This is a genomic window from Streptomyces sp. NPDC015144 (assembly GCF_043079735.1).
Classification (GTDB): Bacteria; Actinomycetota; Actinomycetes; order Streptomycetales; family Streptomycetaceae; genus Streptomyces.
The window spans coordinates 1-56,978 of sequence record NZ_JBIBUU010000023.1 but is presented as its reverse complement, the minus strand read 5'-3'; the positions used below and the strand labels follow the sequence as shown (position 1 = coordinate 56,978).

At 72.7% G+C, this 56,978-nt stretch carries 52 protein-coding genes and 1 pseudogene; 34 read left to right on the top strand and 19 right to left on the bottom strand.

The features are described from left to right. Positions 1 to 6 precede the first annotated feature (6 nt). From ACF08W_RS30095 to ACF08W_RS30065, 7 genes are all read right to left on the bottom strand, one after another. Positions 7 to 2,085 (bottom strand): iron ABC transporter permease, encoded by a 2,079-nt coding sequence (locus tag ACF08W_RS30095; protein WP_392281195.1) that lies wholly within the window; start codon positions 2,083 to 2,085, stop codon positions 7 to 9. Further along, positions 2,082 to 3,191, bottom strand: a complete 1,110-nt coding sequence (locus tag ACF08W_RS30090) for an iron-siderophore ABC transporter substrate-binding protein (RefSeq protein ID WP_392281194.1) — start codon at positions 3,189 to 3,191, stop codon at positions 2,082 to 2,084. Before ACF08W_RS30090 ends, ACF08W_RS30095 begins: the two co-directional genes overlap by 4 nt. A gap of 73 nt (positions 3,192 to 3,264) precedes the next feature. Beyond that, positions 3,265 to 4,173: an ABC transporter ATP-binding protein gene (locus ACF08W_RS30085; protein WP_392281193.1), complete on the bottom strand. Its 909-nt coding sequence runs from the start codon at positions 4,171 to 4,173 to the stop codon at positions 3,265 to 3,267. 87 nt (positions 4,174 to 4,260) lie between these two features. Then, entirely contained in the window at positions 4,261 to 5,142 is an 882-nt protein-coding gene (locus tag ACF08W_RS30080) for a helix-turn-helix domain-containing protein (protein WP_392281220.1), read from the bottom strand. Between the two features lie 165 nt (positions 5,143 to 5,307). Beyond that, entirely contained in the window at positions 5,308 to 6,048 is a 741-nt protein-coding gene (locus ACF08W_RS30075; protein ID WP_392281192.1) for a hypothetical protein, read from the bottom strand. Positions 6,049 to 6,219: 171 nt separating this feature from the next. Next, complete coding sequence (locus tag ACF08W_RS30070) at positions 6,220 to 7,527, bottom strand: VanZ family protein (RefSeq protein WP_385205639.1); 1,308 nt, start codon at positions 7,525 to 7,527, stop codon at positions 6,220 to 6,222. 183 nt (positions 7,528 to 7,710) lie between these two features. After that, complete coding sequence (locus ACF08W_RS30065) at positions 7,711 to 8,538, bottom strand: alpha/beta fold hydrolase (protein ID WP_392281191.1); 828 nt, start codon at positions 8,536 to 8,538, stop codon at positions 7,711 to 7,713. 173 nt (positions 8,539 to 8,711) lie between these two features. On the opposite strand from ACF08W_RS30065, the gene ACF08W_RS30060 reads away from it, so the two are divergent. Then, positions 8,712 to 9,578: a phosphotransferase gene (locus ACF08W_RS30060; RefSeq protein ID WP_392281190.1), complete on the top strand. Its 867-nt coding sequence runs from the start codon at positions 8,712 to 8,714 to the stop codon at positions 9,576 to 9,578. A gap of 79 nt (positions 9,579 to 9,657) precedes the next feature. Here ACF08W_RS30060 and ACF08W_RS30055 read toward each other — a convergent pair whose 3' ends face one another. Beyond that, positions 9,658 to 11,253: an AMP-binding protein gene (locus ACF08W_RS30055; RefSeq protein ID WP_392281189.1), complete on the bottom strand. Its 1,596-nt coding sequence runs from the start codon at positions 11,251 to 11,253 to the stop codon at positions 9,658 to 9,660. A gap of 253 nt (positions 11,254 to 11,506) precedes the next feature. Between ACF08W_RS30055 and ACF08W_RS30050 the strand changes: the two genes are divergently transcribed. Together ACF08W_RS30050 and ACF08W_RS30045 are read left to right on the top strand one after the other, a co-directional pair. Then, positions 11,507 to 12,346: a hypothetical protein gene (locus tag ACF08W_RS30050; protein ID WP_392281188.1), complete on the top strand. Its 840-nt coding sequence runs from the start codon at positions 11,507 to 11,509 to the stop codon at positions 12,344 to 12,346. Between the two features lie 74 nt (positions 12,347 to 12,420). Beyond that, positions 12,421 to 12,975, top strand: coding sequence for a hypothetical protein (locus ACF08W_RS30045; protein ID WP_392281187.1), 555 nt, complete (start codon positions 12,421 to 12,423; stop codon positions 12,973 to 12,975). Between the two features lie 105 nt (positions 12,976 to 13,080). On the opposite strand, the gene ACF08W_RS30040 is transcribed toward ACF08W_RS30045, so the two are convergent. From ACF08W_RS30040 to ACF08W_RS30020, 5 genes and pseudogenes are all read right to left on the bottom strand, one after another. Further along, positions 13,081 to 13,446 (bottom strand): hypothetical protein, encoded by a 366-nt coding sequence (locus ACF08W_RS30040; RefSeq protein WP_385205659.1) that lies wholly within the window; start codon positions 13,444 to 13,446, stop codon positions 13,081 to 13,083. Between the two features lie 286 nt (positions 13,447 to 13,732). Beyond that, positions 13,733 to 14,329: a hypothetical protein gene (locus ACF08W_RS30035; protein ID WP_392281186.1), complete on the bottom strand. Its 597-nt coding sequence runs from the start codon at positions 14,327 to 14,329 to the stop codon at positions 13,733 to 13,735. A gap of 86 nt (positions 14,330 to 14,415) precedes the next feature. Next, positions 14,416 to 14,535: pseudogene (locus ACF08W_RS30030) on the bottom strand (IS5/IS1182 family transposase); the annotation flags it as partial. Between the two features lie 127 nt (positions 14,536 to 14,662). Further along, on the bottom strand, positions 14,663 to 14,866 hold the full coding sequence (locus ACF08W_RS30025) for a DUF397 domain-containing protein (protein ID WP_392281185.1): 204 nt from the start codon (positions 14,864 to 14,866) through the stop codon (positions 14,663 to 14,665). After that, a complete protein-coding gene (locus ACF08W_RS30020; protein WP_352273268.1) occupies positions 14,866 to 15,690 on the bottom strand; it encodes a helix-turn-helix transcriptional regulator in 825 nt (274 codons plus the stop codon). The genes ACF08W_RS30025 and ACF08W_RS30020 overlap by 1 nt, the downstream gene beginning before the upstream one ends. A 200-nt stretch (positions 15,691 to 15,890) precedes the next feature. On the opposite strand from ACF08W_RS30020, the gene ACF08W_RS30015 reads away from it, so the two are divergent. Both ACF08W_RS30015 and glyS read left to right on the top strand, forming a co-directional pair. Then, positions 15,891 to 16,370: an ATP-binding protein gene (locus tag ACF08W_RS30015; protein WP_392281184.1), complete on the top strand. Its 480-nt coding sequence runs from the start codon at positions 15,891 to 15,893 to the stop codon at positions 16,368 to 16,370. A gap of 115 nt (positions 16,371 to 16,485) precedes the next feature. Then, the gene (gene glyS / locus ACF08W_RS30010; RefSeq protein ID WP_385479987.1) at positions 16,486 to 19,671 is read left to right on the top strand and encodes a glycine--tRNA ligase subunit beta; all 3,186 of its coding nucleotides are present in this window, start codon (positions 16,486 to 16,488) and stop codon (positions 19,669 to 19,671) included. Positions 19,672 to 19,777: 106 nt separating this feature from the next. On the opposite strand, the gene ACF08W_RS30005 is transcribed toward glyS, so the two are convergent. Then, positions 19,778 to 20,956, bottom strand: coding sequence for a GDSL-type esterase/lipase family protein (locus tag ACF08W_RS30005; protein ID WP_392281183.1), 1,179 nt, complete (start codon positions 20,954 to 20,956; stop codon positions 19,778 to 19,780). Between the two features lie 101 nt (positions 20,957 to 21,057). Then, entirely contained in the window at positions 21,058 to 21,627 is a 570-nt protein-coding gene (locus tag ACF08W_RS30000; protein WP_392281182.1) for a TetR/AcrR family transcriptional regulator, read from the bottom strand. Between the two features lie 156 nt (positions 21,628 to 21,783). Between ACF08W_RS30000 and ACF08W_RS29995 the strand changes: the two genes are divergently transcribed. From ACF08W_RS29995 to ACF08W_RS29955, 9 genes are all read left to right on the top strand, one after another. After that, positions 21,784 to 22,659, top strand: a complete 876-nt coding sequence (locus ACF08W_RS29995) for a Gfo/Idh/MocA family protein (protein ID WP_392281181.1) — start codon at positions 21,784 to 21,786, stop codon at positions 22,657 to 22,659. A gap of 430 nt (positions 22,660 to 23,089) precedes the next feature. Further along, entirely contained in the window at positions 23,090 to 24,022 is a 933-nt protein-coding gene (locus ACF08W_RS29990; protein WP_385205682.1) for an ArsR/SmtB family transcription factor, read from the top strand. A gap of 329 nt (positions 24,023 to 24,351) precedes the next feature. Continuing rightward, a complete protein-coding gene (locus ACF08W_RS29985; RefSeq protein WP_392281180.1) occupies positions 24,352 to 25,416 on the top strand; it encodes a phytanoyl-CoA dioxygenase family protein in 1,065 nt (354 codons plus the stop codon). Then, complete coding sequence (locus ACF08W_RS29980) at positions 25,398 to 26,726, top strand: DUF6271 family protein (RefSeq protein WP_352273157.1); 1,329 nt, start codon at positions 25,398 to 25,400, stop codon at positions 26,724 to 26,726. Before ACF08W_RS29985 ends, ACF08W_RS29980 begins: the two co-directional genes overlap by 19 nt. 5 nt (positions 26,727 to 26,731) lie before the next feature. Beyond that, positions 26,732 to 27,940, top strand: a complete 1,209-nt coding sequence (locus tag ACF08W_RS29975; RefSeq protein ID WP_392281179.1) for a type III PLP-dependent enzyme — start codon at positions 26,732 to 26,734, stop codon at positions 27,938 to 27,940. 1 nt (position 27,941) lies between these two features. Further along, positions 27,942 to 28,505, top strand: a complete 564-nt coding sequence (locus ACF08W_RS29970; RefSeq protein WP_392281178.1) for a GNAT family N-acetyltransferase — start codon at positions 27,942 to 27,944, stop codon at positions 28,503 to 28,505. Positions 28,506 to 28,511: 6 nt separating this feature from the next. Then, positions 28,512 to 29,732, top strand: coding sequence for an MFS transporter (locus tag ACF08W_RS29965; RefSeq protein WP_392281177.1), 1,221 nt, complete (start codon positions 28,512 to 28,514; stop codon positions 29,730 to 29,732). A 110-nt stretch (positions 29,733 to 29,842) separates the two neighbouring features. Then, positions 29,843 to 30,547 (top strand): 4'-phosphopantetheinyl transferase superfamily protein, encoded by a 705-nt coding sequence (locus tag ACF08W_RS29960; protein ID WP_352273154.1) that lies wholly within the window; start codon positions 29,843 to 29,845, stop codon positions 30,545 to 30,547. A 4-nt stretch (positions 30,548 to 30,551) separates the two neighbouring features. Further along, positions 30,552 to 31,685, top strand: a complete 1,134-nt coding sequence (locus ACF08W_RS29955) for a P1 family peptidase (protein ID WP_392281176.1) — start codon at positions 30,552 to 30,554, stop codon at positions 31,683 to 31,685. 40 nt (positions 31,686 to 31,725) lie between these two features. On the opposite strand, the gene dmpG is transcribed toward ACF08W_RS29955, so the two are convergent. Genes dmpG through mhpD form a run of 3 tightly spaced genes read right to left on the bottom strand, consistent with a single transcriptional unit; the run spans position 31,726 to position 34,489 of the window. Next, positions 31,726 to 32,748: a 4-hydroxy-2-oxovalerate aldolase gene (gene dmpG, locus ACF08W_RS29950; protein WP_385205703.1), complete on the bottom strand. Its 1,023-nt coding sequence runs from the start codon at positions 32,746 to 32,748 to the stop codon at positions 31,726 to 31,728. Beyond that, positions 32,745 to 33,692, bottom strand: coding sequence for an acetaldehyde dehydrogenase (acetylating) (locus tag ACF08W_RS29945; RefSeq protein ID WP_385205706.1), 948 nt, complete (start codon positions 33,690 to 33,692; stop codon positions 32,745 to 32,747). Before ACF08W_RS29945 ends, dmpG begins: the two co-directional genes overlap by 4 nt. Beyond that, positions 33,689 to 34,489, bottom strand: a complete 801-nt coding sequence (gene mhpD / locus ACF08W_RS29940) for a 2-keto-4-pentenoate hydratase (protein ID WP_392281175.1) — start codon at positions 34,487 to 34,489, stop codon at positions 33,689 to 33,691. The genes ACF08W_RS29945 and mhpD overlap by 4 nt, the downstream gene beginning before the upstream one ends. Before the next feature lie 183 nt (positions 34,490 to 34,672). Here mhpD and ACF08W_RS29935 point away from each other — a divergent pair, with 183 nt between their 5' ends. Next, positions 34,673 to 35,389 (top strand): IclR family transcriptional regulator, encoded by a 717-nt coding sequence (locus ACF08W_RS29935; RefSeq protein WP_352273266.1) that lies wholly within the window; start codon positions 34,673 to 34,675, stop codon positions 35,387 to 35,389. A 98-nt stretch (positions 35,390 to 35,487) separates the two neighbouring features. Beyond that, positions 35,488 to 36,012, top strand: a complete 525-nt coding sequence (locus tag ACF08W_RS29930) for a hypothetical protein (protein ID WP_385205712.1) — start codon at positions 35,488 to 35,490, stop codon at positions 36,010 to 36,012. Between the two features lie 82 nt (positions 36,013 to 36,094). On the opposite strand, the gene ACF08W_RS29925 is transcribed toward ACF08W_RS29930, so the two are convergent. Next, a complete protein-coding gene (locus ACF08W_RS29925) occupies positions 36,095 to 36,979 on the bottom strand; it encodes an SIS domain-containing protein (protein ID WP_392281174.1) in 885 nt (294 codons plus the stop codon). Between the two features lie 238 nt (positions 36,980 to 37,217). On the opposite strand from ACF08W_RS29925, the gene ACF08W_RS29920 reads away from it, so the two are divergent. From ACF08W_RS29920 to ACF08W_RS29835, 18 genes are all read left to right on the top strand, one after another. Continuing rightward, positions 37,218 to 38,018 (top strand): DeoR/GlpR family DNA-binding transcription regulator, encoded by an 801-nt coding sequence (locus ACF08W_RS29920; protein WP_385205717.1) that lies wholly within the window; start codon positions 37,218 to 37,220, stop codon positions 38,016 to 38,018. Between the two features lie 292 nt (positions 38,019 to 38,310). Further along, complete coding sequence (locus ACF08W_RS29915; protein WP_385205720.1) at positions 38,311 to 39,312, top strand: MBL fold metallo-hydrolase; 1,002 nt, start codon at positions 38,311 to 38,313, stop codon at positions 39,310 to 39,312. A gap of 66 nt (positions 39,313 to 39,378) precedes the next feature. Next, positions 39,379 to 40,752 (top strand): ATP-binding protein, encoded by a 1,374-nt coding sequence (locus tag ACF08W_RS29910; protein ID WP_385205723.1) that lies wholly within the window; start codon positions 39,379 to 39,381, stop codon positions 40,750 to 40,752. Then, positions 40,749 to 41,174, top strand: a complete 426-nt coding sequence (locus ACF08W_RS29905; protein WP_352273144.1) for a roadblock/LC7 domain-containing protein — start codon at positions 40,749 to 40,751, stop codon at positions 41,172 to 41,174. Before ACF08W_RS29910 ends, ACF08W_RS29905 begins: the two co-directional genes overlap by 4 nt. Further along, positions 41,171 to 41,524, top strand: a complete 354-nt coding sequence (locus ACF08W_RS29900) for a DUF742 domain-containing protein (protein ID WP_352273143.1) — start codon at positions 41,171 to 41,173, stop codon at positions 41,522 to 41,524. Before ACF08W_RS29905 ends, ACF08W_RS29900 begins: the two co-directional genes overlap by 4 nt. Then, positions 41,502 to 42,116 (top strand): ATP/GTP-binding protein, encoded by a 615-nt coding sequence (locus ACF08W_RS29895; protein WP_352273142.1) that lies wholly within the window; start codon positions 41,502 to 41,504, stop codon positions 42,114 to 42,116. Before ACF08W_RS29900 ends, ACF08W_RS29895 begins: the two co-directional genes overlap by 23 nt. After that, complete coding sequence (locus ACF08W_RS29890) at positions 42,113 to 43,420, top strand: cytochrome P450 (protein WP_385205728.1); 1,308 nt, start codon at positions 42,113 to 42,115, stop codon at positions 43,418 to 43,420. Before ACF08W_RS29895 ends, ACF08W_RS29890 begins: the two co-directional genes overlap by 4 nt. 104 nt (positions 43,421 to 43,524) lie before the next feature. Next, positions 43,525 to 43,923 (top strand): cell division protein SepF, encoded by a 399-nt coding sequence (locus ACF08W_RS29885; protein ID WP_385205731.1) that lies wholly within the window; start codon positions 43,525 to 43,527, stop codon positions 43,921 to 43,923. Between the two features lie 227 nt (positions 43,924 to 44,150). After that, positions 44,151 to 45,377, top strand: a complete 1,227-nt coding sequence (locus tag ACF08W_RS29880; protein WP_352273139.1) for an ATP-binding protein — start codon at positions 44,151 to 44,153, stop codon at positions 45,375 to 45,377. Next, positions 45,374 to 45,742 (top strand): nucleotide pyrophosphohydrolase, encoded by a 369-nt coding sequence (locus ACF08W_RS29875; protein WP_392281173.1) that lies wholly within the window; start codon positions 45,374 to 45,376, stop codon positions 45,740 to 45,742. Before ACF08W_RS29880 ends, ACF08W_RS29875 begins: the two co-directional genes overlap by 4 nt. Positions 45,743 to 45,865: 123 nt before the next feature. Continuing rightward, positions 45,866 to 46,432 (top strand): DUF6099 family protein, encoded by a 567-nt coding sequence (locus tag ACF08W_RS29870; RefSeq protein ID WP_352273137.1) that lies wholly within the window; start codon positions 45,866 to 45,868, stop codon positions 46,430 to 46,432. 158 nt (positions 46,433 to 46,590) lie between these two features. After that, positions 46,591 to 47,514, top strand: coding sequence for an LLM class F420-dependent oxidoreductase (locus ACF08W_RS29865; RefSeq protein WP_352273136.1), 924 nt, complete (start codon positions 46,591 to 46,593; stop codon positions 47,512 to 47,514). A gap of 19 nt (positions 47,515 to 47,533) precedes the next feature. Then, entirely contained in the window at positions 47,534 to 48,544 is a 1,011-nt protein-coding gene (gene mmuM / locus ACF08W_RS29860) for a homocysteine S-methyltransferase (RefSeq protein WP_392281172.1), read from the top strand. A 105-nt stretch (positions 48,545 to 48,649) separates the two neighbouring features. After that, the gene (locus ACF08W_RS29855) at positions 48,650 to 50,203 is read left to right on the top strand and encodes a 3' terminal RNA ribose 2'-O-methyltransferase Hen1 (RefSeq protein ID WP_392281171.1); all 1,554 of its coding nucleotides are present in this window, start codon (positions 48,650 to 48,652) and stop codon (positions 50,201 to 50,203) included. Next, entirely contained in the window at positions 50,200 to 52,773 is a 2,574-nt protein-coding gene (locus tag ACF08W_RS29850; RefSeq protein WP_392281170.1) for a polynucleotide kinase-phosphatase, read from the top strand. Before ACF08W_RS29855 ends, ACF08W_RS29850 begins: the two co-directional genes overlap by 4 nt. 136 nt (positions 52,774 to 52,909) lie before the next feature. Further along, positions 52,910 to 54,142: an arginine deiminase gene (locus ACF08W_RS29845; protein WP_352273132.1), complete on the top strand. Its 1,233-nt coding sequence runs from the start codon at positions 52,910 to 52,912 to the stop codon at positions 54,140 to 54,142. Positions 54,143 to 54,298: 156 nt separating this feature from the next. Further along, positions 54,299 to 55,312, top strand: coding sequence for an ornithine carbamoyltransferase (argF, locus tag ACF08W_RS29840; protein WP_392281169.1), 1,014 nt, complete (start codon positions 54,299 to 54,301; stop codon positions 55,310 to 55,312). 147 nt (positions 55,313 to 55,459) lie between these two features. Then, complete coding sequence (locus tag ACF08W_RS29835) at positions 55,460 to 56,878, top strand: amino acid permease (RefSeq protein WP_392281168.1); 1,419 nt, start codon at positions 55,460 to 55,462, stop codon at positions 56,876 to 56,878. The last annotated feature ends 100 nt before the right edge of the window (positions 56,879 to 56,978 follow it).

The window sequence follows — 56,978 nt, the reverse complement described above, 5'->3', positions numbered from 1 at the left end:
GGAACGTCATGCGCGGGACCTCCTGAGCATCCAGATGAAGTAGGGGGCTCCGACCAGCGAGATCATCAGCCCCGCGGGCAGCTGGGCCGGGGCGACGAGCGTGCGGCCCAGCGCGTCGGCCACGCAGACCAGCAGCGCGCCGAGCAGCATCGCCACCGGGATCACCCGGCCGTGCCGGGCGCCCACCAACGACCGGGCGAGGTGCGGGGCGACGAGCCCCACGAACCCGACGACACCGACGGCGAGCACGCTCAGTGCCGCGAGCACCGCGGCGATCGTCAGCGCGGCGAACCGGGTGCGTTCCGGCCGGACGCCGACCACCCGGGGCGTGTCCTCGTCGACGGCGAGCAGATCGAGCCGGTGCCGCATGGCGAGCAGCACGGGCAACGCCACGGCCACCGCGACCGCGACCGGTACGACGTCGGGCAGGGTGCGCCCGTAGGTCGTCCCGGAGAGCCAGGTGAAGATCCGGGGCGTGTTCCACGGGTCCGCGCGCAGCAGCAGGAAGGTGGTGACGGAGCTGAGGCCGTACCCGCAGCCGATGCCGATCAGGACGAACCGGTCGGGCAGGAAGCCGCCGCGCCGGGCGAGCGCGGCGATCAGCGCGAACGTGGCGAGCCCGGTCGCCACCGCCGCCACGACGAGCAGTGGGCGCCCGCCGGACAGCCCCGAGGTCGCGACGGCCGCCGCGCCCAGCCCGGCGCCCGCCGTGATGCCGAGCACCCCCGGCTCGGCCAGCGGATTGCGGACGGAGCTCTGCACCACGCATCCGGCCAGCCCCAGCGCCGCCCCCGCGAGCACCGCGGCGACCACCCTCGGTACCCGGTCGTCGAGCGCTTGGCCGATCAGGTCCGGGGCGGCTCCCCGGGCCCAGAGCGCGAGGTCGCCCGTACGCAGCCAGAGGCTGCCCGCGAGGACCGCGACGAGCACCGCCGCCGCCAGCAGCGCCACCGCCCCGGCCACGACGAGGAGGTACGAGCGGCGCGACCGCGCGGCGACCCGGCCGCCGCCCGCCCGTCCGGCCCCGCCGGTGTCCCGCAGCCGGAGCGCGAGGACCACGATCACGACGGCGCCGAGCAGCGCGGTCGGCACCCCGGTCGGGATCGCGGCGGCCTCCCCGGCCCCCTGCACCGCGCGCAGTCCCGCGTCCGCGAGGAGGATCAGCAGGGCGCCGAGCAGCCCGGCGGCGGGCACCAGAAGGAGGTGCCGGCGCAGTGCCCGGACCCGCCCCGCCAGCAGCCGGGCCAGGACGGGGGCGCCGAGCCCGACGAAGGCGATCGGGCCCGCGAGCGTCACCGCCGTACTGGTCAGCAGCACCGCGCAGAGCACGGCGGCCACCCGGGTGGCACGGACCGGCACCCCGAGGGAGGCGGCGGTGTCGTCGCCGAGCCCCAGCACGTCCAGCTTCCGGGAGAGGACCAGGGCGACGCACGCCACCACCGCCAGGAGCGGAAGGGCGCGCACCGACGCGTCGATGTTCAGCTGGGCCAGCGAACCGCTGCCCCAGGCGTAGAGGCCGGTCGTGTTCTTCTGGAACAGGACGAGCAGCATCCCGGTCGCCGAGTCCAGGGCCATCGCCGTCGCCGACCCGGCGAGGACGAGACGGGTGCCCGAGGTGCCCGCGGCCCGGCCGGTGAGCGCCAGCACCAGCGCCGCCGCGAGCAGCCCCCCGGTGAAGGCGACCGCGCCCGACGCCCACAGCGGGACGGCGATACCGAAGGCGGCGACGGCCGAGAGCGTGAAGTAGGCCCCGGCGGTGACCGCGAGGGTGTCCGGGGAGGCGAGGGCGTTGCGCGTGACGGACTGGAGGAGCGCACCGGCGCAGCCGAGCGCGAACCCCACCGCCACCCCCGCGAGCAGCCGGGGCAGCCGCGAGCCGGTGAAGATCTCCCCGACCCGCGCGCCGTCCGGGCCCCCGCGCTCCCCGGCGAGGTGGCGCAGCAGATCCCGGGCGCCCACCCCGGACGTTCCCTGCGTCAGATGCCACAGGCCCACCGCGACGACCGCGACGAGCAGGGCCGCCAGGACGGCCGCCCCGGACCGGAGTCCGCCCCGGCCGGGGGCCGTCGTATCCGGTGCGCTCACTTCTCGCCGGTGTTCTCGTCGTTGTCCGCGGCGGTGTTCCCGTCGAGCACGTCGACGTACGCGTCGATCGCCTGCGCGCAGGAGCGCGGGCCGCCCGCACCCCAGACCCGGGCCGGGAAGGCGTGCGCGCGGCCCTCCTTCACGGCCGGGATCGACTTCCAGATCGGGTTCTTCGCCAGAGCCGCGACGTAGCCGCCCGCGCCCTCGTCGTTGGCGTAGAAGAGGTTGGCCTTCCCGACCGCGGTCAGCCCCTCGACATCGGTCTGCGCCAGCCCGTACGAGGGGTCGACGCCGCCGTTCCCGTGGGCCTTGTCGACCGCGTCGGTCCACGCGGGGGTCATGCCGAGTTCCTCGCCTATCGCGGTGAACAGGGCGCCCTTGCCGTAGGGGCGGACGGTGAGGTTGCCGCCCTGGAGCCAGCCGTCGAAGAAGAGGAAGTCCTTCGTCGGCAGGTCGGCGTCGGCCACCTTCTGCTTCGCCGTGGCAAGGTGCTCGTCGAACTCCTTCAGCACCTGGTCGGAGCGTTCGGTGCGCCCGGTCGCCTTGCCGATCATGCCGAACACGTTCCGCATGTTGCCGATCGGGTCGGCCGGGTCCGCGCCCTTCGTGACCATGACCGGCACGCCGCGCTTCTCCAGCTTCTTGACGATCTCGTCGTCGGCCTTGAACGCCTCGACGACGACGAGGTCGGGCTTGGCCGCGGCGAGGGTGTCCAGGTCGGGTTCCTCGCGGGTGCCGATGTCGGTCACCTTGCCGGGCAGCTTCTCCGCGCTGACCCAGGTGCGGTAGCCCTTGGCGTCGGAGACCGCGACCGGGGTGACGCACAGGGTGAGCGCGTCCTCGATCTGCTGCCACTCCAGGACCGCGATCCGCTCGGCGGGCTTGTCGAGCGTCACCTGACGGCCGACGCCGTCCTTGAACGACACCGGTCCGGTCGACGTGGCCGTCCTGTCGTCGGCGCAGCTCTTCGACCCGGGCGACCCGGGCGGCGTGGCACCGGCGGCCTTGTCCGCCGTGTCGACGCTGGTCGTGCCGCAGGCCGTCGCGGAGAGTACGACGGCGAGGCCGGTGGCGGCCGATGCCGCCAGGCGACGGGCACGGTTCATGGCAGTTCCTCTTTCGGATGGTTCAGAAGGGCGAGCACGCGAGGTGCTCAAGGTGCTGGGGATGAGGGGTGGTTCAGGTGGTGGCGGCGGTGCGGGCGGAGTGCCGCCCGAGCGGGTCGATACGGAGCCGGCCGGTACGCGGTTCCACCGCGACCTCGACGCGGATGTCGTAGACCGCGCCGATGTTCCGCGCGGTGAGGACGTCGACGGGGGCGCCCACCGCGTGCACCCGGCCGGCGCCCATCAGGACGACGGTGTCCGCGACGCGGGAGGCGTGGTCGAGGTCGTGCAGCACGATCCCCACCGCGACGCCGTGCTCCTCGACCAGATCGCGCACCAGGTCGAGCGTCTCGATCTGGTAGCGCAGATCCAGGTGGTTCGTCGGCTCGTCCAGCAGGACGACCCCGGTGTCCTGGGCCAGGCAGGCCGCGAGCCAGACGCGCTGCATCTCCCCGCCGGAGAGCTCCCCGACCGGCCGCCCGGCCATGTCCCGGACCCCGGTGACGCCCATGGCGCGCCGGACGGCGTCGCGGTCGTCGCCGGTCGGCCCGCCGAAGCCGCGCCGGTAGGGATGGCGCCCGAAGGCCACGACCTCCGCGACCGTCAGCCCCTGCGGCGCGGGCCTCGACTGGGAGAACAGCGTGACCTCCCGCGCGAACCGGCGCGCGCTCAGCAGCGCCGCCGCGCGCTCGGGGGCTCCGTCGCGGCCGCCGAGCGTCACCCGGCCGCCGTCGACCGGGTGGAGCCGGGCGAGCGCCCGCAGCAGCGTCGACTTCCCACTGCCGTTCGGCCCCACCAGCGCGGTGGCGCGCCCCGGTTCCAGGGTCAGTGAGACGCCGTGGACGACCGGCGCCCTGCCGTAACGCAGGACCAGGTCGTGGCCGCCGAGGGGGACCGGCGCCGAACGGGCGGGGGCGTCGGCGGGGTCGGAGGCGGGGGTGGCGGCGCGCGCGACGGTGCGCCGGGAGGAGTGAGTGAGCATCGAGGGATCCGGGTGACTGGAGCGGACAGTGGCAACTAAGGGTTACCTAACTAAGGGAACCCTATCTTCCGCTTGTCGTGGCGGCAATCAGGAGTTCTGGACACCCGATGCGGGATTCCGGACACCGTCCGGGGTGCCACCGGCCCGGCTGGCTCCGACCGCTCCGACCGTTCCGACCGCTTCGCCCGTTTCGTCGAAGAAGGCGCCCGGGGTCGTGCCCATGACGCGCCGGAAGGCGGCGATGAACGTGCTGGGCTGCGCGTACCCCAGGGAATCGGAGACGTCCCGCACGTCGAGACCCTCGGAGAGCAGGGTCAGTGCGTGATGGGCGCGCAGCATCTGCCGCCACTGCGCGAAGGAGAGCCCGGTCGTCCGGCGGAAGGCGCGGGCGATCGTACGGTCGCTGATCCCCAGCGTCCGCGCCCACCCGTCCAGCGAGCGGGGGTCGGCGGGGTCGTCCAGCAAAGTCTCGGCGATGGGGTCGATCCGGGGATCGCCGGGCAGCCGCAGGGCGAACTGCCGTTCCGAGGGCCGCAGTACGTCGAAGACGACCGCCTCCGCCCGCGCCCTGGCCCCGGCGTCGAGGTCCGTGTGGGCCAGATGGGTCAGCAGGGACTCCAGGACCGGCGTCATCGTGATCGCGGTCGGTGAGCCGAACGCGACCGGGGTGCGGTCGGGTGCGAAGAAGGCGCTGTGGAACTCGACCCCCGCCGTGGTCCGCCCACCGTGCACCACCCCGGCCGGCATCCACAGCCCGTGCCCCTCGGACACGGTGAGGACGCGGTCCTCCACCCGGGACGTCAGCGTTCCCCCGCGCACCCAGACCAGTTCGTGCAGGTCGTGCGCGTGCGGCACCCACTCCGTGGGTACGGACGGGACCTGCGACCCGGCGAGAATCGCGAAGGGGCTCCCCGTGTGCCCGGTTGCCACCGCCCGGCGCACCACGGTGCCCGACTCGCGCCGCCACATCCCCGCACTCGTGCCATTACGGGATGATCGGGTCATACGGGCGAGTCTATCCAGGCTGCCGCCCCCACGGCCGGGGCGGGGGCGGCCCCGGACGGATCCGCCCGAGGGCCGCCGGGGAGACGCGGCCGTACGGGACACCCCCGGCCACCCGCTGAGCCGGGCGGCCTACTTCACCCGGGGTGTGAGGGCCTTCGCCAACTTCATGACGTCGGCGAACTTCCCGCCGTCGTTGTCGGAGGACACGGACAACAGCCGGTCACCGACCCGTGTGACGACGGTCTCCCGGCCGACGTACGCCTTCCGGTCGATCGTGATGCGCACGCCCTCGTCCCCGACGCCGTCGACGGCGCTGACGGTGATGGTGACCGGGTTGTTCAACAGTCCCGCCGAGTTCGGCTCGTAGGTTGTTCCGCAGAGCCCCTCCAGCGACCTCAGGTTCCCGAACGCCTCCGACGCCTGACCGGCGGAGTAGGCGCGCACCATGACCCCGACCTCATGGGCGTGCGGGTCGGTGACCCCCAGGTTGGCGTACGCGCCCCAGCCGCCGAGAGCCCCCTCCGTGCCGTGCTCGGACAGTTGGTCGCAGCCGAAGTTCGCCGCCGCGCCGGGGTCGGCGGACGGCGCCACCGGCTTCGGCCCGCTGTCGTGCTCGGTGAACGCGGTGGAGACCTTCCACCCCTTGGGCAGGGTGCGGTTGGTCGGCAGATAGGTCTTCAGGACCGACCCCGGCACCACGTCCGGGTCCGCGGTCGGCGCCGCGGGTGCCGACGGCGACGGGCTGTCGACGGCGGCCGTCGCGGCCGGGCCGTCGGCCTGCGGCTCCTCCGACGCCGACGAGCCGCAGCCGATGCAGAGGACGGCCGCGCAGACGACCCCGGCCAGCGCGGGGAACCGAGTGGTGTTCATCGATGCCTCGTTTTCATGCCGCACATGAAAACACACTGAGTGACGTGTCCCCTGCGTGGGGGCATGTGGGAGTCGGTCCGGTTTTATCGAGCAAGTCGCGGGACTACAGGGCGATTTGGCGTTTCGGCGTCGGAACGGTCGGTCGCAGGCCCGGCCCCGGCGGAACAATGCTCAGGGGCCAACCTCGCCGGTCTCGGCGTCCACGTACATCTCGGAAACGTCCGATGCGTCGAAGGCCACGGATACGGTCCACCGGGCGCGCCACTCGCCCTTCTCCATGACCGAGATGAGTCTGCCTGCCTCGACTTCCGCCTTGGACTCCTTCGGGAACGTGTCGGTGACGATGGATTCCGCCTGGGCACGGTCCACCCGGCGAGGAGGGAGCGCCACGGACAGCGGACCGCGCTGAACGTTCAGCCGCGAGACCCGGCCGGTGCGATCGATCTGGACGTCGAGCCGCCGAGGCATGACCACACCGTCCTCGATGTTCCGCCAACTGATGAGCCAGCCGGACTCCGCCCCGTCCCCGAGAGGGGTCGACTCGTGATCGGTTCCCTTGAGGATCCATCCGTAGTGTGCGATCGCGTAGCGACGCGCGATCGCGTACGCGGCATCGGCTTTCTCCGGATTGCCGGATGTGCCGTCCACCGGGTAACTGCCCGGATTCGGTGCGCGGAAGTCTTCCAATTCGACGCTGAATTTCGCCCTGTCGGGCCAGCTCAGTGTCGCCGAGCCGTGGGGCAGAGCAATGAGCAGCGTTTCGGGTCCGCCGTCGTAGCCGGGCTGGACTTGCACATTCACCGGAGAATACCGATCGCCGAACGCCTCCTTGAGTGCCGCTCGCGCAGCGTCCTTCTCCCGGGCGTTCGCGAACCGAAGGCTGGTGGCATCCACGGCGATGGGCGTGATGGCGAGATTCCAGATACACGCGCAGACGGTCAGTGTGCCGATACCGACGACGGCTGTCCGCCTCGCACCCTGGCGCCACGGTTCGATGCTCGAACCCCGAAGTTTCAACAGTGCGCAACCCAGGCCCGCGCCCAGAAGCGCTCCGATGACGTTCATTTCCGCGTCGCTGCTGTCGCAGGTCCGGCCGATCCAGGGAAGGGTCGCCTGCGCCAACTCCACGATGACCGGGGTCAGAACCCCGTACACGACGACGGGAAGAAGGCGCCGGAAAGCCAGGATCGAGGACAACCCAAGAGGCATGCACATGGCGGCATTGAGTAGGCCCTGTTCCGTCTTGAACGGCTCGGTGAAGTCCCTGTTGACGGTGCAGGTCCCGCTTGCCGTGCCCCCGCCCGGCAGAAAGACGGTTACCCCCAGGGCCATGGCCAGAAAGAAGACGAAGGCAGCGACCGCCCAGGAACGTGAATCACGACTACGGGTGAGCCGGTGGGCCGAAAACCCGCTGATGAGTGAGATGGCTATGAGGAAGGCGAGGAAAAATTCCTGATCGTGAAAAACCGCTTTCAGCATGGAGTCTGGTCGTCTCTCTGGAATTGGCGAGGAGCGGCCAAAGTATCGGGCGGTACGCCAACTCCTGCGTGTGGAGGGCGAGATCGCGGAACTCGGGTATGTCCTCCCGCCGGACCAGCCCGGGCCGCGTGCGCGAGCCGGGTCCGGTGGGAAGAACCGGTGCACAGTGTTGTGGAACCGGGGTCAGCCCCAGAACTCCCGCAGGGCGGCGTTGACGGCGGTGGCTTCCTGGGTGTGCGGGTAGTACCCGGGCACCCGCAGGAGGCGGCCTCCGAGGGAGTCCGTGAGGGACTCGGCCACGGCCATGAGGGGGAGCCCCACGTGCTCGCGGTACGCGTCCGGCGCGTCCTCCCAGGTGCCGCAGATCACCAGGACCGGCGGGGCGGCGGCCCGGATCGGCTCCAGCGGGATCTCCGCCTCCCAGATCGGCCGTTCACGCATGGAGGTGGCGACGGCGCGGAGCCGACGCGGGGTGGGAGCGGGCATGGCCATCCCCAACCCCTCGGTGGACGCGCGCAGATACTGCTCCGGTGTGACGCTGTCCGGGATGCCGGGGGCGCCGTCGCGCACCCGGCCGAGGAGTGCGGCGACGACCGGATGGTGCGCGGCCGCGGTGAAGGCGGACGGCTGGACGAGGGCGAGGGAGCGGACGAGGTCGGGCCGGCGCGCGGCGGCGATGAGCGCGGCGACGGCGCCGTTCCCATGCCCCACGAGGTGGGCGCCGCCGGGCCCTGCGGCGGTGACGGCCTCGCCTTCGAGGATCTCCAGGACGTCCTCGGCGTCGATGTCGAAGTCGCTGCGCGCGGTGTCCGGGCTGTCGCCGTATCCCCGACGGTCCATCAGGAGGAGCCGCCGACCGTCCGCGAGGGGCCGTTGTCCGGCGAATCCGTACGCGGGGTCGCTGCCCCAGCTGAAGATGTTGTGAACGAAGAGGGCGGGGGCGGCGTCCGCCGGGGCGGGGCCACCTCCGGCCGGGTCGCGGTCGTCCCACACGGTCACGTGCACGGTCACGGGCCATCCTCCCGGAGCTGGAGAACATCGACTTCGTCGAGCCTACGGGACAGCCCTGGCGTCCCGGTGCGGGGCCGACGCCGGAGGGCGGGCCGGGGCCCGGCACCCGGGCGTGTCCGCCGCGTCGGCCGACACCGCCCCCACCGCCCGCGCGTCCATGGCAGGCTTCGGGGATGGACAAGCCCGACGTGACGCGTGCCATCGCTGCCGCGACCTCGGTCGCCGCATCGCTCGGCCTGCCGGTCGACGACGCGACCGTCCTCCACAACTCGAACAAGCTGGCGCTGCGGCTGACGCCGTGCGACGTCTTCGCCCGGGTCGCCCCGGTGGGGCAGGAGGTCGCACGGTTCGAAGTCGATCTCGCCCAGCGGCTCACCGGGGCCGGGTGCCCGGTGTGTCCCCTGGAGCCCCGGGTGGAGCCGCGCGTGTACGGATGCGACGGCTTCGCCGTGACGTTGTGGACCTACTACGAGCCCGTGACGCCGCACCTCCCACCGGCCGACTACGCCGGGGCGCTGGAGCGGCTGCATGCCGGAATGCGCGGCATCGGTGTGGAGAGCCCGAGGTTCACGGACCGGATCACGGAGGCGGAGGACGTGGTCGCCGACCCGGACCGCTCACCGGAACTCGCCGACGCGGACCGCCTGTTCCTCGGTGACAGGCTGGCGGGCCTGCGACGGGCGATCGACGACCGGGGCGCCGTGGAGCAGTTGCTCCACGGCGAGCCGCATCCGGGCAATGTGCTCAGCACGGGGGACGGCCCGCTCTTCATCGACCTGGAGACGTGCTGCCGCGGCCCCGTCGAGTTCGATCTCGCCCATGCTCCCGAGGCGGTCTGCGCGCACTACCCGGGTGTGGACCGGGCGCTGCTGGACGAGTGCCGGCAGCTCGTCATCGCGATGGTCGTCGCGTGGCGTTGGGAACGTGGCGACCAGTTCCCCAACGGGAGGCGATTCGGGGAGGAGATGCTGCGGTCCCTGCGCGCGGGGCCGCCCTGGCCGACGCTCGACACCTTGACCGGGCGACTGGACGGTCGGTGAGAACGCCGGAGACCGGGCGGACGGGCAAGGTCGGACGCCGGCCCCTTCGAACGGAAGCGGCCGGCGCACCCACGCCGCGTCAGTCGGCCGACGGGGCGGGGCTGCCCGTGCTGCGGGACCGCAGGAGCTTCTTGTCGGGCTTGCCCGCGTCGGTCAGCGGCAGGGCGTCGGCGAGATCGATGCGGTCGGGCTCGTACATTGCTCCCCGCCCCTCCCGCACCCAGGCGCGGAGTTCCGCCACGGATACGGGAACGCCGGGGGCGGTGACGACGGTGGCGTGGATGCGCTCATAGCCGCCCTCGCCCTTCACGCCGTAGACGGCGCTCTGCCGAACGGCGGGGTGGGTGTGGAGGAAGTCCTCCAGTTCGGTGGTGTACACGTGGCCACCGACCACCGCGATCATGTCCTTGATCCGGTCGACCACGGTCAGGTAGCCCTGGCTGTCCAACAAGCCGAGGTTGCCGGTGTGCACCCAATCGTCCCGCAGGACCTGCGCGGTGAGTTCGGGGTTCTTCCAGTACCCCTCCATCATCCCGTCCGCGCTGCGTACACAGATTTCCCCGACCTCGCCGACGGGCAGCGGTGTGCCGTGGTCCGGGTCGCGGATCTCGACCTCGACGCCGGGGACCGGACGTCCCGCGGTGCGCAGGATGTCGAGGCGGTCGGGATCGTGCTCGGCGGCGGGCAGTACGCTCACCGCTCCCGCCTCGAACTGCCCGTACCCCTGCTGCAGCACCCGCCCCAGACGTTGTACCGCCTGGGCGATGCGGGTCGGGGAGGACGGTGTGCCGCCGTAGGTGATCTGCTGGAGGCTGGAGGTGTCGGTGCGCCCGGCGTCGGGGTGGTCGAGGACCTGGTAGAGCAGCGGAGGCAGCAGCATCATGTTCGTGATCCGCTCACGGGCGATCGTGGCCAGTACCTCTCCCGGGTCGAAGGCGTAGTGCAGGAAGACGGTGCCGCCCGAGGAGAGCGTGCCGTCCGCGATGAACCCGGCGGCATGCGACAGCGGAGTGCACACCAGGTCACGCCGCCCCGTCCCGCTGAACAGTTCCCTGGTCCGCGCGATCCCTTCGTGCATCCTGGCGAACGTGCTGCGTACCCCCTTGGGATGACCGGTGGTCCCTCCCGAGTGCCGGATGAAGCACAGATCCTCGGGCCGGGCGGCACTGGTGACCGGAGTGTCCGGCTGCTCGGCGGCGAGAGCGAGAAGGTCCTCACCCAGGCCCTCCGCACGGTCGGTCCCCTGCGGTCCGGGGCCGGGGTCCCCACCGAGCACCAGGACGTGCCGCATGGGTGGAACGGCCCGGACGAGTTCGGCGCCCCGGGCGGCCAGGCGAGGATCGACGATGAACGCGTAGGTGTCGACATCGGCCATCATCAGCGCCTGCACCTCGACGGAGAGCCGGTTGTAGAGGTGATTGAAGTGCGCGCCCAGCAGGTTGACCGCGTACCGCACGGCGATCGTCTCCGGGAGATTCCCGCACAGCAGCGTGACCGTCCTGCCCGGACCGACCCCGCGCTCCCGCAGGGCGCGCGCCAGGCGGTGGACCAAGGAGCGGAACTCGACCGCGGTGAAGGCACGCTCCTCACCCACGACGATCCGCTGTCCCGGGGTGCTGTCGAGTCCGTCGAGGATGATCTCGACGTAGTTGCGGAATTCAGGCGTTGGAGGCACGGAAGGGTCCCTTCTGAAGTACCGACGTGTCCCTGCGCGGGGACACGAACGACCTGTCGCCGCCATGATCCGTCAGCGTGCCGCCCGCCGGTCTCCGATCGGCCACTGCGATCTCGACGTCCCGGGCCGCCGTCGCTCCACCGCGCTTGACCTTGACGCGACGGCACGGTTTCTACTGGCGGCATGCGCATCGGAGGGATCGCCGCGCTCGTGGGGTTCGCCGCCCGGGCGCTTTCATGGAAAGGGGACGGGGATGAGCGACCGGTCAAGGGGTGTACGGGTGGCCCGGGTCGCGGTGGCCACCGTGCTGCCGGGCGAACTGGCCCTGGTCGCCTGCCTGGTGGCCGGGGTCCGGCCGCCCGGGTGGGCACTGACGGGCGCCGAGGCGCTGGTGCTCGCCGTGCTGCTGCTGGAGACCTGGGTGCTGCGCTCGCTGTACGCAGCCGCGCGCGCCCGTGGCGCGGACCGCGGGGCGGCGCGGCGGGCCGCCGTAGAGGAGGCGGTGCCGGTGAAGGTCCGCCGCCTGGTCCTCCACGAGCTGCGCGCCCTCGCCTCCCTGGGGCGGTGGGTCCGGCGCCGTCCGCACGGGGCTCGCCCCGGGGACCTCGCCGCCGCGTACACCGGACCTCAGACCGCGACGATGTACGGCCTGCTCTTCGTCATGGTGATCGAGACGGTGGGCCTGGCCCTGCTCATCCCGTGGCCGGTGGTCCACCGGGTGATCCTGGTGCTCGACCTGTACGGCGTCGTCCTCGTGCTGGCCCTGCACGCCTCCTGCGTCACCCGGCCGCACGTCGTGCGCCCCGACGGCTCGCTGCGGATCCGCTACGGAGCCCTCTTCGACCTGGCCGTACCACCGGACGCGGTCGCCTCGGTCCGGGTGGACCGGCGCTATCCCGAGGGCCGCCTGATCACCCTCTCCGAGGACGGGGTTCTCGACCTGATCGTGGGCAGCCAGACCACGGTGACCCTGGAGCTGAACCGGTCCCTCCCTTTCACCCGCCCGCTCGGCGCGACGGGAGAGGCCCGGACCATCCGCTTCCACGCCGACGACCCACGCGCGCTGGTCGGCGCACTCCGCCAGCCCGCCTGAGCGCACCGGTCGGTCCTCCCCGCGGGGGTGCGGTCTATGGTTCATCGACCGGGGGTTCGACGTACGGGGGCGGTGTGGGGGAGCTGCGAGGCAGCCACAAGGCGCACTTCTGGTTGGCGTTGGCCTTCGCCGGGGTCGGGGCGTTGTGTGTGGGTTCGACCTGGCTGCCCGGTGGGCAGGCGCCGCCGAAGTGGCTCGAAGTGGTGTGGTGCCTCGCGGTCTTCCCGGTCTTCGCCGTCGCGCTCATCCGTAGCCTCATCACCGGAGTCGCGGCGGAACTGAAGGACCTCCGGGAGTTCGGCGCGTATGTTCTGCTGCTGCCGCGCCTCCTCAAGCTCACCTATGTCCTCTTCGGCCTGCTGGCCGTCCTCGGCCTCGTCACCGGATTCGGAGCGGCCGAGGACCCACAGGCGGATGCCTCGGGTTATTACTCCACGTACTGGGACACGTCCGTGGATCCGCAGCGCAGCGTCAGGGTGGAGCTCACCGAGTCCGAGTACCGCGATGCGGTGACGAGCCAATTCCGGATCTTCGTTTCCGGTTCGGTGCTCCTCTACGCGTACAGCAGCTTTCTCGTCCTCGTCTCCGCATGGTCGGCGGCCGACCATGCCCGGGGCGGCGCGACGTGACCGGGGAGCCCGACCGGGCCGGGAGCGCCGGTCCGCTGACCGCGATCGCCGCGGAGGGGTTCGGGCCGCTGCACTGCGGCGGGCGGGCCGCTTCGGCGGGCGTGGTCATTCGTCGAGGTACCGGTACCTGTCTTCACCGGGCAGAACGAGGACGCGACCGTCACGGACCTGCAACTCGGTCGCACCGTCGATCTCGTGGCTCGCGAGGAACATGCCCCGGACGAGGTCCCCGTCGTCGTCGGAGGCCGGAATCCGGGCGATCTCCCTGAGCTGGTCCATGAACCAGCTCAGGGCCGATGCGCGGATGTCGGCGCCGTAGAAGACGTAGTGGGTCCAGTTGACCTGCTGCCGGGGCGTGCTCCACCCGTGGGAGTAGTGACCGTCCGCGTGGGACGAGATGACCCCTTCGACGGCCGCGAGTTGTGTCCCGTCGCACTCCAGCCACCCCCTGATCGAGATGTAGACGCCCACAGCACGCCCTTTCCTTCCGTTCCGGCCCGACCGGTCCACCCCTCCGTGCGGGGGGTACGGGGATTGGGCGCGTCGCCACTCCTCGGACGCGCAGCCGACCTCGTAGTGCCACCTACGGCTGGTTGCCCGCACCTGTGTGTTCCGCTCGGATCTTGGCCCTCTGTCGTCGTCACCGGCCTCAGACACCACAACAATGACCAGCAACCTCTACGGTTCAGGTAAGTCGACCACGCAGAACACAACCAAACACCCCCGCCAGGATAAAAGGTCTTTAAGGCGTCGTTTCTTATAGCTGCGGTGAGGACTGGGCGGTCTCAGGGAAGCCCAGTTCATCCAGCAGCGCGTCGAACAATTCCTCCACGAAGGTCTCCCGTGCGCGGAGCAGTTTCTCGATCCGGGACTGCTGCGCCGCGGTCTGGACACCAGCTGCTGAAGCCCACACGAGAGCGCCTTCGGCGTCGGCCTGCACCTCCGCATCGAGTTCTGCGCGTTTATGCCTGATGGCCTCTTCGAACTCCGGGGTGGTCACCCACAGGCTCACGTCGTCCACGTCCTCGGGTTCCTCGACGAGGAGAGCCGCAGCATGGTCCAGATTGAGCCACGCCTGCCAGCGGTGCCCGTCGGTGTTCAGGCCGGTCACGAGAGCGATGCTGCTGTCGGAGACATCAGCTACGCAGGCCGGTGCACCGGTCCATTCGACCAAGGCGGACAGGTCCTCGTCCTGCCAGACGCCTTGCTCCAATTGCAGGGTCTGCCAGCCCCCCGGTCGCGGCTGCCACTCATGCACGTCGTCCTCCAGCCCTGGACCGCTGCCGCCGAACAGGGGTGCTTCCAGTAGCGGGCGCTCGCTGCACGCAAAGACCAGATGACCGGAAAAGCCCATGGAGCCTCCTCGTGGATACCAGCGCACCCTACGAGCAGTCACTGACACCACCGGCGCCGGCCAGCTGTTGCTCCCGACCGACTGGCTCACCGGATCAGTCGGCGGTACCCGATGAGGGTCGCGGCTATGCCGACAAAGGCAAGGAATTGCTCGGCCTTGCGTTCGTGGCGACGGTGCAGACGTCGGCAGCCGGCCAGCCAGGACACGGCGGGTGGCCTCCAGGCTGATGACTCGCGATCCCGCCCGCGACGATGGCCACAGCGCTACGACGGCGCCCCGCACCCGGCGGAAGGCCGGATACGGGGCGGGGGGTGCGTCCGTCGTGCGCGTACGTCAGTGGTCGGTGGCGTAGGAGACGAAGGCGGTCCACTGCTCGGGCCCGAAGGCGAGCCGGGGGCCGTGGGTCTGCTTGGAGTCGCGTACGTGGACGGTCTCGGGGACGACGGCTACCTCCACGCAGTCCGGGCCCTCATTCGTGCTGTAGCTGCTCTTGAACCACTTCAGCACGGGACTGTTCGCTGTCGAGGGGTTGGTCATTACGTCTCTCCCAGCACTTTCTCGATGAAGGCCAGCGACTCACGCGGGGTGAGGGCCTGCGCCCGGATGATGCCACAGTGGATGTCGAAGAGCTGGACCTCCTTGGGATGCGAGAACAGCCGACTGACGAAGTGGGCCTCGCTGTGCCCCACGGTCTCCCCCTTCTCAAGCCGCAGCAGTTTGAACGATCCCGCGAGCCCCGCGTGTTCCTCGCGGTTCGTGGGCATCACCTGGATCTCCACGCCCCGCCGTCGGCCGATTTCCAGCAGGTGTTCGAGCTGCTTCCGCATCACCATTCTGCCCCCGAGCGGGCGTCGGAGCGTCACCTCTTCCATGACGAAAGTGAAGACCCGGGCGGGCTGTTGGTCGAAGATCTCCTGGCGCGCCATACGCGCCGCGACGAGCCGCTCGATCTCCTCCTCACTGAAGGCCGGGCGCCGCATCCCGTACAGCGCCCTGGCGTACTCCTGGGTCTGGAGCAACCCGTTGACGACGGAGTTGTCATAGGCGCAGATCTCGATCGCCTGGTCCTCCAGCTTCGCCAGGTCCCGCACCTTCTTCGGGAACCGGGCCTCCTCGGCCTCCTTACGCAGGGCGGCGATCATGCCGTCCGCCCCGAGCACCTCGTCCGCCCGCTCCAGGAACGCCGCGCTCGGAGCGCGCCGTCCCCGTTCCACCGAGGAGACCTGCTCCTCGCTGTAGCCGATGGCCGCCCCCAGTTCGGCCTGGGTCATGTTCAGCCGGTCGCGCCAGCGCTTGATGGTTCGGCCGATCATCCGCAGGACGAGGGTCGACTCCTCGTCAACGGCGTCGTGCGGTTCCATCCCGTCACCGACCTGTACCGAATGCCCCGTCAGGCTCACGTGCGCACACCTCCACATCCGATCCGTGCATGCTCAACTCCTCGGTGGACAAACCGGTAACGCCACACAGCCCGGACAGACCCGGACAAGACCCGGACAGTCACGCCCTGTACGGGTGTCGCTACTGGTCACCGTAGATCCGGGTGGACACGCTGAGTGACATGAATCGCGAAACCTTCCCCACTCCGGAGTCCCGCCCCGGCGCCGGACAACTCCCCGCCCCCGCGCGCCACTTCGGCATCCAGCTCTCGGCCACCCCGCGGGGTGCCCGGCTTGCCCGCCGTCTCGCGGCCGAGGAGATCCACCGCTGGGGCTGGCCGCACGGGAGCGAGGCGAACCGGACGGCGTCACTGCTGGTGGCCGAGCTGGCCTCCAACGCCGTACGGCACGGCCGGGTGCCCGGCCGGGACTTCCGGCTGCGGCTCACCCTCCAGGGCGGGGACCCGGAACTGCTCGTCGAGGTGACGGACGCGAGCCCCGACCGGACCCCGCCCGCCCCCGGCGCGGTCCGGGCGCCCTCCGGCGACCTCGACACGAGCGGCCGGGGCCTGCTCCTGGTCGAGGCCCTGTCGCGGCGGTGGGGGACCACCGGTGGTGATCCGCACACCAAGACCGTGTGGTGCGAGGTCGCGCTGGCCTGACCCCGCATTCGGCGACCAGGGGGCTCCTTCCCGCTCGATAGACTCGCCGGACTCAGGGTCTCCTGTGCTCCGGCCGGGAAGTGCTCCGAAGTCCGCGCGCCGCGTCCGTGAAGGAATGATCTCAGTGTTGACGATGCAAGAAGCTCTCCAGGTGCTGAACACCTACTGGGCCGAACAAGGCTGTCTGAACGTTCAGCCCATGAACACTGAGGTCGGCGCGGGCACGCTCAACCCCTCCACGTTCCTGCGCGTCCAGGGCCCGGAGCCCTGGCGGGTGGCGTACGTGGAGCCGAGCGTCCGCCCCGACGACTCCCGGTACGGGGAGAACCCCAACCGCCTCCAGACCCACACCCAGTACCAGGTCATCCTGAAGCCGGAGCCGGGCAACGCCCAGGAACTCTTCCTCGGCAGCCTCCGCGCCCTGGGCATCGACACCGACGCCCACGACATCCGCTTCGTCGAGGACAACTGGGCCTCCCCGGCGCTCGGCGCCTGGGGCCTGGGCTGGGAAGTGTGGCTGGACGGGCTGGAGATCACCCAGTTCACCTACTTCCAGCAGGCGGGCGGCATCACGCTGGACCCGGTGTCCGTGGAGATCACCTACGGCATCGAGCGCATCCTGATGGCGCTCCAGGGGGTCAACCACTTCAAGGACCTCCAGTACGCGCCCGGCGTCACCTACGGCGAGGCCTTCGGTCAGGCCGAGTACGAGATGAGCCGCTACTACCTCGACGAGGCTGACCTCGACACCCAGCGGACCCTCTTCGAGGCGTACGCGGGCGAGGCGCGCCGCCTGCTCGACGCACGGCTGCCGGTGCCCGCGTACTCGTACGTGCTCAAGTGCTCGCACACCTTCAACGTGCTCGACGCGCGCGGTGCCATCTCCACCACCGAGCGGGCGCGGTCCTTCGCCCGGATGCGCGGACTGGCCCACGAGGTCGCCGCGCTGTGGGTCGCCCGCCGCGAGGAGCTGGGCTTCCCGCTGGGCACCGTCCCGGGGACCGCCGCCGCGCTGAAGGCCCAGGCCGCCGCCGAGCGCGGCACCGACTCGGAGGCCGCCGCCCCGGCGGAGCAGCGGCAGGAGCCGGAGCAGGCCCCCGCGGAGGCGGAACCAGCCGCCCCCGCGGCCCCCGCGGTCGCTGAGCCCGTCGCCGCCGCTCCTGCCGAGCCGGTAGTCCCCGGGCCCGTCGCTCCTGCCGAGCCGGTGGCCGTCGCCGAGCCCGTGGCCGCTCCCGTCGAGGCCGGTCCGGCCACGCTGGTGCTGGAGATCGGCGTCGAGGAGATGCCCCCGGCCGAGGTCACCCGGACCACGCGGGCGGTGCGCGAGGCGCTGACCGAGAAGCTGGCCGCCACCCGGCTCGGCCACGGCGCGATCAGCGTCGTCGCCGGCCCGCGCCGCGTCGTCGCCGTCGTCGACGGGGTGCAGCCCCGCGAGACGGACTACGAGCAGACCGTGCGCGGCCCGAAGGTCTCCGCCGCCTTCGACGCCGAGGGCAACCCCACCAAGGCCGTCCTGGGCTTCGCCCGGAGCAACGGCGCCGACCCCGCCGAGCTGGGCCGGGTCGTCTTCGGCAACAACGAGCACGTGGCGCTCACCCGCCAGGTCGCCGGACGCCCGGCGCAGGAGGTGCTGTCCGCTCTCCTCCCGGAGATCGTTACCGGGCTGCGCGCCGAGAAGAACATGCGGTGGAACGTGCCGAAGCTCGCGTTCACCCGCCCGATCCGCTGGATCCTCGCGCTCCTCGGCGACGAGGTCGTCCCCTTCACCGTCTCCACGCTGGAGTCGGGGCGCACCACGCAGGTGCACCGCGACGCGGCCCGGCCGACCGTGGAGGTGCCGACCGCCGACGGATACCTCTCCTTCCTGGAGCACCACGGCATCCTCGCCGACGCCGAGGAGCGGCGGCGGCTCGTCGTGGACGGGGCGGTCCGGCTCGCCGCCGAGGTCGGCGGATACATCGACACGGAGCGGCACACCGGCCTCATCGACGAGATCACCAACCTCGTCGAGGCGCCGACCCCGATCCTCGGCGGCTTCGAGGCCAAGTACCTCTCGCTGCCCTCCGACATCCTCGTCACGGTCATGCGCAAGCACCAGCGCTACCTGCCGGTGGTGGGCGAGCGCGGCGAGATGCTGCCGTACTTCGTCGCCGTCGCCAACGGGTCCTGCGACCACGACGTGGTCCGGCGCGGCAACGAGGCCGTGCTCCGCGCCCGGTACGAGGACGCCTCCTTCTTCTGGAAGGCGGACCTGGAGACCCCGCTGGCCGACATGAAGGAGAAGACCCGCCTCCTCACCTTCGAGGAGCGGCTCGGCTCCATGGCGGACCGCGCCGACCGCATCTCGGCCGTGGCCCTCCGGCTGGGCGAGAGCGTCGGGATCTCCGGCGCCGACCGCGAGACCCTGGAGCGCGCCGCGTCGCTCACCAAGTTCGACCTCGGCTCGCAGATGGTCACCGAACTCTCCAGCCTCGCGGGCGTCATGGCCCGCGAGTACGCCTACCGGGCCGGGGAGAGCGAGGCGGTGGCCCAGGCGCTCTTCGAGAACGAGCTGCCCCGCTCCGCCGGTGACCTGCTGCCCGGCACCCTGCCCGGCGCCCTGCTGGCGTTGGCGGACCGCTTCGACCTGCTGGCCGGGCTCTTCGCGATCGGCGCGGAGCCCTCGGGTAGCTCCGACCCGTTCGGGCTGCGGCGCTCCGCGCTCGGCGTGGTCAACATCCTGCTCAGCCGGGGCGACCTGGCCGGGCTCACCGTCCACCAGGGCCTGGCCATCGCGGCCGGGCACCAGGCCGTCCCGGTGGCCCCCGAAACGGTCGACGCCGCCCAGCAGTTCGTGGTGCGCCGCTTCGAGCAGCAGCTCATCGAGACGGGCCACGCCACCGTGGACGTCCGGGCGGTGCTGGTCCGGGCCGACGCGCCGCTGCTGGCCGCGCGGGTCCTGGAGGAGTTGGAGAGCCTGCGCGGCGACGAGCGGTTCGCCACCGTCGTGGCCGCCTTCCAGCGGATCCGGCGCATCGTCCCGGCCGACGTGACGGCGGGCTACGACCGGACGCTGTTCTGGGAGCCCGCGGAGCAGGGCCTGCACGACGCGCTGAGCAAGAGCCGGGCCGTTCTCGCCGGGGAGGGCTCGCTGGTGCGCTTCAGTGCGGAGACCGGTGAACTGGTCGCCGCGGTCAACACCTTCTTCGACGACGTCCTGGTGATGGCCGACGACCCGCGGGTGCGGGCCAACCGGCTGGGCCTGCTCGCCGCCGTGCGCGACCTCGCGGAGGGGCTCATCGACTGGGAGGCGCTGGTCTGACGCGGCGCCGCCGCCGATCGACTGTTCGCCCGACCGCCGTCCGTCGTCCGCCATTCCTGGCGCGGCGGGCGGCGGTCCGGCGTTCACGGTGCCGTGGCCCCGGGGTTCAGCGCGGTTCCGCGGCGAACGGGCCGCCCTCGCCGAACACGAGCCGCCCGAAGCTCTCGCCGATCCGGCGGTGGGCGGCGGCGTCGGGGTGGATGCCGTCGGGCAGCGGGAGTTCGGCGTACTCCCGCTCGCCGTACAGTTCCCGGCCGTCCAGGTAGTACAGGGCCGGGTCGTCGGCCGCGCGCTGCTCGACGATCCGGGCCAGCTCCTCCCGGACGACGGTGAGTGTCAGGCGCCCGGCGGCGCGTTCGGCCGGATCGCCCGTCGCCCGGAATCGCAGCGTCCCGTCGGAGAAGTCGGGCATGAGCGGACCCGGGGTGTCCTCCTGGACCGGGCAGAGCAGCGGCGACACGACCAGCAGCGGCGTGGCCGGATGGCCCTCGCGGAGGGTGTCGAGGAAGCCGTGCACCGCCGGGCCGAAGGCCCGCAGCCGCATCAGGTCGCTGTTGACGACGTTGATGCCGATCTTCACGCTGATCAGGTCGGCGGGGGTGTCCCGCATCGCGCGGGCGGTGAACGGGTCGAGCAACGCGCCGCCGCCGAACCCCAGGTTCACCAGCTCCACCCCGCCCCGGGCGGCCGCCAGCGCCGGCCAGGTACCGGTCGGACGCGTGGCGTTCGAGCCGTGGCTGATGGAGCTGCCGTGGTGCAGCCACACCCGGCGCCCCCGGTCCGGCGCCGGCTCGACGGGGGCGTCGGTGCGCAGCGCGACCAGCTCGGTGGTCTCCGTGTGCGGGAGCCAGATCTCGATGTCCTTGTCGTGCGCGGGCAGCCCGGTGAACAGGGCGGTGCCGACCGGTCCCTCGGTCAGCTCGGAGGTCTGGGCGACCAGGTCGGTGACCGTGCGCACGTTCCCGCCGGACACCGTGGCCCGGGCGGCGGGGGCGCCGTCCACCACCAGGTCGTACACGCCGTCGGGCCGGGGCGGCAGTCCCCGGTAGGCCCGCTTGGTGGGCAGCGTGTCCAGGGCGACGGCCGTGGCCCTCGTACGGAAGACCAGCCGCACCCCGGACGGCTGGGCCTCGGCCTCGGCCAGTTGCTGGTCGGGGATCTGGCGGCGGGCCCGGGCGGGCAGCCGGTGCGGCAGCAGGCCGTGGGCCGTCGCCTCCAGATCGAGGTGGCCGCGGAGGAGGTTCTCGGTGACGGGGGTGGTGATCCAGTCGGGCTCGGTGTTCATCGTGTTGTGTTGCCTCGGGTTCGTTCGGGAGGTTCGTCGGCGGGGGTCGGGAGTGGGTCGGGCGGATGCCTGGCCGGGACCGGCGGGGCGGCCCCGCCGGGTCAGCGCGGGGCGAGGGTCCGCAGCAGGGTGTCGAGGGAGTCCACGACCCAGGCCCAGGACTCCTCCGCCCCGGGGGCGGAGTGCTCGAAGCCCCCGGCCAGCTCCAGGCTCGCGTAGCCGTGGAAGACGCTGCCCAGCATCCGGACCGCGTGCGTCTGGTCCGGCTCCGGCAGGTCGTAGCCGCGCAGGAGGGCCCGCATCATCTGCGCGTGCCGCACCCCGGCGCTGGCGGCCGCCGTCTCGGGGTCGAGCCGGAGGCGGGCGGCCTCGTAGCGGCCGGGATGCTCGCGGGCGTAGTCGCGGTAGGCGTTCGCACAGGCGGCCAGGGCGTCCTTCCCGGCCCGCCCGGCCAGGGCCTCGGCCACCCGGTCGGCCAGCTCCTCCAGGGCGAACAGGGCGATCCTGGTCTTCAGCTCCTGGGAGCTCCCCAGATGCGAGTACAGACTCGCGACCTTCACGTCGAACCGCCGGGCGAGCGCCGAGACGGTCAGCTGGCCGAAACCGACCTCGTCGGCCAGCTCCGCCCCCGCCAGGGTCAGACGCTCCGGGGTCAGTCCCGCTCTCACCATGCCCACTCTCCCATCCAACGAAAGCTATTATGTAGCTGCCTAAAGGGTATAGGAAAAAGATGGATGCGTTCGGGACCCGTCCGTACGTGGGAGGATCGGCGGCAGTGGGGCCCGGGGCGGCTCGCGGGCCCACCGGCTCGAAGGGAAACTCTCCGGATGCGCATCGGGATCGTCGGCACGGACAACAGCCATGTCGACCAGATCGTCCGCCACCTCAACACCGACGCGGCCTGCGGCGACGCACGCGTGGTGGCCCTCACCGGCGGGCGCACCCCGCGCAACGGCGCCCTGGCGGCCGCCGGGGGCATCGCGGAGGTCGTCGAGACCCCCGCCGACCTGCTGGGCCTGGTCGACGCCGTCGTCGTCGCGGACCGGGACGGTGCCCGTCACCGCGAACAGGCGATGCCCTTCCTGGCCGAGGGCCTTCCCGTCTTCGTCGACAAACCGCTCGCCCGTACCGCCGGGGACGCCCGCGCCCTGACCGACGCCGCCCGCGCCCACGGCGCCCCGCTCACCTCCTCCTCGGCGCTCCGCTGGATCCCCGACACCGAGGAGCTGGCCGCCCGTTCGGCGCGGGCGGGGGCGCCGGAGCTGGTCGTCGTCTCCGGCCCCGCCGACCCGGACGGCGACCACGGCGGGATCTTCTTCTACGGCATCCACGCCGTCGACATCGCGCTCCGGCTCGCCCCCGGCCCCCTCTCGGCCGTCCGCGTCGACACCACCGGCTCCACGGTCGTCGCCTCGTTCACCGCGGGCCCCACCCGGGTGGTCGTGAACCTCGTCCGCCCCGGTCGTACCGAGCAGATCCCGTTCCACGCCATGGCGTTCACCCGGGAGGGCATGACGGAGCGGACCCTCGTCCCGGGCCCCGACTACTGCCTGCCCGGACTCCGGGCCTTCCTGGCGATGGCGCGCACCGGGCGGCCGCCGATCGACTACCCGGACCTGGTGCGCCCCGTTGAGGTCCTGGAGGCCGTCGACACCGCGCTCGACACCGCGCTCGGCGGCGCGCCGACGGGGGCCGGAAGCTGATCCGGACGTACCGTACCGGGGTTACGGACCGGCGAAGGGGAGCGGTCGGACTCATTCGTTCCGTATGACGAATCGCCTGGTGGGGGCGGGTTTCGCAGGGTCCGGGGCGGTCGGCTCGACGGGAAGTGTTTGTCATGCACCTGCCCATACATGATCACCTGGCGTACGAGTTACCCCGCCGTACGTGATGGTCGTGTGACCTGGGCCACGAGATCCTTGACAGTTGCCGGACGGGTGCCGAAAGCTCAAGCAGCATTGGTCTGGACCACTAGGGATGGGCGGGGTTCGTGTTCAAGCCGTCGCATGCTTCTGCCGTGGACGTACTCCGATCGCTCCTCGAACTCCGACGCAGATCGAGAGAGTTGGCGGCGAGCGGGGCGGGACGCGCCGCCGCCGGTCCGGGGTACCCGCGCGCCGGCCGGGCGGTGTGATGCGACGCCACCCTTCCGACGTACGGCTGGCGCTGTGCGAGTCGTGGCAGGCGTTCGGCGCGGCCGCCCTCCTGGTCCGGTACGGCCCCGACGTCCCCTGGCCGCACGCCTCCTGGGCCCGCGAGGCGCACGGGCTGCTCACCCCGCGCCTCAGGTCGCTGGTCGCCCTCGCCCGGGCGCGGGGGCGCATCCCGTCGTTCCTGACCGCGGGCGCCACCTCCCGGGCCAGGGGGTTCGCCGCCGAACTCGACGGCATGGGGCGGGTGTCGGCCGGACTCGTCCGCGACGAGCTGGCCCGGGAGTACCCGCAGGGCTTCGCCGACCCGCTGATCGCCGCCCTGGTCCGCGACCCGGAGGCCCAACTCGGCTACCTGGCCGTCGAGCTGTCCCGGTTCTGGCGGTCCGCGATCGAACCCCGCGCGGCCGGGCTGGCCCGCTCGCTGGAGGAGGAGATCCTCTTCCGCTCCCGCGCCCTGGCGATGGGCGGCGGGGCGGAGCTCCTGCGCGACCTGCGCGTCCCGTACGAGCGCACCGAGGGCGCCGACCGGGTGACCGCCGTGCCCATGATGTTCGCGGACGGCACCTGCTGGTGGTCGGTGGCGGGCGGGCGGACCGTGGTCTCCTTCCCGGCGCGCGGGGCGGGGCTCCTGCGCACCGAACCGGACCGGGACGGCGGCGGGCGGCCCTCGCGCGAGGACCGGCTGGCGATCCTGCTGGGCCGGGGGCGCGCCTCCGTCGTCCGCCAACTGGCCGCGCCCACCACCACCTCCGCCCTCGCCGACCAGCTCGGACTGGCCGCCAGCACCGTCTCCCAGCACCTCGCCGCCCTCGTCTCGGCGGGCGTGGTGCAGCGCCACCGGGCGGGCACCCGCGTCCTGTACGAACTCAACCGGTCCGGGCTGGAACTGACACAGTGCCTGACCAGCGGATGACCGTCCGTTCGGTGTGCGGCACCGCCTCCCACCTGCGGTCGGGGCGATTCGGCACACACCGAAAGGCTTGTCGGCCCGGACGGCCGTCCAGCAGAGTCTGAACGGCGGAGCCACCCGGCCGGAGGCCGGCGCGACGCCACCACGCGAGACCGGCGGCGAGCCGGTCGTCAGCCGAGAGACCGAGAGGCGCGAGGAGCCGAGCCACGGCCCCCGCCCGGTCCCGAAGCACTCCCACCCGCACCCGCGGCCGTCGTCGACGAGGACGAGCGCGCCCGCGGCCGCTCCCCGGTGCCCGGGAGCACGAAGACGCAGAGCCTGGAGTGATTGCCTTGCCGACGCCCGAACCGTATCTGTACCGAGCCCCCTCCGAACGCCCGTACTTCAGCTCGGACGGCGAGGCGTACCTGGCACGCACACCGCTGCGGGAGATCCGCAAGACGCGGGAGCTCCGGGTGCTCTCCGAGGAGGACTTCGCGTTCTGGCAGGACTACGGCTACGTCGTCGTCCGCGAGGCGATCCCCGCCGAGGCCGCGCGCCGGCTCCTCGACTTCACCTGGGACTTCCAGGGGCTCGACCCGGCCCGCCCCGACACCTGGTACCAGGACCGGCCGTTCCGCGACGACCTGGACCGGGAACTGCACGTCTACGGCTTCGTCGAGGCGTACCACCACCAGCTCATCTGGGACAGCCGGCAGACCCGACGGGTCTACGACGCCTTCGTCGACGTCTGGGACTGCGAGGAGCTGTGGGTCACCCTGGACCGGCTCAACCTCAACCCGCCCAACGTGAAGAACCGTGACCGGGCGCTCATCGCCCCCACCGACAAGGGCTTCGACATCGAGCTGCACTGGGACGTCGACACCACGCTCGGGGTGCTGCCGCAGCGCGTCCAGGGCATCATCGCGCTCAACGACACCCGGCCCGAACTGGGCGGATTCCAGTGCTCGCCCGAGCTGTTCCACCGGTTCGAGCCGTGGAAGACCGGCCAGAGCGCGGACCGCGACCCGATCCGGCCGGACGTCGACCGGGACGAATTCCCCGTCGTCCGGCCCGAACTGCGCGCCGGGGACCTGCTGATCTGGAACGGGCTGCTCGCCCACGGCGTGGCCCGCAACACCTCGCGGGACGGGGTGCGCGCGGTCCAGTACCTCTCCATGATGCCCGCGCTCGAATCGCACGAGGAGCTGCGCCGCTCGCGGGTCGAGTCCTGGCGCAGCCTCGCCACACCGGACTGGAACAGGACGCTGGTCGGCGACGTCACGAAGCACGAATCCCTGCGCTACGGCCCCGCCGCACTGAACGACCTCGGCGAACGCCTGCTGGGCCTGAAGTCCTGGCACGAGCCCGCCACCGAGCGGTCGACGGAGGAGCCGGCATGCGCCGTATCTGCCTGACCCTCCCGACCAACCGGGCCTGCGCCGACACGATCACCGCCATGGGCGAGGAGGCCGCGTACGCCGCCGACCGCTTCGGCGTCGAGGCGCACCTGCTGATCCTGGACTCCACCGAGGGACCGGTCCGCGCCGGGCACGCGCGGGCCGCCGAGGCCGCCGGACACCACCGGAACGTGGTCGTCCACCATCTCGGCGAGGACCGGCAGCGGGACTTCCTGCGCCGGGTGATCGCCGACTCCGGGACCGTGAAGCCCGAGGCGGTCCTCGACCTCATGCTGCCCGCCAAGGTCTCCTACGGTGCCTGCACCAACCGCGCGTTCCTGATCGCCGCCGCGCTCGGCTGCCGGTCGGTGCACCGCCGGGACTCCGACAGCCGCTACCAGGTCCTGGACGGCGAGACCGTCTTCCCGGTCCACCACGAGCTGGCCTCGCTGGGGAAGACCGCCGCCGACGCGGCCGACGGCGTGGACGAGAACCTGCTCGGCGCCGACGACGCGGCCAAACCCGTCGCGATGGTGGGCAGTTCGTTCATCGGCGAGCTGTCGGTGGACATCGGCGAGATCCTCCGCACGGACCCGGACGTCTACCACGACATGGTCGGCCTGTGGGCCCCCGCCGACTGGCCCGAGGAGCGGAAGCGGGAGCTGGTCGACGAGTCGTTCCGGGGCGCGGGCACCGAGCCGTTCACCGGCGACCACACGGTGCTCACCCACGTCGACCCGATGCGGGTGGACATGTGCAACATCGGCTTCCTGGACCAGGTGTACGAGCGGGTGCCGCTGCCGCCCGCCACCGACACCATCGGCAGCGACTACTTCCTGCTGCACCTGGTGCACGACGGGACCCTGCCCGGCGTCCTGCACAACCGCACCATCGTGAACTACTACACGCCCGAACGCCGCACCGACGCCGGGTTCACGGCCTACCAGTTGCGGCTGACGAAGTTCTTCCTTTCGATGCTGTACTTCAACCTCATCTACGACCGGATGGCCGCCGAGGGCCCCGCGCTCCTCGACGACGCGTTCCTCCTCCGGCCGGAGAAGGTGGCCGAACTGGCCCGGTGGAGCGCCGGGGCGGACCGTACGGACAACGTGCACCGGCTCGACGTCCTCCACCGCTCCTACCGGCGGCTGGGCGGCCGCTACGCGGAGTTCGCGGACGTCCTCGCGGAGCGCGGCCCGCACCTCCTCGACGAGGCACGGGCCGACATCGAGGACTTCGCCCTGCTCACCGAGGTCTGGCAGCCGCTGATGGCCGCGAGCCGGGCCGCCGGCCTCCCCGGCACGGCACCGGGCGGGCACACGTCGTGACACGGTTGAACACACCCCCGGACCCGCCGCTGAGCACCCCGCTGCGCGCCGCGCTGGAAGCCGCCGGGGAGGACAGGATCGTCTTCGACCTCGCGGGCATCGAGGCGCAGTACGACGCGCTGCTGGACGAGCTGCCCGGCATCGCCGTCCGCTTCGCCATGAAGGCGTGCCCGGTGGACGAGGTCCTCGCCCGGCTCGCGGCGAAGGGCTCGGGCTTCGACGCGGCGAGCCCCAACGAGATCGCCCAGGCGCTCCGTACCGGGGTGCCGGTCGACCGCGTCCACTACGGCAACACCATCAAGTCCGACACGAACATCGCCGCCGCCCACCGCCTCGGCGTACGGGAGTTCGCGACCGACAGCCCCGAGGACGTGGCCGCGATAGCGGCGCACGCCCCCGGCGCCCGGGTCTTCTGCCGGCTGGCCACCAGCGGCGAGGGCGCGCTGTGGGGACTCAGCGGGAAGTTCGGCTGCTCCGGCGACGACGCGGTGCGGGTCATGGAGGAGGCCCGCGGCGCCGGGCTGATCCCCTCCGGCCTCTCCGTGCACGTCGGCTCGCAGCAGATGACGGCGGACGCCTGGCGGGACGCCGTCGACCGCCTCGCCGACGTGCTCGCGCGGCTGGGCCGGCGCGGCATCCACCCGGACCGGATCAACCTCGGCGGCGGTCTGCCCGCGCTCGGCTACCTCGACAGCCGGGGCGAGGTCCTGGATCCGCCGGTCGACAAGATCTTCGCGGTGATCCGGGAGGGCATGGAGCACCTGAGGGCCGTCTCGGAGGTCCCGCTGGACTTCGTCATGGAACCGGGGCGCCATCTCGTCGCCGACCACGGAGCCGTCCGGGCCCATGTCTCCCGGCTCTCCACCCGCAGCCCGGACGGGGGCGCCCCCGAGCACTGGCTCTACCTCAGCTGCGGGAAGTTCAACGGCCTGTACGAGATGGACCAGTTGCAGTACCGGCTGCACTTCCCCACCCGTCCCGGCGCGGACGGCGTACCGGCCGTCGTCGCGGGCCCCACCTGCGACAGCGACGACGCCTACGCCCACCGGCACAACCGGGTCGAGGTGCCCGCCACCGCCGCCTCCGGCGACCCCGTCTGGATCCTCTCCAGCGGCGCCTACGCCACCGGCTACACGACGCGGGGCTTCAACGGCTTCGACCCGCTCCCGCACCTCTGCGTGGACGACGGGCAGCGACGAACGGAAAGGCCATGACGTGCGCGTAACCGTACGAGCCGTGCGCGGCGGGGACTGGGACGCCGTGGTGGCGCTGGAGTCCGCCGCGTACGGCGCCGCCGGACTGACCGAGGGGCGCGCGGCGCTGGAGTCCCGGGCGGCGGCCTCGCCCGCCACCTGCTTCGTGCTGGACCACGGCAACCGCACCGCGGGCTACCTGCTGGCCCTGCCCTATCCGATGTTCACCTGTCCGGACCTCGACCGGACCGAGGACGTCGTCTTCCACTCCCGCAACCTCCATCTGCACGACCTGGTCGTCGCCGAGGACCTGCGCCGCCGGGGCCTGGCCGGGATCCTGCTGGGCCGCCTCCTGACGGTGGCGGCCGCCAAGGGCTACGCGACGGTCTCGCTGGTCGCCGTCGGCGGCAGCGACACCTTCTGGGCGGCGCAGGGTTTCCGCGCCCACCGGGGGATCACGCCCCCGGCCGGATACGGCACCGACGCGGTGTACATGTCCCGGCCGGTGCCGGACACCCGTACCGGCCGGACCGAACTCGCCGATGCGCCCGCGCATCAGGCACCGATCAACGACGAAGTGGGCTGATGACCTGTGTCCGGTGTCCGTGACCCCTTCCGGCGGGGGCTGTTCGCGATCGCGGCGCTCTTCTGCTTCCTCGGCTTCCAGTACGCCACCTGGGCCTCCCGGCTGCCCGCGCTGAAGACGCGGCTCGACCTCTCCGAGGCGGAGCTGGGGCTGCTGCTGATGGCCTGCGGGGCGGGCGCGGCGGCCTCCTTCCCGCTCGTCGCGGTGGCGATGCGGCGCCTGGGCTCGCGCCGTCTCGCGGTGGTGGCGGCGGTCTGTCTGGGCCTGGTCCTGCTCGCCCTGCCGGTCGCCCCCAACTACCCGGTGGCGCTGCTCGTCGTCGCCTGCGACGGGGTCGCCGTCGGCGCCCTGAACGTGGCGATGAACGCCCAGGGGGCCGCGCTCGAAGCCGCCCACGGGCGGACCGCGATGGCCAGGCTGCACGCCACGTTCAGCGCCGGCTCGCTCCTCGCCGCGCTCCTCGCGTCCGGGGTGAACCTGGTGACCACGGAGCTGGCCACCCACTTCGGCATCGCCGCCGCCCTGCTGCTCCTGCTGCTCGTGACGACCCGCGCGGGCCTGCTGCCGGACGATCCCGCCCCGGCCCCGGCGGACGGGGCGCCCGCCCCCGCCGCGGACGGGAAGAAGAAGGGCCGCGGGCTCAGCCTGCCGTCCCGGGTGACGATCTGGATGGGCCTGGCGATGGTGTTCGGCACGGTCACCGAGGGCGCCATGAACGACTGGTCCGCGCTCTACATGAAGGACGTCGCCGGCGCGGGCGCCGAAGTGGCCCCGCTGGGCATCGCGGTGGTCTCGGTGATGATGGTGGTGGCCCGGCTCTTCGCCGACGGCTGGCGCAGCCGCTGGGGCGACGGGCTCGTCGTCCGGACCGGCAGCGTGGTGGCCGGAGCCGGCCTCGCGCTCGCCCTGCTGGCCGGGGGCGTCGTACCGGCGCTCCTCGGGTTCGCCTGCGTCGGGCTGGGCGTCGCGGCGGTCACCCCGTGCGTCTACGTGGCGGCGGCGGGCCGGGGACCGGACGCGCTGGCCCTGGTCGCGGCCATGGGGACGACGGGGCTGCTGGCCGGTCCGGCGGTGATCGGCTTCATCGCCGAAGGCGGCGGTCTGGTCTGGGGGATGGGCGCGGTGGCCGTCTCCGCGGTCCTGGTGTCGCTCTGCGCCACCCGGATCGACTGGCCCGGACCGTCGGCCGGTTCCCGGGACGAGGGGGAGGCCGTGGCGGTCGGCTGACGCCGCTCTGTGGCCGACGCAACACCGATAAGTCGCCGCTCGTGTCACCCACTGGTTGGGACTGTCCGGGATACCGGGCAGGATGGGCAGTCCAGCCAGTGGGGGAGACCATGATCGAGAAAATCCTGCCGTCCGGGGTGGCGGTGGCGGAGGCCTTCTCCGATCCGCCCGAGGCCGTGCTTCTGCCGGAGGAGGCCGCGCTGGCCCGCGGCTTCGTGGCGAAGCGGCGCAACGAGTTCACCACCGTGCGGCACTGCGCCCGCCAGGCGCTGGGCTCCCTGGGATTCGCCCCCGTGCCGATCCTCAAGGGCGAGCGGGGCGCCCCGATCTGGCCCGGGGAAGTGGCCGGGAGCCTCACCCACTGCAACGGATACCGCGCCGCCGCCGTGGCCCGGGCGACGGAGCTGGCGAGCGTCGGCATAGACGCCGAGGAGAACGCGCCGCTCCCCGAGGGCGTCCACGAGAGCATCGCGCTGGCGGCGGAGCGGTGGCGCGGGCGCGTACTGGAGCTGGAACAGCCCGGGATCCACTGGGACCGGCTGCTGTTCTGCGCCAAGGAGGCCGTCTACAAGACGTGGTTCCCGCTCACCCGCCGGTGGCTGGGGTTCGAGGAGGCCGACATCGAACTCCGCCCGGACGGCGGCTTCACCGCGGAGCTCCTCACCACCGACCTGCGGACGGCGGACGGTGCGGCGGGCCCGGCGGTCCCCCGGCGCCTGCACGGCCGCTGGCTCTGCGGACGGGGCCTGCTGCTGACCGCCGTCACGGTGGCCGCCGCCGTGGACCCGGTGCGGGAGGGCTCCCGTACGCTCTGACCGCATGAGCGACGATCACCTGAGCGAAGAGCGCGTCCGCGCACGTGAGTTGGGCATCCCGCTGACCGGTCGGCCGGGGCCGTGGAACGCGATCACGGACGTACCCGGTGTGGAGGTCGGCTACGTCACCCTGGTCGGGGGCGACGACGTACGCACCGGGGTCACCGCGCTGCTGCCGCGCGGCCGGGGCGGCGTGGGCACCCCCTGCGCGGCCGGCTGGCACTCCTTCAACGGCAACGGCGAGATGACCGGGACCACCTGGATCGAGGAGACCGGCTCGCTCGCGGTCCCCGTGGTCATCACCAACACCTACGCGGTCGGCCCGGTGCACCGGGGCGTCGTCGAGTGGGTGCGGGCCAACTGCCGGGGCATGGCCCCGGAATGGCTGCTGCCGGTCGTCACCGAGACCTGGGACGGCCATCTCAACGACATCCACGGCCGGGCCGTGGAGGCGCGGCACGCCGCCGAGGCCATCGAGGCGGCGGCGTCCGGCCCGGTCGAGGAGGGGTGCGTCGGCGGCGGGACGGGGATGCGCTGCTACGGCTTCAAGGGCGGCTCGGGCACCGCCTCCCGCGTGGTGGAGTACGGCGATGACCGGTACACGGTCGGCGCCTTCGTCCAGGCCAACTTCGGCGCCCGGCGCGAACTCGTGGTGGCCGGGGTGCCGGTCGGGCGCGAACTGCCCGACCCGGCGCCGGTCCCGGCACCGGCCGAGGGGGAGCGGCCGGTGCCTCCCGGCGCCGGATCGGTGATCGTGGTGGTGGCGACCGACGCCCCGCTGCTGCCGGGGCAGTGCAAGGCGCTGGCCCGCCGGGTGACGCTGGGCCTCGCCCGCACCGGCACCACCGGCAGCCACTTCTCCGGAGACCTGTTCCTGGCCTTCTCCACCGCCAACCCGTCCGCCCTGAACAGCACGTTCCCCCAGGACGACGGCAGCGCCCCGTACGAGTCGATGCGCTTCGTGCCCTGGGGCCGGATGGACCCGTTCTACGAGGCGGTCGTGGAGTCGGTTGAGGAGGCGGTGCTCAATGTGCTGACCGGGGCCCGGCCGATGACCGGGCGGGCCGGACACCACGTACCGGCGCTCCCGCTGGACCGGGTGCGCGAACTCCTCGCGGCGCGGGGCGCGTTGTCGTGACGGGCGCCCCCGCCGGGCACTGGTCCGGCGGGGGCACCGGTCAGGCGGCCGGGGCGGACCGCCGGGCGAGGTCCAGGGCGATGTCCGTGATCATGTCCTCCTGGCCGCCGACCATCTTGCGGCGCCCCACTTCCACGAGGATCGAGCGGGTGTCGAGCCCGTACCGCTCGGCCGCTATCTCGGCGTGCCGCAGGAAGCTGGAGTAGACACCCGCGTAGCCCAGGGTGAGCGTCTCGCGGTCGACCCGCACCTCCCGGTCCTGGAGCGGCCTTACGAGGTCGTCGGCGGCGTCCATCAGCGGGAACAGCTCGCAGCCGTGGTTCCAGCCCTGGATGTCCGCCACGGCGACGAACGCCTCCAGCGGGCAGTTACCGGCGCCCGCGCCCTGGCCGGCGAGGGACGCGTCGACCCGGACGGCGCCGCTCTCCACGGCGACGACGCTGTTCGCGACGCCGAGGGCGAGGTTGTGATGGGCGTGGATACCCATCCCCGTCTCCGGGGCGAGGACGTCGCGGTAGGCGCGGAACCGGGCGCGGACGTCGTCCATGGTCAGCCGGCCGCCGGAGTCGGTGACGTAGACGCACGTGGCGCCGTAGGACTCCATCAGCTTGGCCTGGCGGGCCAGTTCGGCGGGCTCGGCCATGTGGGACATCATCAGGAACCCGGCGACGTCCATGCCGAGTTCGCGGGCGGCCGCGATGTGCTGGGCGGAGATGTCGGCCTCGGTGCAGTGGGTGGCGATCCGCACGGAGCGGATGCCGAGCCGGTGCGCCTGCTTCAGGTCGTGGACGGTGCCGATGCCGGGCAGCAGCAGGGTGGTGGGGACCGCCTGCCGGGCCGCGTCGGTGACGGCCTCGATCCACTCCCAGTCGGTGTGCGCGCCGACGCCGTAGGTGAGGGAGGAGCCGGACAGGCCGTCGCCGTGCGCGATCTCGATCGCGGCGACGCCCGCCGCGTCCAGCGCGGCGGCGATGGAGCGGGCCTGTTCGACGGAGTAGCGGTGCCGGACGGCGTGCATGCCGTCCCGCAGGGTCACGTCCTGGATGTAGAGATCGCTGGTCATGCGGTCGGTGCCTCCTGCCGGCGGTGGGCCGCGATGCGCTCGGCGGTGCGCAGGGCGGCGGAGGTCATGATGTCGAGGTTGCCCGCGTAGGCGGGGAGGTAGTGGGCGGCGCCCTCGACCTCCAGGAAGACGGAGACCTTCCAGGCGGTGCCGGTGCGCTCGCCCTCGGGGAGGAGGTTGCGCTGGGGGTCGTCGGCCGGGACCCGGTCGAACTGGACGTCCTGCTTGAGCCGGTAGCCGGGCACGTACTCCTGGACGGCGCGCTCCATCGCGAGGACCGCGTCGCGGACCCGGTCGGTGTCGCAGTCGGAGACGAGGCAGTAGACCGTGTCCCGCATGATGAGCGGGGGCTCGGCCGGGTTGAGGACGATGATCGCCTTGCCGCGCGTCGCGCCGCCCACCTTCTCGATGGCGGCGGAGGTGGTCTCGGTGAACTCGTCGATGTTGGCGCGGGTGCCGGGCCCGGCGGACCGCGAGGAGATCGAGGCGACGATCTCGCCGTAGTGGACCGGGGTGACCGAGCGGACGGCGGCGACCATCGGGATGGTGGCCTGGCCGCCGCAGGTGACCATGTTCACGTTGGGCGCGGCGAGGTGCTCGGTGCCGTTGACCGTGGGCACCACGTAGGGGCCGACGGCCGCCGGGGTGAGGTCGACCAGGGTGCGGCCCAGCGGGCGCAGGACCTCCTCGTGGCGCCGGTGGGCACCGGCGGAGGTCGCGTCGAAGACGATCTCGACCTCCTCGAACTCGGGCATCCGCACGAGTCCGTCGATCCCCTCGTGGGTGGTGGCGACCTTGAGCCGGCGGGCGCGGGCGAGCCCGTCCGAGGCGGGGTCGATACCGGCCATGGCGACGATGTCCAGGGTCTCCGACAGCCGCAGCACCTTGATCATGAGGTCGGTGCCGATGTTGCCGGAGCCGATGACGGCGACCTTGGTGGTCACTGGGCGGCTCCTTCGGGTGCGAAGCGGACACGGACGGAACCGAGTCCGGCGATACGGGCCTCGAACCGGTCCCCGGGCGCGGCCGGGACCATCGGGCCGAGGGCGCCGGTGAGGACGACGTCGCCCGCCCGGAGCGGGTCCCCCATCCCGGCCAGCGTGCCGGCCAGCCACACCGCGGCGTTCAGCGGGCCGTCGAGGCAGTCGGCACCGGTGCCGGTGCTGACCCGCTCCTCGCCGCGCAGCAGCTCCATGGTGACGGCGCGCAGGTCGACGGCGGTGAGCGGCACGGGGGTGGTGCCGAGGACGAAGAGCCCGCTGGAGGCGTTGTCGGCGACGGTGTCGGCGAACGTGATGTCCCAGTCGGCGATCCGGCTGTCGACGATCTCCAGGGCGGGCAGGGCGAAGTCGGTGGCGCGGATGACGTCGGCGACGGTGGGCTCTGCCAGGTCGAGATCGGCGCCGAGGACCAGCGCGACCTCCGCCTCCACCTTCGGCTGGAGCAGCCGCCCGGCCGGGACGGTACCGCCGTCCGGTACGGCCATGTCGGAGAGCAGGGCGCCGAAGTCCGGCCGGTCCACGCCCAGCTGGGCCTGAACGGCGGGGGAGGTGAGGCCGATCTTGCGGCCGACGATCCGGCGCCCGGCGGCCAGCCTGCGCTCCACGTTGATCCGCTGCACCGCGTAGGCGGCGTCGGCGTCGTCGGCGGGGATCAGGCCGCGTACCGGGGGGACCGGGCTGCCGGTCCGGGCGGCCTCGGCCAGCAGGTCGGCGGCCTCGCGGACCGCGGGGGAGTTCATGGCGGACAACCTCCGGAACGGGGGTGGGGAGGGAGAGCGGGTGGGGCGATGAGGCAGGTATAGACGCCGCCCCGGCCGGATCCAAGGAACGTTCCGCCACATGGAACACAACGGCCCGGACCAGCCCTTCCGTGGCAGTCTGGAGCCGTGACGAGGAACGAGGAGCCGGTACGGGACGGCAGCATGCTGGAACGGGCCGTGGGGCTGCTGGACTGCTTCCGCCCCGACGGGGGCAGGCGCCGCCTGGCCGAGCTGGCCGCCGGCACCGGCCTGCCCCGGAGCACGGCGCACCGGCTCGCCGCCGACCTGGTCCGCCTCGGACTGCTCGAACGGGTCGGGCAGGAGTACCAGCTGGGCGGCCTCCTCTTCGACCTGGGCTCCCTGGTGCCGCGCCGCCAGGACCTGCGCGAGGTGGCTCTGCCGTTCCTCCAGGACCTGTACGAGGCGACCCGCGAGACGGTCCACCTGGGCGTCCGGGAGAACGGGTCCGTGGTCTACCTCGAACGCATCCACGGCCACGAGCGGCTGCCCCTGCCCTCCCGGGTGGGCGGCGCCCTGCCTCTGAGCTGCACCGGGGTCGGCAAGGCGCTGCTCGCCTTCTCGCCGCGCGAGGCCGCCGAGGAGCTGCTGGCCGGGCCCCTGCCCCGGCTCACCCCGCACTCGGTGACCGATCCGGCCCGGCTGCGCGTGATGCTGGACCAGGCCCGGCTGGCCGGTCTCGCCTACGAGGAGCAGGAGGCCGTGGCCGGGGTGAACTGCGTGGCGTCCCCGGTCTTCGCCGCCGACGGGACGGTGGTCGCCGCCGTTTCGGTGGCCGTTCCGGTGGCGCGCTGGTTCCCGGCCCAGCTCGGCACCGCGGTGCGCACCGCAGCGCTGGGGATGACCCGGGCCCTGCGCTGACCGCCCCGCCGGACGAGCGGGGCGAAACCGGCCCCGGCGAGGCCGACGGGGGCGGGGGTCGTTGGCCCGGCACAGCTTCGTCGGCCATACTGCCCGCCGTGGAGCAGCGCATAGATCCGAACACTCAGCCCGGATACGCCGCGGGGACAGATCCGGCGTACGTCCCCGGTCTCACGGTCCCCGCACCGGCCGCCGGACCGGCGACGAGCCCGCAACGGGCCGTCCCGGAACCGGAACCGGAGCCCGAACCCGCGGCGGAACCCGTCCCCGACGCCCCCGAGGTCTCCGATGCCCCCGGCGACGAGGCGCCCGAACCCCCGGCGGCCCGGAAGGAGGCGAAGGACGGGCCGGCGTTCGAGGCGAGCGACCGGCGCGGCTCGATCGCGGCCGACCACGAGGGGGTCCGCTTCCGGCTGGATGACCAGGAGGCCGAGTTCCGTTGGGACGAGGTCGCCGCGGTCGAGGTGAGACTGCCCCGGTTCGGCCGCCGGTTCACCGTCGTCGTCCACATGGCGAACCGCCGCTGGTACAACGCGGAGGTCGACGCACCGGCCAAGAGCCGCCTCAAGGAATGGGCGGAGGAGATGGACGCGGTCCTGGACGCCTACTTCGAGGAGTCCTGACCCGTCCGTGTACACGCACCTCATGGACACGGACGGGCCGGCGGGCACCTGACGACCGCCGGCCTGTCCGTGTCCGGTCCGGTCAGTCCTCGGTGAGGACGACCGAGCGGGTCAGGTGGCGCGGGCTGTCCGGGTCGAGGCCGCGGGCGGCGGCGCGCGCGATCGCCAGGCGCTGGACGCGCACCAGCTCGGCGAGCGGGTCGAGGCCGCTCTCCACCCAGCGGGCGCCGGTCGCCAGCACCTGATCGGCCAGCCCCTCGGGGGCGGTGCCGAACATCCAGGTCGCGGTGGAGTCGGTGGCGATGCTGATCGGGCCGTGGCGGTACTCCATCGCGGGGTACGACTCGGTCCAGGAGAGCGACGCCTCCTTCATCTTGAGCGCCGCCTCGTTGGCGAGCCCCACCGTCCAGCCGCGCCCCAGGAAGGTGAACTGCGCGCAGTCCACCAGCCCCTCGGGCAGCGGCTCAGCCAGCGCGGCCTCCGCGTCGCGCACCACGGACTCGGTGTGCAGCCCGAGGTGGGCGCGGAGCAGGGTCAGCAGCGTGGTGGCGAACCGGGTCTGCACCACGGACTTCTCGTCGGCGAAGTCGAGCACCACGACGTCGTCGGCCGCCGCCATGACGGGCGTTTCGGGGTCGGCGGTGATCGCCACGGTGCGGGTGGTGCCGCGTACCCGGCCGAGCAGGTCGAGCACCTCGGTCGTGGTCCCGGACCGGGTGAGCGCGACGACCCGGTCGTACGTCCGGCCGAACGGGAACTCCGAGGCGGCGAAGGCGTCGGTCTCGCCCTGGCCGGACCCCTCGCGGAGCGCGGCGTACGCCTGGGCCATGTAGAACGAGGTGCCGCAGCCGACGACCGCGACGCGCTCACCGGCGGTGGGCAGGGCGGCCGACTGCGTCCCGGCCAGTTCGGCGGCGCGGCGCCAGCACTCCGGCTGACTGGCCGTCTCGATCTCGACAAATGACACTGTGCACTCCGAACTCGTGGTGGGGCTCGCGAAGAAGCCCGTGAAGAGACGTGCGGCGCAGGGCGAAGCCCGCTCATGGATGCTCGTTTGTGCACGCTATACGCGCTCTTCGAGCATTATCAAGCAGGGCCCGTGCGGTCGGCTCGACCGAGCGGGGCCCTGTGCGACGCTTGCGCGTGCCCGGTGACCGTACCCGGGGAATGAGCGCCCGACGGCCGGGCCGGTGAGGAGAGTTGTCTTGTCCAGGGATGCCCGGTGGAACGCGCTGCTGGAGCTGGTCGGCAAGAACGGCCGCGTCGACGTCGAGGGCGCCGCCACGGCGCTGGACGTCTCGGCCGCGACCATCCGCCGCGACCTGGACCAGCTCGCCGAGCAGCAACTGCTCACCCGTACCCGTGGCGGCGCGGTGGCGCACGGCGTCGCCTACGAACTGGCGCTGCGCTACAAGACCGGCCGGCACGCCCCGGAGAAGCAGGCCATCGGCCGCGCGGTCTCCGAACTGGTCGCGGTGGGCGAGGTGGTGGGGCTGACCGGCGGCACCACCGTGACCGAGGTGGCCCGCTCGCTCGCGGTGCGCCCCGACATCGTCGGCGAGAACGCGGCCGCGGCGGGCGGCCAGCCGGGGCTGACCGTGGTCACCAACGCCCTCAACATCGCCAACGAGCTGGTGATCCGGCCGCAGATCAAGATCGTGGTGACCGGCGGGGTGGCCCGCCCCCAGTCGTACGAGCTCACCGGTCCGCTGGCCAGCGGGGTGCTGGGCGAGATCACGCTGGACGTCGCCGTGCTGGGGGTCAACGCGATCGACACGGAGCGGGGCGCGTACGTCCACCACGAGGGTGAGGCCAGCATCAACCGGCTGCTCGCCGAGCGGGCGCAGCGGGTGGTGGTGGCCGCCGACTCCTCGAAGATCGGCATGCGGGCCTTCGCCCGGGTCTGCGACCTGGCGCAGGTCGACTTCCTGGTCACGGACCGGGGCATCCCCCCGGAGGCGGCCGCCCGTTTCACGGAGGCCGGGGTCACCGTCGTCGCGGTGTGAGGGGGCCGCCGCCGACTCCGTGGCAGGCAACCATTTTCGGCCATGCTCGGTGGGTAATCGGCCTGATCCCGTTTGACGGCCGCCCGACTCCGGTTCGTCGCGGAGAGCGGTGTCCCGGGCTGAATGGTTGCGGTATGTCTGGAAGATGGGGGACGGGGGCGGGTTGCGTCGGTCTCGCAGGGTTACCGATGTCACGTCGTCGAGCCATGTGAGCGATGCTTTTGAGCCAGCGAGGTTGATGGATGAACGAGTTCGAACGCGTGGCCGGAATCCGGTCGGCATAATCGCGTCCATGTCGATCACGGGTGGGGATGTCGTAGACCTGGGACGGGGCCTTCACGTATGGCTCCCGCCGAAACGGGGCTGGGGGCTGGCCAACTGCGGACTGCTCGTCTCGCCCCGCGGCGCGCTCTGGATCGACACCCCGTACGACACCGTCCTGGCCGGTCAGTTCCTGGCCGAGACGACCAAGCGGCTGCCCGCCGGCGTCAACGTCGACCGGATCGTCGTCACCCACGCCAACGGTGACCACTACTGGGGTGCGGGGGTGCTGCCGGACGCGGAGATCATCGCCACCCGCGAGGCCCGCGAGCACATCCACTACGACCCCACGCCGCAGCAGCAGCACGCCCTGGTCACCTCCGCCGATCCGGCCACCCCGCTCGGCGCCTACCTGGCCCGCCACTTCGGCCCCTTCGACTGGTCGCGGACCGAGCCGCCCGTGCCGACCACCTACTTCACCGGCGAGCTCGAACTGACCCTGGGCGACCACCCGGTCCGGATCTCCTCGCTGCCGCCCGCCCACACCACCGGCGACCTGATGGTCCATCTGCCTGCCCAGGAGGCGGTGTTCACCGGCGACATCATCTTCTCCAGCACCCCGGAGCGGCCCGGCGACCACCCGGTGCACTGGGCCGGACCGCTGAGCAACCTGATCACGGCCTGCGAGCGCGTGCTGGAGACCGGCGCCACCACCGTCGTCCCGGGCCACGGCCCGATCCTCGACCGGGCCGGGGTGCGCGACCACATCGTCTACCTGGAGTACGTGCGCGAGCGCGCCCACGCCTTCCACACCGCGGGGATCCCCGCCGTCGAGGCCGCCCGCCGGGTGATCGCCGAGCGGCGCTACCCGGAGCTGGGCCTGCCCGAGCGGCTGGTGGTGACGATCGGCAGCGAGTACCGCGACCTGGACGGATCCGAACTGCCCGGCGTGCTGCAGGTGATGAGCGAGGTCGCCACCGTCGCCCAGGAGCTGGAGCGGCGGTCCGGACCGGCCGGACCGGCGGAGCGGTAACGTGCGCCGCCGCTCCCGGCCGCAGGGGAACCCCGACGACAGAAGCCACAGAGGCACGGTGACGGCATGGGTTGGATAGTGGCGGTGATCGCCGTCGCCGCGGCCGTGGCGGCAGCGGTCCGCGCGCAGAACTCGGCGCGCGCCGAGAACCTCGCAGTGGCCCGCGCCGAGCTGGCCGAACGCCAGGCGAAGGCCGCCAACACCCGTACCGCGGCGCTCACCGACGAGATCCGCCAGCTGGCCCGCAACCGCATCCCCGCCGCCGCGATCGCCCTCACCCACCCCACCGCCCGGGTCCCCGGCCTGCGCGAGGCGTCCGAGGTCGACGGCGACGCGGCCCGGCTGCTCACCGAGGCGGTGCAGGCGGCCCGCGACGCCGTCCTGGAGGAGCGCGGCCGGGTCGACGCGGCGGCCCGCGCGGCGATGCGCGGCACCTCCGCCAAGATCCAGTCCCTGCTCAACCAGTCCCAGCAGCTGCTGCACGAGCTCCAGCACGAGTACGACGACCCGCGCATCCTGCAACTGGACTTCCGCAACGAACTCGCGCTGCGGCGCACCCAGGCCACCGCCGTGCTCTGCGACGCCTGGCCGGGGCTGGCCCGCCAGAACTCGCCGCTCGTCGAGATCGTGCTCGGCGCCCAGTCCCGGGTCGCCGGGTACGAACGCGTCAAGGTCTCCAACCACCTGCGCCAGGAACGGCTGGCGGTGGTCGCCCGGGCCGCCGAACCCCTCGCCATCGCCCTGGCCGAGCTGCTGGCCAACGCCACCGCGTACTCGCACCCCGACACCGACGTCCAGATCACCCTCCAGCAGAGCGGCGGCCGGGGAGCGTTCCTGGCCGTCGACGACGCGGGCATCGGCATGGACGACGACGCCCTCGACCGGGCACGGACGCTGCTGGCGGGCCCGCCGGAAGTCCTCCTGACCGAGCTGGGCGACCCGCCGCGCACCGGATTCGCCGTGGTGGGCCGGCTGATCGCGCAGTACGGCTTCGACTGCCACATCGAGGCGTCGCCCTTCGGCGGCATGCGCACCATCCTGCGCGTCCCCGCCCATCTGCTGACCGTGCTGGACGAGGAGCACACCCTCTCCGCGCTCGCCCCGAAGCCGGTGGGCAAGCCCGCGACGGCCGCCCCTCCCGCCCCGACCGAGCAGGAGACCGCCCCCGTGCCGCATCCCGTCGGCGGGCAGCAGCCGGCCGCCCTGCCCAGCCGGCGCCGCCGCACCCCGCGCCCGGCCCCCGCCCGCACCCCGTCCGCCGCCGAAGCCGCCGACCGCGCCCGGCCGTCCCGTACGCCCGAGCAGGCCGGGGCCTCGTGGGCGGCGCTCCAGCAGGGCACCCTCAACGGCCGGAGCGTCGCCGGGCGGCCGGCCGCACCGGCACCGGAGGACCACGACCACCCGGACGACCGGGACGAGCAAGGAGACGACCAGACGTGAGCGCCCCCACTTCCACCAACGGCGACCTCGCATGGGTGCTGACCCCGCTGCTGGAACTGCCCGGCGTCCAGCACGCCGTGGTCGCCACCGGCGACGGCCTCGTCGAGGGCGCCTCGCCCGGCCTCGACCGGGCCTCCGGCGAACGGGTCGCCGCCATGACCGCCACCCTGCACGCCGCGGCCCGCGCGTTCACCACCGCCTTCACCGACGTCGAGGCGCCGCTGCTGGCCCAGACGGTCGTCGAGTCCGACCAGGGCTTCGCGATCGTCGTACCGGCCGGGAACAACACCACCCTCGCCCTGTTCGCGGAACCCGGCGCCAAGCTCGGCGACATCGCGTACCAGATGCAGGTGCAGGTCAGCGCCCTGAACCGGGCGATGAACGCGCCCGCCCGCCGCCCGGACACCGACGACCGGCCATGACCGCCGGCCCGGGGCGCCGCCTGATACCCGCCTATCTGGTCACCGGCGGCCGGACCCGGCCCGCCGGTCCCGCGCTCGACCGGCTCGACGTCCTCGTGCGCACGGACACCGAACTGCCCCCGGACACCGGCTCGGAACAGCGCAGGCTGTGCGAGCTGCTGGAACCGGGGGCGCTCACCGTCGTCGAGTGCGCGGCCCACCTGGAGCTGCCGGTCAGCGCCACCGTCTTCCTGGCCACGGACCTCGCGGCCGCCGGACATCTGCACACCCGACCGCCCGTCCCCAGCGCCGGGGAGATCGACCGGTCGATCGTCGAGAGGCTGCTCGTTGGACTCCGTTCCCTCCACTGACCGCACCGGTGTCGGCTATCTGCCGACCGCCGCGCGGACCCTGATGAAGATCGTCGTCACGGGCCCGTTCGGCGTCGGCAAGACCACCCTGATCCGCACGCTGTCGGAGATCGCCACGCTCCACACCGAAGAGGCGATGACCCGGTCCAGCATCCGCTTCGACGACACCGCCGGACTGCCGGACAAGACCACCACCACGGTCGCCGTCGACTTCGGCCGGCTCACCGTCCTGGACGACCTGGTGCTGTACCTGTTCGGCACCCCCGGCCAGCAGCGTTTCCTGCCGCTCTGGGAGGACATCGCGCGCGGCGCGCTCGGCGCACTCGTCCTCGTCGACACCCGCAGGCTCGCCGACTCCTTCGCCGTCATGGACATGGTCGAGGAGCAGGGGCTGCCGTACGCGGTCGCCGTCAACCGCTTCACCGACGCCCCCGTCCACACCGACGAGGTACTGCGCCGCCACCTCGACCTCGCCCCCGAGACCCCGCTGGTCCAGTGCGACGCCCGCGAGCGGCGGGGCAGCATCGACGCCCTGATCGCCCTGGCCGAGCACGTGCTCACCGGGATGCCCCGCCCCGAGGACCCGTCATGACGCCGTACGCACCGCCCCCGCAGCCCCTCGCCCTGTACGGACCGGAGTTCGCCGCCGATCCGCGCGGCCACTACCGGCGGCTGCGCGAGCACGGTCCGCTCGCACCCGTCCGGCTCGCCCCCGGCATCGACGCCCTGCTGGTCGTCGACTACCAGGCCGCCGTCGACCTGCTGCGCGACACCCACACCTTCACCAAGGACCCGCGCGCCTGGCAGGCCACCGTCCCCGAGGACTCGCCGGTCCTGCCGATGCTCGGCTACCGGCCCACCGCGCTCTTCAGCGACGGCGAGGTGCACGCCCGCTACCGCGCCGCCATCAACGACAGCCTCGCCCTGATCGAACCGCACGCCCTGCGGGCCGAGGTCGCCCGGGTCGCCCAGCGGCTCATCGGCACCTTCTCCGCCACCGGCAGCGGCGACCTCATCGCCCAGTACGCCCGCCTCCTCCCGCTCCACGTACTCGTCACCTCCTTCGGCGTACCGCCCGGCGAAGCCGACCGGATCGTCGAAGGCGTCGCCGGGATGTTCGGCTCGGGCGCCAACGCCGCGAGCGCCTACGCCGATCTCGTCGAGGTCGTGACCGAACTGGTCGCCGCCCGCCGCCGACGACCGCGCCGCGACCTCACCTCGTACCTCCTCGGCCATCCGGCCGGTCTCGACAACGACGAGACCGTGCGTCAGATCACCCTGATCATGAGCGCGGGACACGATCCGACAACGAATCTGATCGGCAACGCGCTGCTCCACATGCTCACCGACCCCCGCTACGCCGGTTCGCTGCACGGCGGTGCGATGACGGCCCACGAGGCGATCGACGAAGTCCTCTGGCAGGACCCGCCGCTGGCCAACCTCGCCGCCCACTACCCGCGGCACGACACGGAGTTCCACGGAGTGCGGCTGCGCGCGGGACAGCTCGTCCTGGTCTCGTACGCCGCCGCCAACAGCCGCTCGGAGGCCGGGGTTCCGGAGCGGTCGGGGCCGGCGGGCCCGGAACCCCGGGACCGGACGGTGCGCTCCGGGGCGGGCGCCCACCTCGCCTGGTCGGCGGGGCCGCACCGGTGCCCGGCCAAACAGCCCGCCCTCCTCATCGCGATGACCGCCGTCGAGCAGATCACCAGTCAGCTCTGCGACGCGGAACTGGCCGTTCCGGTGGGCGGACTGTCCTGGCGCCCGGGGCCGTTCCACCGCGCCCTGGTCCGCCTTCCTGTACGGTTCACCCCCGTCGACATGAGCGCGGAGGCGTACCGGCTCAGGACCGCCGGAGACGCGGCGGACGAGCCCCCGGCGGTGTCGACCGGCCCTTGAACCGTGTCGGTGTTACGCCGAACGGGTGAGCGGCGAGAGAATTGCCCGATGAACAGCGAGCGCAGCCGGCGCAACGCCAACCGAAGCACAGACGGGGTGGACCGGTGAGCAGGTACGACAGGTACGACGTCACGGACGAGCAGTGGGAGGGGCTTGCCCAGGTCGTGCCCTTGCGGGGCCGCAACGAGTGGCCGTCCCGGGTGGACCACCGCGCGGTCCCCGAGGAGAGCCCGGCCGCCGGGCAGCGGCGCCTCGTCGTGCTGCGCGTCCAGGTCTTCGCGGACGCCCGGGAAGTGGCCGAGTACCTGGTCGCGCAGGTCCCGGTGCTGCTCGACCTGACCAGTGCCGAGTCCGACGTGGCCAAGCGGATCCTGGACTTCACCAGCGGGGTGGTCTTCGGCCTCGGCAGCGGGATGCACCGGGTCGACCGCAACGTCTTCCTGCTCTCCCCGGTCGGCATGGAGGTCGACGGGGTGACGGCGGCGGGGCTGACCGGCCCCTGAACCCGGTCGGCCCGGACGTCGGCCTGGACCGGTCGGCCCGAATCCGGTGGCTGTGAGCCGGTTGGCCTGATGTGGCCGTCCTGATCCGGTCGGTCCCGGTCCGGGTGGTACGTCCTTAGCCGACCGGGGCGCCGTCCGGCGGGGCTGGACGCCTCAGTACCCCGATCGTAGGAAGGTCGTTCAGGAGGAACGGTTCGCCGGACCGTGGTCCGCCTACCGTCCCGCCCATGACCGCACTCCGACCGGGGGTCACCCCGTCATCGCCCGCCTGCCCCTCCGGGCCCGGCCGCCCGCCCGCCGCCACGCGTCGCCCGGCCGGTCCGGAGGCCGCGCGGCGCTCCGCCGGACCCGTCGTCACCGAGCTGCGGCTGTCCGCCTTCGCCGCGCACCGGGGCGCCGTCTTCCCGATCGGCCCGGTCACCCTCTTCGGCGGGCCCGGGGGCAGCGGCAAGACGAGCGCGCTGCGGGCGTACGAGGCACTGGCCCGCCTCGGCGGCGGGGAGCCGCTGGCGGAGGTGTTCCCGGACCCGGCGGGGTGCGTGCCCGAGCGGGCGGCGGCCGACGCGCAGGGGAGGCGCGGCTTCCGGATCGGGTGCACGACGGACGGCCCGGCGGGACCGGTGCGGCTCGACATCGCCGTCCAGGCCGAACCCGCCCTGCGGATCGTCGGCGAACGGCTCACCGGCGGTGGCGAGACGCTGCTCAGCACCGCGCTGCGCGACCCGGGCCGCTCCATGGTCCAGGCGGCCTGGCACACCGCGGGCACGGTACCGGTGACCAGGGCGCCGCTCCCCGACGACCGGCTCGGCACGGCCCTGCTGCCGCTGCGTGTCGCGGGCCGGACGGAGGGGCAGTTACGGGTCCTGGCCGCCGCCGAACAGACGGTGGTGGCGCTCCGCTCGGTCTTCGCGTGCGAACCGCAGCCGCAGCGGATGCGGGCCCCCGTGGCGGCCGGTGACGGCCGGCTGCGGCGCGGCTGCGACAACCTCGCGGCGGCGCTGGACCGCCACACCCGGTGCGGGCGTCGGCATGCCCGGCTGGTCGCGGCGGCCCGCGCCGGGTGCGCCGGTCCGGTGACGGCCCTGGGCGTGGAGCGGCTCGCGAACGGATCGCTGCGGGCGACCCTGGGCCGGGACGGGGGAGCGGTCACCCCGGTCGGCCGCCTCGGGGACGGCGAGTTGCGGTATCTGGCCCTCGCCCTGGTGCTCCTCACCGACCCGGGGGTGCTGGCGGTGGACTCGGTGCGCGAGGTGCCGCCGGCGATGCAGACCCTCACGGTGCTGACCGACGGGCTGGACCGGGACCTGGACGGGCGGCAGTTGCGCGAACTGCTCGCCCTGGCCGCGTCGATCGGCGCCGCCGGACATCTCCGGCTGGTCGGCACGGTCAGCGAACCGGGAGCGTCACGGGCCCGGGAGGCGCCCGGAGTGACGGTGGTAGACCTGGGCCCGTGACCGAACTCGACGTACAGACACTGCAACGACGGCTCGCCGCCTTCGCGGCCGCACGGGACTGGGAGCCCTACCACACACCGAAGAACCTGGCGGCGGCGCTCAGCGTCGAGGCCAGCGAACTGCTGGAGATCTTCCAGTGGCTGACGCCGGAGCAGTCGGCCCGGGTGATGGAGCGGCCGGAGACGGCGCACCGGGTCGCGGACGAGGTCGCGGACGTGCTCGCGTACCTCCTCCAGTTCTGCGAGGTGCTGGGGATCGACGCCCTCGTGGCACTGTCGGAGAAGATCGACCGGAACGAGTCCCGGTTCCCCGCGCCGGGGCGCAGGAACCCACCCGAATCCGGCGATCGTCACTCTTCGGAGTGATCGACTTGTCCACAATCGATTTAGTGTCCATAGATTTCCGAATTCCTCTGGCTTTTCGGTGCTGCTGACCTCACTGTGGGTAATGGATGAGGTGAGCGGGTTTTCGCACGGACGGGGGAACGCATGGAAGCGGAACGGTTGGTGGCGGTCAGCCGGCGTGCCCTGGCGCAGAGCAGGGGGACGCCGGACATCATCGCCGAGGCCTGGCAGGCGCAGGCGCTGGCCCAGGCGATCGGCAGCCGCCTGGCGGTCGACGGGCCCAAGGATTTACAGGGTGAGGCGTGCGGTCTGAGCGAGATCGGCGGCCGCAGCGGCGGGACGCTGGAGCATCCCGCGGCGCGGGCCGGGGTGGCGCGGGCGGCGCAGCTCTCCGCGCTCTCCGACCCCCGGGCGGTGCTGACGGAGCTGTGCACCCTCCTTGGGGAGGTCGGGATGGCCCTGGTCGGGGTGGCCTGCGAGACCGACGAGCAGGGGCTCTACTGGCAGTGCATGGAGGCGATCGACGCGGCCGACGAGTCGATGGACCGGGTCCACGGGATGCTCCGCCGTCTCGACGAGCGGGACCGGGAGCGGCAGCAGGATCTGGAGCGCGGCCGGGAGCGCGACGGCCCGTACGGATCGTACGGAGCGGTCGTCCGTCCCACGGGCGCGACCACCGCCGGGCGGGGCCGTGCCCGGCTCCGGGAGTGACCGGACCTGCGGTGACAGGCTCAGGGGGCGGCCGCTCCGGGAGCGGCCGCGCGGCCGTCCGGTCCCCGGGGCCGCCGCGGCCCCGGGATTCCGGGGGTGACATCGCCCGGGGGAGGCCGGAGCGCGGCGGAGGGTGACCGGAGGTGCAGGATGGAGGCATGGATCTCCGCATCTTCACCGAGCCCCAGCAAGGGGCGAGCTACGACACCCTGCTCACCGTCGCCAAGGCGACCGAGGACCTCGGCTTCGACGCCTTCTACCGTTCCGACCACTACCTGCGCATGGGGCCGGGGGACGGGCTGCCCGGCCCGACCGACGCCTGGATCACCCTGGCCGGGCTGGCCCGCGAGACCAGCCGGATCAGGCTCGGCACGCTGATGACGGCGGGGACCTTCCGGCTCCCCGGCGTGCTTGCCATCCAGGTCGCGCAGGTCGACCAGATGTCCGGCGGCCGGGTCGAACTCGGCCTCGGCGCGGGCTGGTTCGAAGAGGAGCACAAGGCGTACGGGATTCCGTTCCCCAAGGAGAAGTTCGGCAGGCTGGAGGAGCAGCTGGAGATCGTCACGGGGCTCTGGGCGACCGAGGTCGGCCAGACGTACAGCTTCGACGGCACCTACTACCAGCTCACCGACTCGCCCGCGCTGCCCAAGCCGGCCCAGGCCAAGGTGCCGGTGCTGATCGGCGGTCACGGAGCCACCCGGACCCCGAGGCTGGCCGCCCGCTACGCCGACGAGTTCAACATCCCGTTCGCCTCGCTGGAGGACAGCGAGAAGCAGTTCGGCCGGGTGCGGGACGCGGCGAAGGCGGCCGGCCGTGCCCCGGACGACCTGGTGTACTCCAACGCCCTGGTGGTCTGCGTCGGCAAGAACGACGCGGAGGTCGCGCGCCGCGCCGCCGTCATCGGGCGCGAGGTCGAGGAGCTGAAGGCGAACGGGCTCGCGGGCTCGCCCGCCGAGGTGGTCGACAAGATCGGTCAGTACGGTGCGATCGGCTCGTCCCGGATCTACCTCCAGGTCCTGGACCTGGACGATCTGGACCACCTGGAGCTGATCTCCTCGCAGGTCATGTCCCAGCTGGGCTGAGTCCCGAGGAGGCCGCCCCATGTCCCCCGCCCCTACCGGTCCCGCCGGCGCGACGGGCCCCGTCGGTCCCTCGGCTCCCGCCGGTCCGTCGGGCTCCGGAGGGGAGCCCCGCCGGAGCGGCGCCGCACCGGTCCGTCCGCTCGGGCGGGCCCTGGCGGCGGGGCCGGTCCTCCTCGACGGCGGGCTCTCCAACCAGTTGGAGGCGCAGGGCTGCGAGCTGTCCGACGCCCTGTGGTCGGCCCGCCTGCTGATCGACGGGCCGGACCGGATCGAGGCGGCGCACACCGCCTACGCGCGGGCCGGGGCGCAGGTGCTCACCACGGCCGGGTACCAGGCCACGTTCGAGGGGTTCGCCCGGCGCGGGATCGGCCGGGCGGAGGCGGCGGAGCTGTTCGCCCGCAGCGTCCGGCTGGCGCGCCGGGCGGCCGGGGCGGTGGAGCGGGACGTCTGGGTCGCCGGTTCGGTCGGCCCGTACGGGGCGATGCTGGCGGACGGCAGCGAGTACCGGGGCCGGTACGGGCTCTCCGTCGCTGCGCTGGAGCGCTTCCACCGGCCCCGGATCGAGGCGCTGGCCGCCGCCGGGCCCGATGTGCTGGCGCTGGAGACGGTGCCGGACACCGAGGAGGCCGAGGCCCTGCTGCGGGCGGTCGAGGGGTGCGGGCTGCCCGTCTGGCTCTCGTACAGCGTGGCGGGCGGCCGGACCAGGGCGGGGCAGTCGCTGGAGATGGCGTTCGGCCTGGTCCGGGGGCGCGACGACGTGCTGGCCGTGGGGGTGAACTGCTGCGATCCGGCGGAGGCGGGCCGGGCGGTGGAGGTGGCCGCCGAGGTGAGCGGAAAGCCGGTCGTCGTCTATCCGAACAGCGGCGAGCGGTGGGAGCCGGGCGGCCGGGGCTGGGCCGGCGCCCCCACGTTCACCGCGGCGGAGGCGGGCCGCTGGGCGGCCGCCGGGGCCCGGCTGATCGGCGGCTGCTGCCGGGTCGGCCCGGGGACCGTCGCGGAGCTGGCCGGTGTGCTCGGGGCCGGAACGTGACCAGCGGCGGGACGGGGGCGCGGGCGGGGGAAAGGGCCCGGGCCGGGCGGCCGGGCAGGGGAAAATGCCTGGTGGGGGCAGAACGGGCGACTCATACTCGGACGCGTGTTCCTGACAATCAGTACCACCGGCCATCCGGAGCGTCCGGCGACCGATCTCGGCTTTCTGCTGCACAAGCACCCCGAGAAGGCGCAGGCGTTCTCCACCTCCCATGGCATCGCCCATGTCTTCTACCCCGAGGCGTCCGAAGAGCGCTGCACAGCGGCGCTCCTGCTGGAGGTCGATCCCGTCGCCCTGGTGCGCCGGGGCCGGGGCAAGGGCCGGGGCGGCGCTCCCGACGCGGCGCTCGCGCAGTACGTCAACGACCGCCCGTACGCGGCCTCCTCGCTGATGTCCGTCGCCATGAGCACGGTCTTCAAGTCCGCGCTCAAGGGAGTGTGCCGGGCGCTGCCCGAGCGGGCGCAGGCGCCGATGCCGTTGCGGATCGAGGTGCCCGCGCTGCCCGCCCGGGGCGGCGCGGAGCTGGTGCGCAAGCTCTTCGCCCCGCTGGGCTGGACGAAGGTGGACGCCGTCGCCGTACCGCTGGACGAGGAGTTCCCGGAGTGGGGCGACTCGCGGTACGTGCGGGTGGTGCTCGAAGGCGAGCTGCGGCTGGCCGACGCGCTGCGGCAGCTGTACGTGCTGCTGCCGGTGCTGGACGACGCCAAGCACTACTGGGTCGCCCCCGACGAGGTCGACAAGCTGCTGCGGGCGGGTGAGGGCTGGCTCGCCGCCCACCCCGAGCAGAAGCTGATCACCAGCCGCTATCTCTCCCGCCGCTGGGGGCTGACCCGGCAGGCGATGCAGCAGCTCGAACTGGTGCGGCTCGCCGAGTCGGACGACCTCGACGTGGACGCCCTCGACAACGCCGTGGACGAGACGGCCGACACCGAGGAGAAGCCGGTCCCGCTCGCCGAGCAGCGGCGCGCCGCGATCCTCGGCGCGCTGCGCGCCGCCGGTGCGAGCCGCGTCCTCGACCTGGGCTGCGGTCAGGGCCAGTTGGTGCAGGCCCTGCTCAAGGACCCGGCGTTCAAGGAGATCGTCGGCGTCGACGTGTCCGTGCGCGCCCTCACCATCGCGGCCCGGCGGCTGAAGCTGGAGCGGATGGGGGAGCGGCAGGCCGACCGGGTGGAGCTCCTGCAGGGCTCGCTCACGTACACCGACAAGCGGCTCAAGGGCTATGACGCGGCCGTGCTCAGCGAGGTGATCGAACACCTCGACCTGCCGAGGCTGCCCGCGCTGGAGTACGCCGTCTTCGGCGCGGCCCGCCCCCGGACCGTCCTCGTGACCACGCCGAACGTCGAGTACAACGTCCGCTGGGAGACCCTCCCCGCCGGGCATGTGCGCCACGGCGACCACCGCTTCGAGTGGACCAGGGCCGAATTCCGGTCCTGGGCCGCGGAAGTGGCGCGGCGCCACGGCTACCGGGTCGCCTTCGTGCCCGTGGGGACCGACGACCCGGAGGTGGGACCGCCCACCCAGATGGCCGTCTTCACCCGGGGCACGGCGGAGGAGACCACGGCCGCCACCGGAACCACCGCCACCGGAGCAACCCCGACCGGAACCACCGCCACCGGAGCCACCGCGACCACCGCCGAGAAGGAGGCGAACGCCGCATGACCAGTACCCCGCGCACCCTCCCGGTGACCGACCTCTCCCTGGTGGTCCTCGTCGGGGCCACCGGCTCCGGCAAGTCCACCTTCGCCCGCGACCACTTCAAGCCCACGGAGATCGTCTCCTCGGACTTCTGCCGCGGCCTGGTCGCCGACGACGAGAACGACCAGAGCGCCAGCTCGGACGCCTTCGACGTGCTCCACTACATCGTCGGCAAGCGGCTGGCGGCCGGCCGGCTGACCGTCGTGGACGCGACCAACGTGCAGTCCGAGAGCCGCAAACAGCTGGTCCGGCTGGCCCGGAGCCACGACGTGCTGCCCATCGCGATCGTCCTCGACCTGCCCGAGGAGGTCTGCGCCGCACGGAACGCGACCCGTCCCGACCGCGCCGGCCTGCCCCGCCACGTCATCCAGCGCCACCGCCGCGAACTGCGCCGCTCGCTGCGCGGCCTGGAGCGCGAGGGCTTCCGCAAGGTGCACATCCTGCGCACCGAGGAGGAGGCCGCCCATGCCGAAGTGGTGCTGGAGCGCCGCTACAACGACCTGCGCCACCTCACCGGCCCCTTCGACATCATCGGTGACATCCACGGGTGCAGCTCCGAGCTGGAGACCCTGCTCGGCAGGCTCGGCTACGTCGACGGCACGCACCCCGAGGGGCGCACCGCGGTCTTCGTCGGCGACCTGGTCGACCGGGGCCCCGACAGCCCGGGCGTCCTGCGCCGGGTCATGTCCATGGTGGCCTCGGGCGACGCCCTGTGCGTACCGGGCAACCACGAGAACAAGCTCGGCCGCTACCTGAAGGGCCGCACGGTCCAGCACACCCACGGTCTCGCCGAGACCATCGAGCAGCTGGACCGGGAGGACGAGAAGGACCCGGCCTTCCGGGAGCGGGTGCGGGAGTTCATCGAGGGGCTCGTCAGCCACTACGTCCTCGACGGCGGCGCGCTCGTCGTCTGCCACGCCGGGCTGCCCGAGAAGTACCACGGCCGCACCTCGGGCCGGGTCCGCTCGCACGCGCTGTACGGGGAGACCACCGGCGAGACCGACGAGTTCGGCCTGCCGGTGCGCTACCCGTGGGCGGAGGACTACCGGGGCCGGGCCGCCGTGGTCTACGGGCACACCCCGGTCCCCAACGCCTCCTGGGTCAACAACACGATCTGCCTGGACACCGGGGTCGTCTTCGGCGGGAAGATGACCGCGCTGCGCTGGCCGGAGCGGGAACTGGTCGACGTACCGGCCGAGAAGGTCTGGTACGAGCCGGTCCGGCCGCTGACCACCGAGGCGCCCGGCGGCCGGGAGGGTCGGCCGCTCGACCTCGACGACGTCCGGGGCCGGCGGATCGTGGAGACCCGGCACATGGGCCGGATCGCGGTCCGGGAGGAGAACGCCGCCGCCGCGCTCGAAGTGATGAGCCGGTTCGCCGTCGACCCGCGGCTGCTCGGGTACCTGCCCCCGACCATGGCGCCCACCGCCACCTCGCGCGAGGACGGCTATCTGGAGCACCCGGCCGAGGCCTTCGCGCAGTACCGGGCGGACGGGGTCGCCCGGGTGGTGTGCGAGGAGAAGCACATGGGCTCGCGCGCGGTGGCCCTGGTCTGCCGGGACGGGGCGGCCGCCCGGGAGCGGTTCGGCGTGGGCGGAGACCCGGACGCGCCCGGCACCGCCGGCGGCCCGACCGGGGCGCTGTACACCCGTACCGGACGGCCGTTCCTCGACGACGGGGCGCTGACCGAGGAGATCCTCGGCCGGCTGCGCGCCGCCGTCACCGCGGCCGGGCTTTGGGCGGAGTGGGACACCGACTGGGTGCTGTTCGACGCCGAGCTCCTGCCCTGGTCCCTGAAGGCGGCCGGGCTGCTGCGCTCGCAGTACGCCGCGGTCGGTGCCGCGTCCGGCGCGGTCCTCCCGGAGGCCAACGCGGCCCTGGCCGCGGCGGCGGCCCGGGGCGTGGACGTCGGCGCGCTGGCCGGACGCCAGCGGGGCCGGACCGAGGACGCCGCCGCGTTCACCGAGGCGTACCGCCGGTACTGCTGGAGCACCCAGGGGCTGGACGGTGTGCGGTTCGCGCCGTTCCAGGTCCTCGCCGTGCGGGGCCGTTCGCTGGCCGCGGTGGCCCACGACGAGCAGCTGGCCTGGCTCGACCGCCTGGTCGCGCACGACCCGACCGGGCTGCTGCGGGCCACCGGCCGGCTCGTCGTCGACACCGGGGACGAGGCGTCGGTGCGCGCCGGCATCGACTGGTGGCTGGAGATGACCGGCGCCGGCGGCGAGGGCATGGTCGTCAAACCGCTCGACGCGCTGGTCCGGGACGGGAAGAACCGGCTCGTCCAGCCGGGCGTCAAGGTGCGCGGCCGGGAGTACCTCCGGATCATCTACGGCCCCGAGTACACCCGCCCGGAGAACCTGGAGCGGCTGCGCGACCGGTTCCTCGGCCACAAGCGGTCGCTGGCGCTGCGGGAGTACGCGCTGGGGCTCGAAGCGCTGGACCGGCTGGCCGAGGGGGAGCCGCTGTGGCGGGTCCACGAGGCGGTGTTCGCCGTGCTGGCCCTGGAGTCGGAGCCGGTCGACCCGAGGCTCTGACCCCGGCCGGTGAGCCGCTCCGGCGCCGGTCGCGGCGGTCCACGGGCCGTCGCGACCGGCGCCCGGGGCACGGCGGCCCGTGGACCGCCGGTGATTCGCGGGAGTGAACGGGGCCGTCCCCGGTGAGGATGGAGACATGGGATTCCATGTCGACTCCGAGGCCGGGCGGCTGCGCCGCGTCATCCTGCACCGCCCCGATCTGGAACTGAAGCGGCTCACCCCCAGCAACAAGGACGCGCTCCTCTTCGACGACGTGCTCTGGGTGCGCCGCGCCCGCCAGGAGCACGACGGCTTCGCGGACGTGCTGCGCGACCGGGGCGTGGAGGTGCACCTCTTCGGGGACCTGCTCCGTGAGTCGCTGGAGATCCCGGTGGCCAGACGGCTCGTCCTGGACCGGGTCTTCGAGGAGAAGGAGTACGGCCCGCTCGCCACCGAGCACCTGCGGGCCGCCTTCGAGGAACTGCCCAGCGCGGAGCTGGCCGACGCGCTGGTCGGCGGCATGACCAAACGGGAGTTCCTGGCCGGGCACCGCGAGCCGACCTCCGTCCGCTTCCATGTGATGGACCTGGACGACTTCCTGCTGCACCCGCTGCCGAACCACCTCTTCACCCGGGACACCTCGGCCTGGATATACGACGGGGTCTCCATCAACGCGATGCGGTGGCCGGCCCGGCAGCGCGAGACCGTCCACTTCGAGGCGATCTACCGTCACCATCCGCTCTTCACCGGCCCCGAGGCGGGCCCCTTCCACCACTGGTCGGAGGGGCTGGACGACTACCCGTCCACCATCGAGGGCGGGGACGTCCTGGTCATCGGGCACGGCGCGGTGCTCATCGGGATGAGCGAACGCACCGCGCCCCAGACGGTCGAGATGCTGGCCCGGGGCCTCTTCGACGCCGGTTCGGCCCACACGATCGTGGCGCTCGACATGCCCAAGCGACGGGCGTTCATGCACCTCGACACGGTGATGACGATGATCGACGGCGACACCTTCACCCAGTACGCCGGACTGGGCATGCTCCGCTCGTACACCATCGAGCCCGGTGACGGCCCGCGCGACCTGAAGGTCACCGACCATCCGCCCGAGCAGATGCACCGGGCGATCGCGCGCGCCCTGGGGCTGGACGCGATCCGGGTGCTCACCGCCACCCAGGACGTGCACGCCGCCGAGCGCGAGCAGTGGGACGACGGCTGCAACGTGCTGGCCGTCGAGCCGGGCGTCGTCGTCGCGTACGAGCGCAACGCCACCACCAACACCTTCCTGCGCAAGGAGGGCATCGAGGTCATCGAGATCCCCGGCAGCGAACTCGGCCGGGGCCGGGGCGGCCCGCGCTGCATGAGCTGCCCGGTGGTGCGCGACGCGGTGTGACGGGGCGGCGGAAGGGGCCGCGGAGTCGGGCGGAGCGCGGGGGAGGCCCGGGCGGGCGCGCGGAGGGCCCGACCTTTCCGTATAGCGATGCAGAGGGTCGTATAGACTTCCAGGGATACCGTACGCGCGACCCTCGCCCGACCCAGGAGCCGAATCATGGCCATAGACCTTGCAGGCCGCCATTTCCTCAAGGAGCTGGACTTCACGGCCGAGGAGTTCCGCGGCCTGATCGAGCTGGCGGCCGAGCTCAAGGCGGCCAAGAAGTCGGGGACCGAGACCCAGCGGCTGCGCGGCAAGAACATCGCGCTGATCTTCGAGAAGACCTCCACCCGCACGCGCTGCGCCTTCGAGGTGGCCGCCGCCGACCAGGGCGCCGCCACGACCTATCTGGACCCCTCCGGCTCACAGATGGGGCACAAGGAGTCGGTGAAGGACACCGCGCGCGTGCTCGGCCGGATGTTCGACGGCATCGAGTACCGGGGCGACAGCCAGGCGGCCGTCGAGGAGCTGGCCGCCCACGGCGGCGTGCCGGTCTTCAACGGGCTCACCGACGACTGGCACCCGACCCAGATGCTCGCGGACCTCCTCACCATCACCGAGCACAGCGACAAGCCGCTGGAGCGGGTCTCCTTCGCCTACCTCGGCGACGCCCGCTTCAACATGGGCAACTCCTACCTGGTCACCGGCGCCCTGCTCGGCATGGACGTCCGGATCGTCGCACCGAAGGCGTACTGGCCGGCCGACCACGTCGTCGCCGAGGCCCACCGGCTCGCCGCCGCCAGCGGCGCGACCCTCACCCTCACCGAGGACGTCGCCGAGGGCGTCAAGGGCGCCGACTTCGTCGCCACCGACGTCTGGGTCTCCATGGGCGAGCCCAAGGAGGTCTGGGCCGAGCGCATCGCGGCGCTGGCGCCCTACGCCGTGACCATGGACGTGCTCCGCGCCACCGGCAACGCCGACGTGAAGTTCCTGCACTGCCTCCCGGCCTTCCACGACCTCGGGACCGCCGTCGCGCGCTCCATCGAGGCCGAGTACGGGATGGCGGAACTGGAGGTCACCGACGAGGTCTTCGAGTCCGCCCACTCCCTCGTCTTCGACGAGGCGGAGAACCGGATGCACACCATCAAGGCCGTCCTGGTCGCGACGATGGCGTCCCCGGCGGCCGGCTGAAGTCACCCACCACGCACCGCATGATCATTCACCCCAATGGGTGAATATGCGGAGAAGTGGCTATTATGGTGCTCTTCGACGGGGTTCGGGCTCGCAGGCCCGGACCCCGTTCCCGTTCCGCGCACCACCAGAGAAGAGCCCGTCCCCGTGAGTCCGCTGCGCCCGTCCGGGCCGCGCATCAAGAGCCCCCACCAGCTGATCGCCGAATCCGGCGCGGACCTGGAGGGGCATGGCCTCAAGCGCACCATGGGCCTCTTCCAGCTGGTCTGCTTCGGCATCGGCGCCGTCGTCGGGACGGGGATCTTCGTCGGCCTCTCCGACAGCGTCGCCCAGGCGGGCCCCGCCGTCGTCCTCTCCTTCGTGCTCGCGGCGGTCACCTGCGTCTTCACCGCGTTCTCCTTCGCCGAGCTGGGCAGCGCCATCCCGGTCTCCGGCAGCTCCTACTCCTTCGCCTACGCCACCCTCGGCGAGCGCGTCGCGTTCCTCGTCGGCTGGTGCCTCCTGCTGGAGTACGGCGTCTCGGTCTCCGCGGTCGCCGTCGGCTGGAGCCAGTACGTCAACGAACTGCTGGACAGCCTGGCCGGGCTCCGGCTCCCCGAGGCCCTCTCGGCCGGACCCGGCGACGGCGGGGTGATCAACCTGCCCGCGGTGCTGGTGGTCATGATGGCCGCCACCCTGCTGGTGCGCGGCGTCCGGGAGAGCGCCGGGGCCACCGCCGCGATGGCGATCCTCAAGATCACCATCCTGGTCGCCTTCTGCGCCGTCGCCTTCACCGCCTTCGAGCACGACAACCTCACGCCGTTCTTCGCCGAGGGCGCGGGCGGGTTCACCGCAGGGGCCTCGCTGGCCTTCTTCTCGTACATCGGCTTCGACGCCATCACCACCGCGGGCGAGGAGGTCCGCGACCCCCGGCGGAACATCCCGCTCGCGATCATGATCTGCATCGGCCTGGTCACCCTGCTCTACTGCGCGGTCGCGCTCGGCGCGATCGGCGCGCTGGGCCCCGAGGAGGTCGCCGACCGGCCCGCGGCGCTGTCGATCGTCGTCGACCGGGTCACCGGCTCGTCCGCCGGCGGCGGGATCGTCGCCTTCGGCGCGGTCGTCGCCATCGCCTCCGTCGTCCTCGCGGTGATGTACGGCCAGACCCGCATCCTGATGTCGATGTCCCGGGACGGGCTGATCCCCCGGATCTTCGAACGGGTCTCGCCGCGCACCGCGACCCCGGTCGCCAACACCTGGATCGTGGCCGTGGTCTTCGCGGTCCCGGCGGCCTTCTCCTCCCTCGGCATGGTGGTGAACCTGACCACCATCGGCGCGCTGGCCACCATGGTCGCGGTGAACGCGGCGGTGATCGTGCTCCGCCGCCGCAACCCGGACGTACGGGGCCCCTTCCGGGCCCCCCTCCACCCGCTGGGCCCCCTCCTGGGCATCGTCTTCTGCCTCTACCTGATGTACGGGACCGGCTGGGCGACCTGGCTCCAGTTCGCGGTCTTCCTCCTCGTCGGCTCGGCGGTGTACGCCTGCTACGGCCGCTCCCGCTCCCGGCTGGCCGCCGGAACTCCCTAAGACAGGTCCTAGGTGTATTGACCCGCAGCGTTGTTGACGCGGCTGATCGGCGGGTGCCCGTCGAGTGCGGTGTGGCAGCGGTGGTGGTTGTAGGTGTGGA

Excerpts from the sequence above, each read along its gene's own strand:
- ACF08W_RS30090 (WP_392281194.1), bottom strand. The coding sequence starts at position 3,191 with ATGAACCGTGCCCGTCGCCTGGCGGCATCGGCCGCCACCGGCCTCGCC.
- ACF08W_RS30085 (WP_392281193.1), bottom strand. The coding sequence starts at position 4,173 with ATGCTCACTCACTCCTCCCGGCGCACCGTCGCGCGCGCCGCCACCCCC.
- ACF08W_RS30080 (WP_392281220.1), bottom strand. The coding sequence starts at position 5,142 with ATGTGGCGGCGCGAGTCGGGCACCGTGGTGCGCCGGGCGGTGGCAACC.
- ACF08W_RS30075 (WP_392281192.1), bottom strand. The coding sequence starts at position 6,048 with ATGAACACCACTCGGTTCCCCGCGCTGGCCGGGGTCGTCTGCGCGGCC.
- ACF08W_RS30070 (WP_385205639.1), bottom strand. The coding sequence starts at position 7,527 with ATGCTGAAAGCGGTTTTTCACGATCAGGAATTTTTCCTCGCCTTCCTC.
- ACF08W_RS30060 (WP_392281190.1), top strand. The coding sequence starts at position 8,712 with ATGGACAAGCCCGACGTGACGCGTGCCATCGCTGCCGCGACCTCGGTC.
- ACF08W_RS30050 (WP_392281188.1), top strand. The coding sequence starts at position 11,507 with ATGAGCGACCGGTCAAGGGGTGTACGGGTGGCCCGGGTCGCGGTGGCC.
- ACF08W_RS30035 (WP_392281186.1), bottom strand. The coding sequence starts at position 14,329 with ATGGGCTTTTCCGGTCATCTGGTCTTTGCGTGCAGCGAGCGCCCGCTA.
- ACF08W_RS30025 (WP_392281185.1), bottom strand. The coding sequence starts at position 14,866 with ATGACCAACCCCTCGACAGCGAACAGTCCCGTGCTGAAGTGGTTCAAG.
- ACF08W_RS30020 (WP_352273268.1), bottom strand. The coding sequence starts at position 15,690 with ATGGAACCGCACGACGCCGTTGACGAGGAGTCGACCCTCGTCCTGCGG.
- ACF08W_RS30015 (WP_392281184.1), top strand. The coding sequence starts at position 15,891 with ATGAATCGCGAAACCTTCCCCACTCCGGAGTCCCGCCCCGGCGCCGGA.
- glyS (WP_385479987.1), top strand. The coding sequence starts at position 16,486 with ATGATCTCAGTGTTGACGATGCAAGAAGCTCTCCAGGTGCTGAACACC.
- ACF08W_RS30005 (WP_392281183.1), bottom strand. The coding sequence starts at position 20,956 with ATGAACACCGAGCCCGACTGGATCACCACCCCCGTCACCGAGAACCTC.
- ACF08W_RS30000 (WP_392281182.1), bottom strand. The coding sequence starts at position 21,627 with ATGGTGAGAGCGGGACTGACCCCGGAGCGTCTGACCCTGGCGGGGGCG.
- ACF08W_RS29995 (WP_392281181.1), top strand. The coding sequence starts at position 21,784 with ATGCGCATCGGGATCGTCGGCACGGACAACAGCCATGTCGACCAGATC.
- ACF08W_RS29990 (WP_385205682.1), top strand. The coding sequence starts at position 23,090 with ATGCGACGCCACCCTTCCGACGTACGGCTGGCGCTGTGCGAGTCGTGG.
- ACF08W_RS29980 (WP_352273157.1), top strand. The coding sequence starts at position 25,398 with ATGCGCCGTATCTGCCTGACCCTCCCGACCAACCGGGCCTGCGCCGAC.
- ACF08W_RS29960 (WP_352273154.1), top strand. The coding sequence starts at position 29,843 with ATGATCGAGAAAATCCTGCCGTCCGGGGTGGCGGTGGCGGAGGCCTTC.
- ACF08W_RS29955 (WP_392281176.1), top strand. The coding sequence starts at position 30,552 with ATGAGCGACGATCACCTGAGCGAAGAGCGCGTCCGCGCACGTGAGTTG.
- dmpG (WP_385205703.1), bottom strand. The coding sequence starts at position 32,748 with ATGACCAGCGATCTCTACATCCAGGACGTGACCCTGCGGGACGGCATG.
- mhpD (WP_392281175.1), bottom strand. The coding sequence starts at position 34,489 with ATGAACTCCCCCGCGGTCCGCGAGGCCGCCGACCTGCTGGCCGAGGCC.
- ACF08W_RS29935 (WP_352273266.1), top strand. The coding sequence starts at position 34,673 with ATGCTGGAACGGGCCGTGGGGCTGCTGGACTGCTTCCGCCCCGACGGG.
- ACF08W_RS29915 (WP_385205720.1), top strand. The coding sequence starts at position 38,311 with ATGTCGATCACGGGTGGGGATGTCGTAGACCTGGGACGGGGCCTTCAC.
- ACF08W_RS29910 (WP_385205723.1), top strand. The coding sequence starts at position 39,379 with ATGGGTTGGATAGTGGCGGTGATCGCCGTCGCCGCGGCCGTGGCGGCA.
- ACF08W_RS29900 (WP_352273143.1), top strand. The coding sequence starts at position 41,171 with ATGACCGCCGGCCCGGGGCGCCGCCTGATACCCGCCTATCTGGTCACC.
- ACF08W_RS29890 (WP_385205728.1), top strand. The coding sequence starts at position 42,113 with ATGACGCCGTACGCACCGCCCCCGCAGCCCCTCGCCCTGTACGGACCG.
- ACF08W_RS29880 (WP_352273139.1), top strand. The coding sequence starts at position 44,151 with ATGACCGCACTCCGACCGGGGGTCACCCCGTCATCGCCCGCCTGCCCC.
- ACF08W_RS29870 (WP_352273137.1), top strand. The coding sequence starts at position 45,866 with ATGGAAGCGGAACGGTTGGTGGCGGTCAGCCGGCGTGCCCTGGCGCAG.
- ACF08W_RS29865 (WP_352273136.1), top strand. The coding sequence starts at position 46,591 with ATGGATCTCCGCATCTTCACCGAGCCCCAGCAAGGGGCGAGCTACGAC.
- mmuM (WP_392281172.1), top strand. The coding sequence starts at position 47,534 with ATGTCCCCCGCCCCTACCGGTCCCGCCGGCGCGACGGGCCCCGTCGGT.
- ACF08W_RS29850 (WP_392281170.1), top strand. The coding sequence starts at position 50,200 with ATGACCAGTACCCCGCGCACCCTCCCGGTGACCGACCTCTCCCTGGTG.
- ACF08W_RS29845 (WP_352273132.1), top strand. The coding sequence starts at position 52,910 with ATGGGATTCCATGTCGACTCCGAGGCCGGGCGGCTGCGCCGCGTCATC.
- argF (WP_392281169.1), top strand. The coding sequence starts at position 54,299 with ATGGCCATAGACCTTGCAGGCCGCCATTTCCTCAAGGAGCTGGACTTC.